At 52.7% G+C, this 57,671-nt stretch carries 47 protein-coding genes (2 of these 47 cut by a window edge); 17 read left to right on the forward strand and 30 right to left on the reverse strand.

The window, feature by feature from the left end; translation table 11 throughout:
- From J2I47_RS24720 to J2I47_RS24730, 3 genes are all read left to right on the forward strand, one after another.
- Positions 1-428: the 3' portion of a type II toxin-antitoxin system VapC family toxin gene (locus tag J2I47_RS24720; protein WP_207367302.1), read on the forward strand. It extends 34 nt beyond the left edge of the window; the window shows 428 of its 462 coding nt (coding positions 35-462); the start codon falls outside the window, past its left edge; its stop codon occupies positions 426-428.
- Between the two features lie 196 nt (positions 429-624).
- The gene (locus J2I47_RS26925; RefSeq protein WP_207367303.1) at positions 625-1,371 is read left to right on the forward strand and encodes a TIR domain-containing protein; all 747 of its coding nucleotides are present in this window, start codon (positions 625-627) and stop codon (positions 1,369-1,371) included.
- Positions 1,372-1,377: 6 nt separating this feature from the next.
- Positions 1,378-1,620 (forward strand): HigA family addiction module antitoxin, encoded by a 243-nt coding sequence (locus J2I47_RS24730; protein WP_229374928.1) that lies wholly within the window; start codon positions 1,378-1,380, stop codon positions 1,618-1,620.
- A gap of 251 nt (positions 1,621-1,871) precedes the next feature.
- On the opposite strand, the gene J2I47_RS24735 is transcribed toward J2I47_RS24730, so the two are convergent.
- From J2I47_RS24735 to ilvD, 17 genes are all read right to left on the reverse strand, one after another.
- Positions 1,872-3,839: a glycoside hydrolase family 97 protein gene (locus J2I47_RS24735; protein WP_207367304.1), complete on the reverse strand. Its 1,968-nt coding sequence runs from the start codon at positions 3,837-3,839 to the stop codon at positions 1,872-1,874.
- A 564-nt stretch (positions 3,840-4,403) separates the two neighbouring features.
- Positions 4,404-5,543: a 2-isopropylmalate synthase gene (locus J2I47_RS24740; protein WP_207367305.1), complete on the reverse strand. Its 1,140-nt coding sequence runs from the start codon at positions 5,541-5,543 to the stop codon at positions 4,404-4,406.
- A 115-nt stretch (positions 5,544-5,658) separates the two neighbouring features.
- Positions 5,659-6,249 (reverse strand): DUF4190 domain-containing protein, encoded by a 591-nt coding sequence (locus J2I47_RS24745; RefSeq protein WP_207367306.1) that lies wholly within the window; start codon positions 6,247-6,249, stop codon positions 5,659-5,661.
- 143 nt (positions 6,250-6,392) lie between these two features.
- Positions 6,393-7,463 (reverse strand): 3-isopropylmalate dehydrogenase, encoded by a 1,071-nt coding sequence (gene leuB, locus J2I47_RS24750; RefSeq protein WP_207367307.1) that lies wholly within the window; start codon positions 7,461-7,463, stop codon positions 6,393-6,395.
- A gap of 194 nt (positions 7,464-7,657) precedes the next feature.
- Positions 7,658-9,181 carry a hydroxymethylglutaryl-CoA lyase-like TIM-barrel protein gene (locus tag J2I47_RS24755; protein WP_229374929.1) on the reverse strand — a complete coding sequence of 508 codons (1,524 nt, stop codon included), beginning with the start codon at positions 9,179-9,181 and terminating at the stop codon, positions 7,658-7,660.
- A gap of 111 nt (positions 9,182-9,292) precedes the next feature.
- Positions 9,293-9,889 (reverse strand): 3-isopropylmalate dehydratase small subunit, encoded by a 597-nt coding sequence (gene leuD / locus J2I47_RS24760; protein ID WP_207367308.1) that lies wholly within the window; start codon positions 9,887-9,889, stop codon positions 9,293-9,295.
- A gap of 250 nt (positions 9,890-10,139) precedes the next feature.
- The gene (leuC, locus tag J2I47_RS24765) at positions 10,140-11,543 is read right to left on the reverse strand and encodes a 3-isopropylmalate dehydratase large subunit (RefSeq protein WP_207367309.1); all 1,404 of its coding nucleotides are present in this window, start codon (positions 11,541-11,543) and stop codon (positions 10,140-10,142) included.
- Positions 11,544-11,639: 96 nt separating this feature from the next.
- The gene (locus tag J2I47_RS24770; RefSeq protein ID WP_207367310.1) at positions 11,640-12,542 is read right to left on the reverse strand and encodes a helix-turn-helix transcriptional regulator; all 903 of its coding nucleotides are present in this window, start codon (positions 12,540-12,542) and stop codon (positions 11,640-11,642) included.
- Between the two features lie 20 nt (positions 12,543-12,562).
- Positions 12,563-13,759: a hypothetical protein gene (locus J2I47_RS24775; protein WP_207367311.1), complete on the reverse strand. Its 1,197-nt coding sequence runs from the start codon at positions 13,757-13,759 to the stop codon at positions 12,563-12,565.
- Positions 13,760-13,843: 84 nt separating this feature from the next.
- On the reverse strand, positions 13,844-14,887 hold the full coding sequence (ilvC, locus tag J2I47_RS24780; protein ID WP_207367312.1) for a ketol-acid reductoisomerase: 1,044 nt from the start codon (positions 14,885-14,887) through the stop codon (positions 13,844-13,846).
- A 45-nt stretch (positions 14,888-14,932) separates the two neighbouring features.
- On the reverse strand, positions 14,933-16,111 hold the full coding sequence (locus J2I47_RS24785; RefSeq protein ID WP_207367313.1) for a hypothetical protein: 1,179 nt from the start codon (positions 16,109-16,111) through the stop codon (positions 14,933-14,935).
- 11 nt (positions 16,112-16,122) lie between these two features.
- Positions 16,123-16,656, reverse strand: coding sequence for an acetolactate synthase small subunit (gene ilvN, locus J2I47_RS24790; protein WP_207367314.1), 534 nt, complete (start codon positions 16,654-16,656; stop codon positions 16,123-16,125).
- Entirely contained in the window at positions 16,653-18,413 is a 1,761-nt protein-coding gene (gene ilvB / locus J2I47_RS24795; protein WP_207367315.1) for a biosynthetic-type acetolactate synthase large subunit, read from the reverse strand. Before ilvB ends, ilvN begins: the two co-directional genes overlap by 4 nt.
- A 68-nt stretch (positions 18,414-18,481) precedes the next feature.
- On the reverse strand, positions 18,482-19,060 hold the full coding sequence (locus J2I47_RS24800; RefSeq protein WP_207367316.1) for an O-methyltransferase: 579 nt from the start codon (positions 19,058-19,060) through the stop codon (positions 18,482-18,484).
- A 6-nt stretch (positions 19,061-19,066) separates the two neighbouring features.
- The gene (locus J2I47_RS24805; protein WP_207367317.1) at positions 19,067-19,459 is read right to left on the reverse strand and encodes a type II toxin-antitoxin system VapC family toxin; all 393 of its coding nucleotides are present in this window, start codon (positions 19,457-19,459) and stop codon (positions 19,067-19,069) included.
- A complete protein-coding gene (locus J2I47_RS24810) occupies positions 19,438-19,683 on the reverse strand; it encodes a hypothetical protein (protein ID WP_207367318.1) in 246 nt (81 codons plus the stop codon). The genes J2I47_RS24805 and J2I47_RS24810 overlap by 22 nt, the downstream gene beginning before the upstream one ends.
- 35 nt (positions 19,684-19,718) lie before the next feature.
- Complete coding sequence (ilvD, locus tag J2I47_RS24815) at positions 19,719-21,419, reverse strand: dihydroxy-acid dehydratase (protein ID WP_207367319.1); 1,701 nt, start codon at positions 21,417-21,419, stop codon at positions 19,719-19,721.
- A gap of 194 nt (positions 21,420-21,613) precedes the next feature.
- Between ilvD and J2I47_RS24820 the strand changes: the two genes are divergently transcribed.
- Positions 21,614-21,958 (forward strand): hypothetical protein, encoded by a 345-nt coding sequence (locus J2I47_RS24820; RefSeq protein ID WP_207367320.1) that lies wholly within the window; start codon positions 21,614-21,616, stop codon positions 21,956-21,958.
- Positions 21,959-22,006: 48 nt separating this feature from the next.
- Here the strand turns inward: J2I47_RS24820 and J2I47_RS24825 are convergent, their stop codons facing one another.
- Positions 22,007-24,214, reverse strand: coding sequence for an alpha-amylase family glycosyl hydrolase (locus J2I47_RS24825; RefSeq protein ID WP_207367321.1), 2,208 nt, complete (start codon positions 24,212-24,214; stop codon positions 22,007-22,009).
- A gap of 148 nt (positions 24,215-24,362) precedes the next feature.
- On the opposite strand from J2I47_RS24825, the gene udk reads away from it, so the two are divergent.
- From udk to J2I47_RS24860, 7 genes are all read left to right on the forward strand, one after another.
- On the forward strand, positions 24,363-24,986 hold the full coding sequence (gene udk, locus J2I47_RS24830; protein ID WP_207367322.1) for a uridine kinase: 624 nt from the start codon (positions 24,363-24,365) through the stop codon (positions 24,984-24,986).
- A gap of 125 nt (positions 24,987-25,111) precedes the next feature.
- Positions 25,112-25,762, forward strand: a complete 651-nt coding sequence (locus tag J2I47_RS24835; RefSeq protein WP_207367323.1) for an RNA polymerase sigma factor — start codon at positions 25,112-25,114, stop codon at positions 25,760-25,762.
- Positions 25,763-25,865: 103 nt separating this feature from the next.
- Complete coding sequence (locus J2I47_RS24840; protein ID WP_207367324.1) at positions 25,866-26,939, forward strand: FecR family protein; 1,074 nt, start codon at positions 25,866-25,868, stop codon at positions 26,937-26,939.
- Positions 26,940-26,988: 49 nt separating this feature from the next.
- The gene (locus J2I47_RS24845; RefSeq protein WP_207367325.1) at positions 26,989-30,558 is read left to right on the forward strand and encodes a SusC/RagA family TonB-linked outer membrane protein; all 3,570 of its coding nucleotides are present in this window, start codon (positions 26,989-26,991) and stop codon (positions 30,556-30,558) included.
- Between the two features lie 74 nt (positions 30,559-30,632).
- A complete protein-coding gene (locus J2I47_RS24850; RefSeq protein ID WP_207367326.1) occupies positions 30,633-32,381 on the forward strand; it encodes a RagB/SusD family nutrient uptake outer membrane protein in 1,749 nt (582 codons plus the stop codon).
- An 85-nt stretch (positions 32,382-32,466) separates the two neighbouring features.
- Entirely contained in the window at positions 32,467-36,183 is a 3,717-nt protein-coding gene (locus J2I47_RS24855) for a VCBS repeat-containing protein (protein ID WP_207367327.1), read from the forward strand.
- A gap of 71 nt (positions 36,184-36,254) precedes the next feature.
- A complete protein-coding gene (locus tag J2I47_RS24860; RefSeq protein WP_207367328.1) occupies positions 36,255-36,401 on the forward strand; it encodes a hypothetical protein in 147 nt (48 codons plus the stop codon).
- Here the strand turns inward: J2I47_RS24860 and J2I47_RS24865 are convergent.
- Both J2I47_RS24865 and J2I47_RS24870 read right to left on the reverse strand, forming a co-directional pair.
- Complete coding sequence (locus J2I47_RS24865) at positions 36,384-37,301, reverse strand: DUF4249 domain-containing protein (RefSeq protein WP_207367329.1); 918 nt, start codon at positions 37,299-37,301, stop codon at positions 36,384-36,386. The genes J2I47_RS24860 and J2I47_RS24865 overlap by 18 nt on opposite strands.
- A 59-nt stretch (positions 37,302-37,360) precedes the next feature.
- Positions 37,361-39,712, reverse strand: coding sequence for a TonB-dependent receptor (locus J2I47_RS24870; RefSeq protein WP_229374934.1), 2,352 nt, complete (start codon positions 39,710-39,712; stop codon positions 37,361-37,363).
- A 223-nt stretch (positions 39,713-39,935) separates the two neighbouring features.
- Between J2I47_RS24870 and J2I47_RS24875 the strand changes: the two genes are divergently transcribed.
- Positions 39,936-40,835 carry a TraB/GumN family protein gene (locus J2I47_RS24875; protein WP_207367331.1) on the forward strand — a complete coding sequence of 300 codons (900 nt, stop codon included), beginning with the start codon at positions 39,936-39,938 and terminating at the stop codon, positions 40,833-40,835.
- A 35-nt stretch (positions 40,836-40,870) separates the two neighbouring features.
- Here J2I47_RS24875 and J2I47_RS24880 read toward each other — a convergent pair whose 3' ends face one another.
- Positions 40,871-41,752, reverse strand: a complete 882-nt coding sequence (locus J2I47_RS24880; protein ID WP_207367332.1) for a PPK2 family polyphosphate kinase — start codon at positions 41,750-41,752, stop codon at positions 40,871-40,873.
- Positions 41,753-41,881: 129 nt separating this feature from the next.
- Positions 41,882-42,760 carry a PPK2 family polyphosphate kinase gene (locus J2I47_RS24885; protein WP_207367333.1) on the reverse strand — a complete coding sequence of 293 codons (879 nt, stop codon included), beginning with the start codon at positions 42,758-42,760 and terminating at the stop codon, positions 41,882-41,884.
- A 97-nt stretch (positions 42,761-42,857) separates the two neighbouring features.
- Here J2I47_RS24885 and msrA point away from each other — a divergent pair, with 97 nt between their 5' ends.
- Positions 42,858-43,433, forward strand: a complete 576-nt coding sequence (gene msrA / locus J2I47_RS24890) for a peptide-methionine (S)-S-oxide reductase MsrA (RefSeq protein ID WP_207367334.1) — start codon at positions 42,858-42,860, stop codon at positions 43,431-43,433.
- Positions 43,434-43,564: 131 nt separating this feature from the next.
- Here the strand turns inward: msrA and J2I47_RS24895 are convergent, their stop codons facing one another.
- Positions 43,565-44,635 carry a mannose-1-phosphate guanylyltransferase gene (locus J2I47_RS24895; protein ID WP_207367335.1) on the reverse strand — a complete coding sequence of 357 codons (1,071 nt, stop codon included), beginning with the start codon at positions 44,633-44,635 and terminating at the stop codon, positions 43,565-43,567.
- Between the two features lie 288 nt (positions 44,636-44,923).
- Here J2I47_RS24895 and J2I47_RS24900 point away from each other — a divergent pair, with 288 nt between their 5' ends.
- Both J2I47_RS24900 and J2I47_RS24905 read left to right on the forward strand, forming a co-directional pair.
- Positions 44,924-48,019, forward strand: a complete 3,096-nt coding sequence (locus J2I47_RS24900) for a carboxypeptidase-like regulatory domain-containing protein (RefSeq protein ID WP_207367336.1) — start codon at positions 44,924-44,926, stop codon at positions 48,017-48,019.
- A 110-nt stretch (positions 48,020-48,129) separates the two neighbouring features.
- Positions 48,130-50,199, forward strand: a complete 2,070-nt coding sequence (locus J2I47_RS24905; protein ID WP_207367337.1) for a T9SS type A sorting domain-containing protein — start codon at positions 48,130-48,132, stop codon at positions 50,197-50,199.
- Between the two features lie 20 nt (positions 50,200-50,219).
- Here J2I47_RS24905 and J2I47_RS24910 read toward each other — a convergent pair whose 3' ends face one another.
- Entirely contained in the window at positions 50,220-51,068 is an 849-nt protein-coding gene (locus J2I47_RS24910; RefSeq protein WP_207367338.1) for a hypothetical protein, read from the reverse strand.
- A 148-nt stretch (positions 51,069-51,216) separates the two neighbouring features.
- Complete coding sequence (upp, locus tag J2I47_RS24915; protein WP_207367339.1) at positions 51,217-51,867, reverse strand: uracil phosphoribosyltransferase; 651 nt, start codon at positions 51,865-51,867, stop codon at positions 51,217-51,219.
- A gap of 113 nt (positions 51,868-51,980) precedes the next feature.
- Between upp and J2I47_RS24920 the strand changes: the two genes are divergently transcribed.
- The gene (locus J2I47_RS24920; protein ID WP_207367340.1) at positions 51,981-53,759 is read left to right on the forward strand and encodes a hypothetical protein; all 1,779 of its coding nucleotides are present in this window, start codon (positions 51,981-51,983) and stop codon (positions 53,757-53,759) included.
- 2 nt (positions 53,760-53,761) lie between these two features.
- Entirely contained in the window at positions 53,762-54,340 is a 579-nt protein-coding gene (gene lpcA / locus J2I47_RS24925; protein ID WP_207367341.1) for a D-sedoheptulose 7-phosphate isomerase, read from the forward strand.
- Between the two features lie 7 nt (positions 54,341-54,347).
- On the opposite strand, the gene J2I47_RS24930 is transcribed toward lpcA, so the two are convergent.
- The 5 genes from J2I47_RS24930 to J2I47_RS24950 all read right to left on the reverse strand — a co-directional run.
- Positions 54,348-55,172, reverse strand: coding sequence for a hypothetical protein (locus tag J2I47_RS24930; RefSeq protein WP_207367342.1), 825 nt, complete (start codon positions 55,170-55,172; stop codon positions 54,348-54,350).
- A gap of 88 nt (positions 55,173-55,260) precedes the next feature.
- The gene (locus J2I47_RS24935) at positions 55,261-56,313 is read right to left on the reverse strand and encodes a phosphotransferase family protein (RefSeq protein WP_207367343.1); all 1,053 of its coding nucleotides are present in this window, start codon (positions 56,311-56,313) and stop codon (positions 55,261-55,263) included.
- Between the two features lie 3 nt (positions 56,314-56,316).
- Entirely contained in the window at positions 56,317-56,667 is a 351-nt protein-coding gene (locus J2I47_RS24940; protein ID WP_229374930.1) for a hypothetical protein, read from the reverse strand.
- A gap of 108 nt (positions 56,668-56,775) precedes the next feature.
- The gene (locus J2I47_RS24945; RefSeq protein WP_207367344.1) at positions 56,776-56,985 is read right to left on the reverse strand and encodes a hypothetical protein; all 210 of its coding nucleotides are present in this window, start codon (positions 56,983-56,985) and stop codon (positions 56,776-56,778) included.
- Positions 56,986-56,988: 3 nt separating this feature from the next.
- On the reverse strand, positions 56,989-57,671 hold the 3' portion of the coding sequence (locus J2I47_RS24950; protein WP_207367345.1) for an acyl-CoA dehydrogenase family protein. The gene runs 559 nt beyond the window's last position; the window shows 683 of its 1,242 coding nt (coding positions 560-1,242); its start codon lies beyond the right edge, outside the window; the stop codon is at positions 56,989-56,991.

The following is a 57,671-nucleotide window of genomic DNA, read 5'->3' on the forward strand; positions in this document are numbered from 1 at the left end:
ATTATTTGACCCGCAACCAGAAGGCTCTGTCAGCTACTGCTCGTGAGCGAATTGAGCAAGCTGATACAGTTTACGTAAGTGTAATAAGCATATGGGAATTAGCCAATCATGTTCGTGAAGGTCTAATCGTCCTGAATGCTGATTTTGACAGTGCCTACCAAGGAGCGTTGCAGACCCTGGGACTTACCTTGCTAGACATACAATGGTCTGCGCTTCGCTACCTGGCCACCTTCGATTATCAGGTTATCAGCAAACCCTGGCAACGGACAATCAACGAAGTGGTCACCACGGGTGTGAAGCAGGAGTTGCACAAAGACCCTTTCGACCGCATGATCATCGCTCATGGCTTGGCGATGAATTTGCCCGTTGTTTCTCCAGATACACTTTTCCCTTATTATGCAGACAGGGGTTTGCGGGTTGTGTGGTGAACTCGAAATACTTCCTCGACCTGGAGTGCGAAGCCTTCCTCTCCCTCACTGGCGAGAAAAAAACCTGGAGCGCATCCAAAGTCTATTACAGGGCGGTAAGCCGTTGAAAAATTAGAATTTTGCATTTCTTGCAAAGAAGATTACTAAAGTTATAAGTGATCTTCTTTGGATTATTTTTAAATGTGCAAAAATACTTGTGGATAAAGAATCAATAGCATTAGCAAAAACTGCTGCTTTGAAAGCGACTTTTGAGTCGTTCGTCGCATCGTCAAGAACGAGTTTTAGGTGGAGTGAGATCTGGCCACAACTTGACATGTACAAATCTGTTATATCAGAGTTAAAACAATTGAACAGTGGTTTATTTAGTGACATTCCGCTCGTTAGTATTCCCGCTAGTCAGAAAGATTATAATGGAGACGATGTTTGTTACACAAATAATCTAATTCCATTTGTGGCAAGCTTGGGATATATATTAGATGTTAACTCACATGTTCGAATTGGAGAAAAGCAGATGGAATTATCCAAACCTAAACGCATATTCATCACTCATGGTAGAAGCAAAGAATGGTACAAGATTCAAACGTTTTTAGAACGTACAATGGATATTCCAACTTTAGAATTGGCACAAGAGGCCAATCAGGGGCGGACAGTTCTTCAGAAGCTTGATGAAGAGTCTAACAAATGTAGCATCGCTGTTATCGTAATGACGGGTGATGACATTGACGCAGATGGTACAGTAAAAGCACGTGAGAATGTTATGCACGAAATTGGTTTCTTTCAAGGTAAATATGGTCTTGGTAATGTAGTTCTACTACATGAAAGCGGAGTAAATATCCCAAGTAATATTCAAGGTCTTGTATATATTTCTTTTCCAAAAGACACGGCAGAAGCAGCAGAAGGCGCAATTGCAAGAGAGTTGAAAGTCATTTTACCAAATAGGTAGTTTAATATGGCATCCATGCACAGCCCTTCTCATCTTGGCAAGATCTTAAAGGGGCTTTATTTAGATGGTGCAGACTTAACTGTCACGCAGGCGGCGGGCGCGTTGGGAATTAGCCGCAAGACTCTATCGCAGATCATCAATGGTCATGCGGGCATTAGCGCGCCGATGGCGTTGCTGCTGGCGCAGGCGTTCCCGACAACGACACCGCAGTTGTGGCTGAATCTACAACTGCAGTACGATCTCTGGTAGGCACAGCAAAAGCCTATTCCAGTGGTTGCGCCCCTCTGGCAACCGCAGCATGAAACCGCAAGTGCACGGCGTTAACAGAGCTAAATCAATAAATCTGTATGATTTTGGAAACCTCATAGGTTTAAAAAAAGGCCATTCCTGGGCAGGAATGGCCTTTTTTTGTTTCTTCGATCAGGACGAACGAAGAGAGTAACATCATGCCTGAACAGCTTGCTCAAAAGGCAACCATCACTCTTAAATAAGCTTTTCATCTACCGCTTCCGTTCAATCCTCAGCACAAAGCCACCGCCCGGTGCCAGATGAACGGGAATTGTGTCGGTGCGGCTGATAGAACGGGTGGTGAGTTGGTAATCGACGGGGTTCCGATCGGCGTTAGGTCCGTCGGTGCAGGTGGTGAGCGTGTATGTACCGGGACCGAGGAAGTCGAGCCGGAGAGACAAGTCGCGGGCGGTCCAGTCGTTGAGACCACCTACGTACCAGGTGTCGCTGTTGCGGCGGGCCGTTATGAGGTAATCGCCGAGTTTAGCAGCGAGGATACGCGTTTCGTCATAGGTGGTGGGTAGTTGGCCCAGAAATTCCATGAATGCGGGTTCGAGCATGGCCTGCGATGGGTTGCCCGAAAAAATCTGTATCGGACTGTCGTAGACCACGAACATCGCCAGTTGGTGCCCCCGCGTCCCCTGCGACATCACCTTGCCCGGAATGGGCTGAAACTGTTTCGCCGTAGCGTTTTCTAACAGGCCCGGCTCGTAGTCCATTGGCCCGGCCACCATGCGGATAAAGGGCAACAGAAGGTCGTGTTCGGGCGTGGCTTTGCGGCTCCAGGCGTTGTATTCCGACCCCAGTACCCCTTCGCGGGTGATGGCGTTGGGGTATGTGCGGTCGAAACCTGCCGGTTTGAACGCGCCGTGAAACATGATCATGATCTTGCGACGGGCGCAGGCTTCGGCTACACGCTGATAAAACCGCACCATCGGCTGATCGTCGCGGTCCATGAAATCGGTCATGATAAAATCGACGCCCCAGCGTTCAAATTGCGCCAGAGCCGGTTCCAATTGCCGGTCGAGCGTCGCGGCCAACGTCCAGAAACTGAGCCGAACACCTTTCTCACGGGCGTAGGCAATCAGTTCCGGTACGTTCAGTTCCGGCTTGATCTTAAACAAATCGTTGACGTCCGACCAGCCCGCGTCGAGCAGGATACGATCAAATCCGAAGCGTTTGGCGAAGTCGACATAGAACTTGTAGGTGGCTGTGTTGACGCCCGCCCGGAACGGTACGTTGAAGAGGTTAATGTCGGTGATCCACTCATCGGTGCACTTGCCGGGACGTACCCAGGATACATCACCAAGCCGGTTGGGGGTCGCCAGCCGATAGACCAGGTCGGAGGCGGGCAGGTCGCGGTCTTGCCCAATCACCAGTACCCGCCAGGGAAACGTCCGCGTCCCGGCTGTACGAGCAATGTAATCAGCCCGACGCGTGACGACGGCCTGTGGGTAATCGCCGCCGACCATTTTTTCGGCCATTGGGTAGGGCGCGAACACGCCCCGTAGCCCCGTACCATCGCGGGCGAGAAACATGCCGGGGTAGTCGAGCAGATCCGATTCGGTAATGACTACGCGCGGCCCGGTGGCGGCAGCGGCCAATACGGGTGAGAAACATAACGTACTATCCGGCACTTGATCGAGTGGCCGAATCTGGTACAGTTCTTCAAACGATGTGTGGAATCGATCGGCTTCGCGGCGGGGCTGTACGGGCGGGTAGTAAAGCGTCGGGTTGTTCGCCAGCGTAAAACGGGCCTCCTCATCGCGGATGGTGATCGAATCGGGCAGGACCGTGCGGAACCGGTACGCCACGCCGTCGTCGTACACGCGGAAGATGAGGTCGAATTTCTCCCGAAACTGAAGTATCAGTTCATTGTAATGGTCGCGCACAAGGCGGCGTTTGATGGCAACGGGGGCAATAATACTGTCGCGCACAGTTCGCACCTGACTCCGGCGTAGTGCGGCCCTTCGGCCCAACTGCCGTCCATCTGCTAGGGTCATCGAAATCGCCGATGGTTCCACGAGGGGTTGCCCGGCGTAGCTAACGCTAAACCGAATACGGTCGGTTGTTTCGACCATCAGGGTTAATTGCCCGTTAGGCGAGGCAAGGGTAGCTGGGCGGGGAGGGGCTGCCCAGGTTGGCGCAGAGAGCAATAAAAACAGATAAAGCGAACGCATTCGTTGAGCGTATGAATTAAGCTGAGGTTTCTGTAAGGAGTAAAGTAGCCACTCTTTTTCGAAAAACACAGGTACGTTGTATGCTACTCACCGATGCTTACCCGCCTTTTCGAGACCATAATAAAGTGAGTAGCCGGTGGCGTCGGGTTCGGTGAAGGCAGGAAGGGTACTGGTCAATTGCCTGCCGCTGGGACTGATTTTCACGCTGATCCCATAGGATGATCGATGGACTAATCACCACCGTAAAATGAGTTTTCCCGCCTTTGGGCAACTGGTCAGATGTGGATTTACCAAGGCGGTTGAGCCCTAGCTGGGATAGCTCGTCATTAGTCCGAAGAGCCTGCCGATGCAGGTAACGGGGGCCTCTACCGTCAGCGAAAATTTGCTGAGGGGCCTTAATTGCCTCGTCAATCATGGGGCGGTCTGCCTGATCTGACCATGAGGTAATTGGGCAATTTATAACCGTTATAGCGCCTTCAATAACAGACTTCTGTCAGTAGCGTGTAGCAACAGGCACATAAAAACAAAAAGCCTCCGCTACATAGCGGAGGCTCAGCTTAAATGTTATCTAACCAACTCCATCAAGTCCTTGTCATTCACCTCTTTACGAACGTCGGCCATGTCGAGGAAACGGGTGTAGATGGTGTCGAGGGTGGGTCTGTCGTACCGGTAGCCTAATAGTTCGAGGCGGTGTTTCAGGGCATGGCGACCAGAGCGGGCGGTTAGGATGATCAGCGATTTGTCGACACCCACGTCGAGCGGATTCATGATCTCGTAATTCTCGGTATGCTTCAGGTGGCCGTCCTGATGAATGCCTGATGAGTGGGCAAAGGCATTACGGCCCACAATGGCTTTGTTGGCCTGTACCGGCATCCGCATCAGGCCCGATACCAACTGACTCACCGGATATAGCCGCGTGGTGTCGATACCCGTTTCGAAGCCAAGTTCTTTATGCACGTTCATAGCCATCACCACTTCTTCGAGCGAGGTATTGCCTGCCCGTTCGCCAATGCCGTTGATCGTGCATTCAATTTGCCGTGCTCCGTTCATAATGCCCGACAAGGAGTTGGCTGTTGCCAGGCCCAGGTCGTTATGGCAGTGAATCGAGATGGTGGCTTTATCGACGTTAGGTACGCAGTTATAAATATGTTTGATCTTCTCGCCGTATTCACCGGGCAGGCAATAGCCTGTTGTGTCGGGAATGTTGACCACCGTAGCTCCGGCTTTGATGACAGCTTCGGTGAGGCGACAAAGGAAATCGAGGTTAGCGCGGCCCGCATCTTCGGCGTAGAATTCTACGTCATCTACGTACGTCCGGGCATGCTTCACAGCGCGAACAGCCTGTTCCAGAATGGCCTCGCGGGTGCTGCTGAACTTGTTCCGAATGTGAATATCCGACGCGCCAATGCCGGTATGGATCCGGCCCCGCTTAGCGTGTTTAAGCGCCTCACCCGCCGCGTCGATATCACCAGCAACGGCCCGTGATAGGGCACAAACTGTAGGGTTGGTTACGGCTTTTGCAATCTCGACCACCGACCGAAAATCACCGGGACTCGAAATTGGGAAACCTGCTTCGATCACATCAACGCCTAATCGCTCTAACTCAAGGGCTACCTGCACCTTTTCGTTTGTTGTCAGTTGACAGCCAGGCACTTGCTCACCGTCGCGAAGAGTCGTGTCGAAAATGTATATCCGGTTGGCCATAGTTTGTAGTGAAATACCGCGCTTAGCGAAATTTCACTACAAAAATAGACGCTTCACTGAATTTATAAACGGGTAGGTCGTGTAATTTTTACGCAACTACCCTGACAGCTAGTTATTAGCGGTAACCAGAAAGCGCAGCTATTACAAACAGGACAAGCAAAATGTATACGCCTCCCAACACAGTACCAGCTATACCCAAACCCAATCCCCTCTGTCCCTTTCGCCTAATTTGTCCAAAGGATACAATCCCCAGAATCAGGGCCAACGGACCTAATACAATGGTTATGACATTCACGCCCGGCACGAACAGTAAGATCATTGCCAGTAACCCAGCAAAGAAAGACGCTGTCGCTAATCCGTTGGTCGTGCTCTCAACTGGTTTGGCCTGATACTGTTTGTGCGTAGCCCGCAGTGCTGAGCGTATAGCTTTTCCGGATGGCCTGTTTTCTGCTTTGCGCGTAACCTGGGCTGGTGAAGTACTATGAGGAATAGCCATTGCCGTATCAGCAGTAGCTGAGGCAGACTGCTGAACAGAGTCTTGCACAGGATTTTGGTTAACCTGAGCAATCGACTCATTATCAGGCTGCTCAGTTGTATGATGAACCGTGTTTGATGCCTGAAAAAATCCGTATTGGTTTGCCTGACAAGCCGTGAGCAGGTAGCTGGCAAACAGGCAAACGAGAAGTCGTAATAGAGTTGAATTCATAGTGCTTTTGTAGTGATTGTGAGAGGTTTATCCGCAATTAAATGAAAACGGGTCATCGTTGGTGAGTTGTCTGTACAATCTCCACCAACAATGACCCGTCTCGTAACTGTTTGCCCTTCTGGGCCACGCTAATCGCCTAGTATTTATAAATGCCTTAACACTTGCTCACCCATTTGGTACGTACCCAACAGCTTATCGGCGGGAGTATTGGCATTGGCAATGTCGCGGGTACGGTATCCAGCCTTGAGCACGGCATCGACGGCGGCAATGACAGCTTCAGATTCAGCTTTTAGGCCGAACGAAATGTCGAGCAGCAACGCCACCGACAGTACCGACGCCAATGGGTTAGCAACGCCTTTGCCCGTGATGTCGTGCGCCGATCCGTGGATGGGTTCATACACGCCCGTGCTGTCGCCGACTGACGCAGAAGCCAGCATCCCCATCGACCCGGCAATCTGTGAGGCTTCGTCGGTCAGGATGTCGCCGAAAAGATTACCCGTTACGACCACGTCGAACTTTTTGGGGTCTTTGATCAATAACATCGCTGCTGCGTCAACGAACTGATGCTCTGTCTCTACATCTGGATAACGGAGGGCTACTTCCTGTACTACTTCGCGCCATAGGCGACTGCTTTCCAGCACGTTAGCTTTGTCTACAGAACACAATTTACCCCGACGGGTGCGGGCGGCTTCATAAGCTTTCACCGCAATGCGTTCAATCTCGTAGCGCTGGTACACCATCAAATCCGACGCCATGTTGCGATCTTCCGAGCGTTTCTTTTCGCCGAAATAGACGTCGCCGGTCAGTTCGCGGAAAAAGAGAATGTCAGCCCCACGCAGAATCTCCGGCTTAATGCTGGAGGCTTCGAGCAGTTCGTCGAACAGCTTGATAGGGCGGAGGTTAGCATAAAGGCCAAGCTCTTTCCGCATCTGCAACAGGCCCTGCTCAGGCCGTACTTTGGCCGAGGGATCGTTGTCGTATTTGGGGTGGCCCACGGCGCCAAACAGCACAGCATCGGCGGCGCGCATTTTGGTTAATGTCTCGTTGGGCAGGGCCGAGCCGGTCGCCTCAATGGCTACATGCCCAATCAGGGCCTCGTCGTAGGTGAACTGATGGTTGAATTTGGCGGCAATGGCTTCCAGAACCTGCTTGCCAACGGCTGTTACTTCCGCCCCGATACCGTCGCCGGGGACTATGAGGATGTGTTTTTGCATGATTCAGTTGACATGGGAACGTGGATTGAGCGGATTGACGCAGATTTTTTGGACAGGATTTCAGGATTTTTACAGGATTTACAAGATTTTTAAGATGCTCGGAAGCAAAGGGATAATCTTGTCAATCCTGCATAAATCCTGCAAATCCTGTCCAAAAAATCTGCGCCAATCCGCTCAATCCACGTTCCCATTTTTCATTCCAGTGTATTCAGCATTTTCTGCGTCGCCTTGATGGCAGACACGGTTTGGTCGGAGTCGAGGCCACGGGTTTTAAACTCGTGCTTTTTCGATTTCCAGGTAATGATTGTTTCGCAAAGGGCATCGGTCCGACCACCGGTTGGGATCCGCACGGCATAGTCGATCAGGTCGGGTAGCGTCTTCTTTTTGTGGCTATACACCTTCTTCAAGGCGTTCATAAAGGCATCGTACTGCCCGTCGCCCTGAGCACTTTCTTCAAATAGCTCCTCGTCGATACGTACCCGCAGTGTGGCCGAGGGCTTCAGGTCTTTCGAGTGCGTCAGCACGTAATTTAATACCTCTACCCGCGCCATAACAGTCGTGTTGTGCAGCACGTCGGCCATTACATAAGGCAGGTCTTCACGCGTGACGGCCTCTTTCAGATCGCCCAACTCAATAACCCGGTCTGTGACTTTCTTCAAATCATCGTCCGACAGTTGAATTCCTAATTCGCGGAGGTTATTCTCAATGTTGGCCTTCCCCGACATTTTACCCAACGCGTAAGAGCGTTTTCGACCAAAGCGTTCGGGTAGTAATGCGTTGAAATACAGGTTGTTCTTTTTGTCACCGTCGGCGTGGATACCCGCCGTTTGGGTAAATACGTTGTCGCCTACTACGGGTTTATTGTCGGGAATTCGCAGCCCCGAAAACGTTTCGACAATCTTACTGACCTGATACAGCGACTTTTCGGCCACGCCCATACGCAGGTTGGGCATAAAATCGCGGAGAGCGGCCAGGGTACTCGCCAGCGGCGCATTACCCGCCCGTTCACCTAATCCGTTGACGGTTAGGTGAACGCCATGTGCACCAGCCCGTACGGCTTCCATCACGTTGGCTACCCCGAGGTCATAGTCGTTGTGTGCGTGAAAGTCGATATGCAGCTTGGGGTAACGATCTACCAACTCCCGCACAAAGCTGTAGCTTTCGGCGGGGGTAAGCACGCCCAGGGTGTCGGGCAGCAGCACCCTGCGGATAGGTTGCGTCTGCAAAAAGTCCAGGTACTGCAATACATATTCCGGCGAATTACGCATGCCGTTGCTCCAGTCCTCCAGATACACATTGACCTGTAAGTCAGAGGTTTGAGCGCAGGAAATGATCTGCTGAATATCGGCAAAATGGGCCTCGGGAGTTTTCTTAAGCTGGTGCGTGAGGTGATTCAGCGACCCCTTTGTGAGCAGGTTCATCACCCTGGCACCCGACGCCCGCATCCAGTCGAGCGAGGCATGACCGTCGACGAATGTAAGCACCTCGATCTTGTCGAGCATGCCCGCACCAGTAGCCCAGCGTGTAATCTGCTGCACGGCTTCCAGCTCACCCGCCGATACCCGCGCCGACGCCACCTCTACCCGGTCTACTTTGACTTCGGTGAGTAGCAGCTGCGCCAGGGCCAGCTTCTCGGAGGCCGAAAAAGACACCCCGCTGGTCTGTTCACCATCGCGGAGGGTTGTGTCCATAACTTCAATGTAGCGGCGGGTGGGCATGAGGAGGTAGTGGTGGAAGGGTAAGTGGTAAACGGTGAGTTTGCTGGCGCGAAACCAACTATAGCCCGCATCAGCAAACTCACCGTTTACCACTCACCCTTCACCATTTAGTTAAAACGGTCTCGCGTCGGCGAACTGAACAATCTCGTCTTTCATCGACAGCAGGTAATCGATGTCGTCGTAGCCGTTGAGGAGGTTGTTTTTCTTATAGCCGTTAATGGCGAAGGTTTCACTTTCGCCGGTGGTCAAGAGCGTAATGGTCTGTTCGGGCAGGTTCACTTCCAGTTCGGTGGCTGGATCGGCTTCAATGGCGGCGAAGATGCGTTCCAGGAATTCGGGGCTGACCTGTACCGGTAAAATACCAATATTCAGCGAGTTACCTTTGAAAATATCAGCGAAAAAACTGGATACGACGCACCGGAATCCATAATCATAAATAGCCCAGGCGGCGTGTTCGCGGCTCGATCCACTCCCAAAGTTTTTGCCTCCAACAAGAATCTTTCCAGAGTAAGTCGGATCATTCAGTACGAAATCAGCCTTGGGCGATCCGTCGGTGTTGTAGCGCCAGTCGCGGAAGAGGTTGTCGCCAAAGCCTTTGCGTTCCGTCGCTTTCAGAAAGCGTGCGGGGATAATCTGGTCCGTATCCACATTTTCGATGGGCATCGGAACGGCAGTAGAACGGAGTATGGTGAAATTGTCGTAAGCCATAGTTTGGGTGGAAGAGGGTTAGTGTTTAAGGTTCAATGTCTAACGTTTAAAGTGGCTTCGCGCTCTGGTGTGGCTTCGCGCATCGTGCCCTTCGACTAGGCGTCCCCGACAGGCTCAGGGTGACAGGCTATCTAATGCAGTTCAGGTTGTTGATTCAACTTCCCTGTCACCCTGAGCCTGTCGGGGACGCCTAGTCGAAGGGCACGACTCGCGAAGCCAACTAGCAAAGCCACTTTAAACTCGATCAAACTCAATTCAAAAACTCGCGCGGGTCTGTCACCACGCCCGTCACGGCGGCGGCAGCGGCAACGAGGGGACTGGCCAGGAGGGTACGTGCCCCTGGACCTTGCCGGCCTTCGAAATTGCGGTTGGAGGTCGATACGGCATATTTGCCCGCCGGAATCTTGTCTTCGTTCATGGCCAGACAAGCCGAACAACCCGGCTGACGGAGGGCAAAACCAGCTTCGGTTAACACGTCGAGAATACCCTCCGCTTTGATCTGCGACTCTACAATGTGCGATCCCGGCACGAGCCAGGCTGTGACGTTGTCGGCTTTGCGGCGACCTTTCACGATTGAGGCAAACGCCCGGAAATCTTCGATGCGCCCGTTGGTGCAGCTTCCGAGAAAGACAAAGTCGATGGGCTTACCGATCATGGATTCGTTTTCGGCGAAACCCATGTAGGCCAGCGACTTCTGATAGCTCGCGTCGCCGTCGGCCTGATCGGCGGCGGTCGGAATCTGCCGGGTTACACCCGTACCCATACCCGGGTTGGTACCGTAGGTGATCTGGGGTTCAATAGCAGCCGCGTCGAACGTCATATCGACATCGAATGTGGCCCCATCGTCTGTTTTAAGACTTTCCCAATAAGGAACAAGTTTATCCCAGGCCTCGCCCTGCGGCGCAAGATCACGGCCTTTCAGGTACGCCAGCGTGGTTTGGTCGGGAGCAACCATGCCGCCCCGCGCGCCCATTTCGATGCTCATGTTGCAGACCGTCATGCGGCCTTCCATGCTCATCGTACGGAATACGTCGCCGGCATATTCCACGAAGTAGCCCGTGGCGCCACTGGCCGAAATCTGTGAGATGATGTAGAGGGCCACATCTTTCGGCACCACGCCTTTACCCAGCGTCCCGTTGACCGAAATCCGCATCTTTTTGGGCTTGGGCTGCATAATGCACTGCGTTGCCAAAACCATCTCCACCTCCGATGTACCGATGCCAAACGCGATGGCCCCAAACGCTCCGTGTGTAGAGGTGTGCGAGTCGCCACAAACGATGGTCATGCCGGGCAGCGTAATGCCGTTTTCTGGCCCTACCACATGGACAATACCGTTCTTTTGATGGCCTAGCCCCCAATGCGAGATATGGTATTTGGCGCTGTTGCGTTCCAGCGCGTCCAGTTGGTTAGCCGACAGCGGATCGGCTACGGGCAGGTGCTGGTTGAGGGTTGGGGTGTTATGGTCGGCGGTGGCAAAGGTCCGTTCCGAGAACAGTACGGGGGCGTTACGGCCTTCCAGACCCAAAAACGCCACCGGGCTGGTAACCTCGTGAATAAAATGACGGTCAATAAAAAACACGTCGGGACCGTCATCGATGTGCCGGATCACGTGCGCATCCCAGACTTTGTCGAAGAGTGTATTGGGGGTTGGCATGGGCTAAAATGAGGGAATTAGATTCGATAGAACAAAGGTGTGCCTTTGCCTCAATGTGCGCATCCCGCCATTCGTCCAGTAAATAGCGATTTTGGTTCAGACAGCTTGTTTGGGTGTAAAACCGTATTGCTGTTTATAGGCCTTGATAAAGTGCGATACGCTTTCGTAGCCTATTTCCATACTGACTTCCGAGACGTTTTTAGGCGTGTTGCGGAGCATAAATTGAGCATGTTCCAGGCGTTTGTGGCGAATCCATTGGCCGGGTGGCATGTGAAAGTGTTCCTCAAAATCGCGCTTGAACGCCGACAGACTTCGGCCCGAAAGTCGGGCTAACTCGCTCATGGATAAGGGTTTGAGTAGATATGTGCTCATGAGGTAGTCAAGGTCGGCTTTTTGGCCCTGGTAGATTTGGAGCAAAATGGTTTGTAGCTGCCCGGCGGGCGTGGCTTTGGCGTCGAGTTCGAGTAGGTGAAGCAGTAACTCCTGGAATTTGAGCCGCAGCAACTCATTCAGGTAGGGCGATTTCCCTCCGAAATACGCCAGCAATGATTGAGTAAAGGTCACGAACGTGGGCGAGGCGCTCATCGACAGAATCAAATCGGCGGGGGGCGGGGGCGAGGCGGCTTTAAAAAGGCTAAGGTGCTGACCCACAAACTCTTTCAGCATCTTTTCATTCATAAAAAATACCAGACTCCGGTAATTGGCGTCGATAGACTCGTTCATGGAATAGCATCCCCGCTGAAAGAAGAGTACCTGCCCTTTGTGTACGTGTAACTCCTGCGTCGGCGAACTGAACTTCTTCTCACCTTCCAACACCACCACCACGGCGTGTTCCTCGAAAAAAATTTCATTCCGGGCAGGGTACACGTCACTTCGGTAGGCCACAAACGTCATCTCCGACCCGTCGGACCGCGACCCGTCAGCCCGCAACTCATCAGCTCGTCGTATGCTCAGCATCTCGAACTGACTGGTCTGAATGGAGGATGGAACGCGAAGCATAGCTGCTAGTTATCGATGGCTTACATTAGTGGAATCCCGTTTAGGATACGTAAGCGGTTTGGTAATGGGCTAATGAGCAAACTGCAAACGAGGACAAGTAGTACCCGTCGCAATTCGATTCTGGTAGTGAATTGAACGAGGAACAGCAGGGCACAAAACAGCGCTATGTAGCTGTAGGAAATAGCCCGGTTTACGTCGCCGACAATGAAGCTAAGGTTAATTGTAACAAACAACAGGCCCAGTAACAGGACAGCATCTACATAGCGGTGGTTGTAAACTAGTAACAGGGCCGACAAGCCAACCAGTAGCCATCCACCCTGAAAACCACTCCACACTTTGAAGCCGAAAACCTTGGCGTTTTCATAATAAATGGACTTGAACTCTTGCCAAAAAGCACCGTCAACGGGGGGCAGCGCAAACTGCATACTAATCCAGTAGCGCAATAGTAGATAAAGTAAACCGCTGAGTAACACGGCTACCTGTGCACCCGTAAGGCGGTACGTTGTTGGCTCATTACGAGTGGTGAATATGTGCCAGAGCAGCACGAAGCCAGCCCCGGGAATGGCCCGTTCATCGGTCCAGAAGGCAGCTTGCAGGCTCAGAAGTACTACCAATGGGTTGCGCGTGTAGATGGCAATGAGCAGAAACAGATACGCGAAAAAATCGCCGTAGGCCGTCATATCCAGCCAGGCCGACCGTAGCGGGTATACTAGCGAAATCGCCAGCGCAAACAGAAATGAACTTGCCCGGTCGGTGGTAAGGCGAAAGGCTAAGCGAGTAACGATTAACATAAAAACGCCGCTCAGTAGTAATTGAATAAGCCAAATAGTGAGGCTTACCGACGAGAGGCGGAACGTAGCAACCAAGGCGGGCAGGAACAGCCGAAAACGCATTTTGGCCATATGGCTCTGCGAATCGTAGAGGTAAGCCTTGAAATGCGACAGACCCAGGTCGGTGAAAAAAGTATCGGCCTGACCCTTCACCGTATTATACGAATCGAATTCCTGACCGGCGCGTAGCGTATTAAAAAAGCCCTGGTAAAACCATAGGCAGCTGGGGTTAGTCACCACCATGTGCACCACCGAAAACAGCAGGCAACTCCAGACCACGCGCCATTGCCAGTACCGGCCCGACAACCAACTTTCGAGTACTCTATCGAGGCTAATAAGCAGAACAGTAAACGAGCGGCGGGGGAGAGGTGGTGTGTTGGTGGGCATTGATAAACAAATAGCGAGTGGTGAAGTTACGATGTGATCGAAAACCTCACCAGCCCGCTATCCGTTTGTGATTCACTAAACAGCCTAGTTGCGCTCGGGCCGCAGGTTGCGGACGGCGGCACCAGCTTGCCACATTTCCGATTCGCGCAACTCGGCCAGTTCTACTTCCAGCTTCTCGCGGTAGTCGGGTTGTGAGTTACGGGTGATGCTGATTTCGGCCTGCTCCTGAGTTTTCACCGAGTTATAAAGCTGCTCGAAAACAGGCTTGGTGGCATCACGGAAGGGCTTCCACCAGTCGAGGGCACCGCGTTGGGCCGTAGTCGAACAGTTAGCGTACATCCAGTCCATGCCGTTTTCAGCCACTAGCGGCATTAGTGACTGCGTTAGCTCTTCTACCGTTTCGTTAAATGCCTCCGATGGGCTGTGTCCGTTAGCACGGAGCACTTCATATTGTGCGGCAAAGATGCCCTGGATAGCGCCCATTAGCGTACCCCGTTCGCCGGTTAGGTCAGACGTTACTTCCTTGTAAAAATCAGTTTCGAACAGGTAGCCCGATCCTACGCCGATACCCATAGCGATGCATTTGTTACGGGCATTGCCGCTGGCATCCTGATACACGGCAAAGCTGGAATTCAGGCCTTTTCCTTCGACAAATAACCGCCGCAACGACGTGCCCGACCCTTTGGGAGCAACCAGGAATACGTCGACGTCGGGAGGGGGAACAATGCCCGTTTTTTCTTTGTAGGTCACGCCGAAACCGTGCGAGAAGTACAACGATTTACCTGGTTTCAGGACGGCTTTCACCGTGGGCCACAACTCAATCTGGGCAGCGTCTGACAACAGGAAGCAAATAATTGTTCCTTTTTCCAGTGCTTCTTCTATCTCGAACAGGGTTTCGCCGGGAACCCAGCCGTCGGCCACGGCCTTGTCGTAGGTTTTGCCTTTACGCTGTCCTACAATGACATTGAAGCCATTTTCGCGCATGTTCAGCGACTGTCCGGGACCTTGTACACCGTAGCCAATAACAGCGATGGTTTCGTTCTTAAGCGTGTCTAAGGCTTTTTCGAGAGGAAATTCTTCGCGGGTAACGACGTTCTCGACGGTTCCGCCAAAGTTGATTTGTGCCATTGGATTACTTGATTATTGAAATTGGTAAGAAGATATACTAGGTTGTTATTCAAACAGATACATAATTTCGGGGCGATATAGCAGCAGGTAGCGTGTGGGGAAAAACACACAAAACAGGGCCGTGATCAGCAGCAGGTGTTGCAACCGCGGAAGCCGCAGCTGAGCTAGTGCCGGGGTTAGTACGATCAGGAAGAGCACCAGGCCGTAGCCCATACTCCGGCTGGTATCGGCCACCATAATTGACACGGCCATTGACACGGTCAGCGCAGCTAACGTACTGACCAGCAGGAGTATTTGTCGTTGTTGCCATAGCCCCCACAGGCCCACCGCGACCAGGGCCCACAGTAATTCGTAGGAACGAACCAACTTGAGCAAATGCGTTAATAGAGGTAGCGTAGTGACGAAAGCAATACCCGCGCTGCTTGTGGGCGTTTCCACGTGGTAGAGATAGCCCAGCCCAAACCGCAGGCTCAGATACAGGACCCAGCTACTGAGCAGGGTTAGCGCGGTAAGCACATTTTGCCGCCCAAACAGAGGCTGGTCATCCGCAACTACCAGACACCGATAAATCAGGACATACACTGAATTAATCAGTGACCGTTCGTCGACCCAATAGGCTAAAAATAAGCTAATTAGCAGGATAAAGCGGTTTCGATTGACGGCCGCCACCAGCAGGAAAAAATAAGCGAAGGCATCGCCACAAATAATAAAATCGAAAGGAAACGCCCCACCGATGTAGAGGCCCATAACAGACAGCGTCAGGTAGAGCGCTACTGACCGGCTGTGGGTTAATTGCTCGGTTTCGCGGGCAAGGAGGTAAAGGAAAACGGGCCAGCAAAGCAGTTGCACAGCATAAACGGCCACCCGGCTGCGAACAAGGGCCAGGAGTGCAGGCAAAAACAGCCGGAACACCATTTTGTCTTCGTGGCAGCCCGGGTTTTCGTCGTAACAAATGATGGGCCGCAACGGGTGGATAATCTGGTCTTCAATCGTGTCCCAGAAATAGAATTTCGTTTGAAAAGCCGCCCAGTATTCTGTTGGCAGATTCCAGAGGCCGGAATGCGTAGGCAGAAACACGACCGGAGTTAGCAAGCCCAGCAATACTACTTTCCACAACCAGCCATCGCCCTGCAACCAATGGTCAACCAGCCTGTGAATACGGGCTAACTGGTTGGTAAACAACGAAGACGAGGGTGGTGAAACGGTGGATGTTGGGGTAGGCATTCGCGTGATAATCAGAGGGTATAGGCCCAGTCGGCTTCGGGGAGGTATTCGACCAGACCCTTTTCGGTTTTACCCACGGCCACCCGACCCGAGCGTACAAACTCAAGGATCTCGTATTGCCGTAGGTAGTCAAAAAAGGCAAAGATATCAGTTTCGTTGCCCGTCTTTTCGATCACGACATAATCAAGTCCCCAATACACGACCCAGGCTTTGTGATGCTTGTTGATCGTTTCCACGTCAAGGGGTTTGCTGCCCAGTGGCGTCGATATTTTGAAGAGTGCAATTTCGTTGTAGACAATTTCGTCGTTGAGGTAGCCAAACACGGCTAGCACTTCCACTATTTTGCGAATCTGTCGTACGATCTTTTCTACCTCATCGCGCGATTCGTGCTTAATGACAATCGTAAACCGTGACACGCCATGGCGCTCCGTTTCTGACACGGTGAGGCTTTCAATGTTGATTCGCCGCCGGGTGAAAATGATCGTAATCCGGTTCAGCAGCCCGATGGTGTTACCCGTGAAAATGCAGATGGTGTAGGTGGTCATTTCAATCTGATTTGCGCCACTGATGCCCCGGCAGGCACCATGGGAAATACGTTTTCTTCTTTTTCCACAATCACTTCCAGCAGATACGGCCCATCGTGGGCCAGCATCTGATCAAGCGAATCGGAGAGCGTCTTGCGTTCGTTACAGGTGTGGCCTTCCATACCAAAACCCTTGGCAATCATGACAAAATTTGGGTTCTGTAATTCCACAAATGAGTAGCGACGACTGTGGAAAAGCTGCTGCCACTGTCGGACCATGCCCAGAAAATTGTTGTTCAGAATAATGGCTTTCACCGGTTGCTTATTCTGCACAATGGTGCCTAGTTCCTGCAATGTCATCTGGAAACAGCCGTCGCCGATGATGGCCACCACCTGCCGGTCGGGTGCTGCTACTTGTGCCCCGAAAGCAGCGGGTAGGGCAAAGCCCATGGTTCCCATGCCACCCGACGTAACCAAGCTGTTTTTTCGCCGAAACTGGTAATACCGCGACGCCATCATCTGGTGTTGCCCTACATCGGTTACCAATACAGCCTCGCCGTTGGTCTTCCGCGACAGCAGGTCGATTACTTCGGCCATCTTTATTTTTTCGGTATCTCCGCTCAATTCAGGCGTTGTAATGGTTTCGTTTTCAATGAGATCATATTTACGAAACTCATTCCGCCAGATCGTGTGGTCGTTCTTATCTACCAGAGGTAGTAAAGCTTTCAACACTTCTTTGGCGTCGCCAACAACAGGAGCGTGAGCCTTGATGATCTTGTCAATCTCCGAGGGGTCAATTTCGATGTGCACCACCTTGGCCTGTCGGATGAATTTGCTGGCATCGCCGGTAACACGGTCGTCGAAACGCATACCAATGGCAATGATCACGTCGGCCTGATCAGTAAGCACGTTGGGTCCGTAGTTGCCGTGCATACCCAGCCAACCTACGTGGTTGGGGTGGTTTGTCGGAATGGTCGATTGGCCCAGCAGCGTGGTAGCAACAGGGATGCCCGTTTTTTCGGCGAAGGCCAGCAAGTCGGTTTCGGCCTTACTGATCTGCACCCCATGCCCCGCAAAGATGTAAGGCCGTTTTGCTTCGTTGATCAGCTTCGCCGCTGCTTCAAGCTGCTCCATCTTGGGGGCTAAACGGGGACGGTAGCTGATGATGTTCTGGCACTTCTCGTAGACATAAGGCCGCGTCATCAACTCTATCTGTGCTGATTTGGTCATGTCAATCAGTACCGGACCGGGGCGGCCCGCCTGCGCAATGTAGAAGGCTTTGGCGATGATCTCCGGCACTTCGTCGGCACTGGTAATCTGGTAGTTCCACTTGGTAATGGGCATCGTTACGCCCATTACGTCGGCCTCCTGGAAAGCGTCGGTACCCAGTAGTTTCTTCGCCACCTGCCCCACAATGCACACCAGGGGCGTAGAATCGATCTGCGCATCGGCAATAGCGGTGACGAGGTTAGTTGCCCCCGGTCCGGAGGTGACAAGACAAACGCCTGCACGGCCCTGCATCCGGGCATACCCCTGTGCCGCATGACCCGCCCCCTGCTCGTGACGCACCAAAATGTGATTTATCTGCTCCTGAAAGTCATAAAGGGCATCATAGACGGGCATAATGGCTCCGCCGGGGTATCCAAAAATGGTGTCGACTCCCTCGGCAACGAGGCTTTCCATCAGGGCCTGCGACCCCGACAGCAGTTGGGGAGGAACCATGACTTCTTGCGGTTCTACAGTGGACTCCAGTTCGGGCATTACGCTAATCGCTTGCATAGGCGTTGGTGCGTTTGGTACTGTTCAGTTCGTATGTTGTTCCGTTCGGGCAGGCCCCGACAGATTGATCATTTCTTCGTGGCAATCAAAATTCCCGTCGACCAGGCCAGCCTGACGGTATGCAAATCGTCGCGGGTTTCTAACTCAGCCACCAGCTTGTCTACGTTGTCGCCGTGGCCGTCGGGCCAGTTGGGTTGGGGCAGCATATCGTCGATGATGTACATTCCACCCGTTTTCAGCCTATTCAGCGTAGCCGTGAGGTTGGCGTATTTGCCAGGCCAGGCATCCGCAAAAATTAAATCAAACTCTTGCTCCTGAGCCGTTTCCAGCCAGGCGCCAGCGTCGGTGCAGAGTAGTTGCAGCCGGGCATCGTCGCCCAAAATGTTATCGGCGACAGCCTGGTACTTCGCGTCGTTATCAATTGAAATCAGTGTCGATTGGGCATCCATCCCGGCCAGGATCCATGCCGTAGCGAGGCCTGTTCCGGTACCCAGTTCCAATACCCGCGTCCCCGGCTTTGACCCCACCAACGCTTTCAGCAACGCCCCCGTCTGCAGATCGGAAGGCATGGAAAAGCGAATGGCTTTGCTGGCTGTTTCAATGGCCGCAAACCCTTCTGGTAATGTATGGATCACGTCGGTGAACATGCGGAATTAGTTAGACAAGCTTTTATATTTCAAGTTGGTAATGCGCTGGAAATCAATGTTATTCGTTGAGGGCAAAGTAAAGTCATTGACCATAGCTGTCGCAGCAATAATGGCATCGGGCAGCTTCAGGCCTTTGTAATGGCGACGTAGTTTGATGGTCTGCTGGATGATGGGTTCAGACAGTGGCAGCACCGTTGATGCTTCGATGAATGCTTGAATCTGTTGCTCTCTTTGTATCAATAATGGTCTATACACCTTCAATTCAATTCGAGTAATCACAGATAGCTGTGCAGGCTCTTTTTCTAAAGCTTCATCCAGCAATACTAACGCCCACTCTGGAAGCGCCTCGTCAAAGTATTTAGAGACAACATTTGTATCTATGAGATAGGTCGCTCCCATTCGTTACGTAATTCCGTAAGTTGTTTATCCATATCCTCCCTTTCTTCTGGAGACATGTCTTTAAAAATTCCTCTGAAGCGGCTCATCCCTGTGCCTTTTGGCTTTTCGGCTCTTACCTCGGTTCGTTCAATGGTCACTTTTAATACGTAACCTTCCCATTCTGCGGGTACGTCCACATGTACGGCTCCATTTTTGGGTTCAACTGTTTGTTCGATGATGCTCATATACTTGTCGTTTAGCGTTTTACCGGTAACGTAATCTACGCTTCATCCGTCACACAACCTTCGCTGGCACTTTTCACGTTGCGGATGTACTTGCCCAACACGCCTTTAGTAAACGGCGGGGCAGGTTGGGTCCACCCGCCGCGGCGGGTGGCCATTTCTTCATCGGAAATGTGCAGGGTTAATTCGCGACCAACGGCGTCGATAGTGATGCGGTCACCGTCTTTGACGAGGGCAATGGGGCCACCATCGAAGGCTTCGGGTGTGACGTGACCTACTACGAAACCGTGGGTTCCGCCTGAGAAACGACCGTCGGTGATGAGCGCGACCTTGTCGCCGAGGCCCGCGCCCATAATGGCCGAGGTTGGTTTCAGCATCTCGCTCATGCCGGGGCCACCTTTAGGGCCGCTGTTCCTGATCACGATCACCTGACCGGGTAGAATCTCGCCTTTCGAGAGGGCCGCCACCACCTCGCTTTCGTGTTCGCAAACCTTGGCAATACCCTCGAAACGGAGACCTTCTTTACCCGTAATCTTGGCTACCGACCCCGTAGGGGCCAAATTGCCGCGCAGGATCTGAATATGGCCCGTGGCTTTGATCGGATTAGTCAGGGGCCGTACAATGCGTTGTGTTTCGAAGCTCAGTTCAGGAATATCAGCCAGGTTTTCGGCAACGGTTTTGCCCGTTACGGTCATGCATTCGCCGTGGATCATACCGTTCTGGTAGAGGTATTTCATCACCGCCGGCACCCCACCAATGGCGAGCATGTCTTCCATATAATAGTTGCCGCTGGGTTTCAGATCAGCCAAGAACGGCACCCGGTCACTAATTGCCTGAATATCGTCGATAGACAGCGCCAAGCCTGCCGAACGGGCAATGGCGAGGTAGTGCAACACCGCGTTGGTAGAGCCGCCGAGGGCCATTACTATCGTTAGGGCATTCTCAAGGGATTTCTGGGTGATAATATCCGCGGGCGTGATGTTTCGTTCGAGCAGTACGCGCATGGCCGCACCGATCTTCTTACACTCGGTTTGTTTGCCTTCGTGGGTGGCGGGATAGGTACTGCTGAACGGTAAGCTCAGGCCCATGGCCTCGATGCTGGCGGCCATCGTGTTGGCCGTGTACATACCCCCGCAGGCTCCCGCACCAGGAATGGCATTGCGGATAACACCCTCATAGTCTTCGTCGGAAATGGTGTTGGCGTACTTTTTGCCCAACGCCTCAAAGGCCGACACAATGTCGAGTTTTTGCCCTTTATAATGGCCCGACCGAATTGTGCCGCCGTAGACCATGATGCCGGGCCGATCTAACCGAGCCATGGCCATTACGGCCCCGGGCATGTTTTTGTCGCAGCCCACCACCGTCACTACACCGTCGTACCACTGCGCCGCCACAACCGACTCAATACTATCGGCGATGAGGTCGCGGCTAGGGAGGGAATACTGCATGCCGGCATTACCATTAGTCATACCATCGGAAACGCCGATGGTATTGAAAATCAGGCCGACCAGTCCATTAGCCACGATACCCTGCTTCACATAAACAGACAGGCCGTTGAGGTGCATGTTGCAGGTATTGCCCTCGTAGCCCGTGCTGGCAATGCCAATTTGGGGCTTCTGCATGTCCTCGCTTGTAAGTCCCACGCCGTAGAGCATAGCCTTAGCGGCGGGGTTATCCATTTGCTGAGTGAGCGTCTGACTAAAGCGGTTGAGGTGGTCGGTGGCGGTTTCTGCAAGCATTTTCTTTTAGCGAAATTTCGCTGGTTGCGTAATCACGCTGTAAAGAAAAGGATTGTTTTTCGCTTACGGAAGATTTTAGATAGAATTAATACTGGCAGATGACACCTATTTTCATAGGCAATATGCTGACTATCTGATAGTTTGTGCTTTAGATAAGTCAGTACATTACCAATCGGATAATTAACAATACACTCATGCAGAAAACATATACCTCGCTTTATGGCCAGATGGTCTACGTTATCCTTGCTGGATTGCAATTGACCTTCATTCCAAACACGTTGCTAAGCCTGTTTGGCTTTGCACCTACCAGCGAACTCTGGATTCGGGTGTTGGGCGCGTTAGTACTAACGCTGAGCTTTTACTACTACGCTATGGCCCGAAACGGAACCCGGCCTGTCGTAGCGGCCACTGTGCGTGGCCGTCTGTTCTTCTGTGGCAGCCTGATTGCCTTTGTCGTGCTTGGCCTTGCTAAGCCTCCACTCTTGGGCTTTGCCCTCCTTGAAATTGGCCTGGCTCTCTGGACCTGGCGGGAGCTTTGACAGTTAGCAGTAGCAGCAGGCAGTATTGCTACTACCTGTTGTCTACTATCAAATTCTTCCACCCAGCACTTGGAATGGCTTCAGCGTGATTGTCAACGTTTTAGCCGTTGGTTTTGTCATCACGGCAAAGCCCGTGTAGACATCGGTGAGGGAACGGGCCACGGTGTTGCCGGGCAGGGTGATGGTAGTGGTCTGTGGTTGATCGCTGAAATTGGCGAGTATGAGTGATGACTTGCCAGATAAAGACCGCATGCCACTGAATACCTGTGGGTTACTGCTGGATACATCGCCGAGTTGCACCGCGCCGCTGATCAGTTCCGGGGCTTGTTTGCGAAAAGCAAACAGGCTTTTGTACAAACTATAGGTTTTGCCTTGGTCATCATCGGGGGTGAACGGATGGTCGGGGTCACCGGCGAAGACCTCGGGAATGCCGAACAAGGCATGAACCGCTTCGATGGCCATAAACCGCCCGTCGTACCCGTCAAACTTGTCGAACCAGGAGGTGTCATGGTTACGGGCAAAAAATACACGGTTGGCTCCAGTGGGCAGTAAGCTGTACACACCCAGCAGGTGCTGCTTGTAATCTTCGGCGGTGTAAGTGCCAACAGCCATGCGACGTTGCAACAGGGCGATAGCCTCTGTCTGGTTGTCATGACCAAAATTGCAGACGTTAAGAAACACGGGGCCAAACACTTCACTCAACATCACTGCGTCAGGGTTTTTTTGACGCATGGCTGCCAGCATCTTCTTCAACAGATCGGGTGCCGCCGACCCGTCACGGTAGGCGGGGTAGGGGATGTTGGGGTTCCAACCCGCTCCCTTGAACGCCGCCGCATCGACCCGGTAGCCATCATTGCCATATTCGCGCTGATCGTGTAATACCAGATCAATCATGTATTGCTGGTAGGCCGGGTTAGCCCAATCGGGTGTGATGCTGCCCCAGGTAGGGTGCATGCCCAACCGCCCGTCTTCTTTTCGCACAAACAGGTCGGGTCGTTCTTTGGGCACGTTCGACTCGACGTTGAAGCCGTGAATAACCATGTCGAAAATGACTTTCATGCCCAGCCCGTGCGCCGTTTTTACCAACGCCTTCAACTCCTCCGGCTTGCCAAACGCAGGGTTTACTTTATACAGGTCGAGCGGACTGTAGCCACCGTCCCAGTGCGGCATGAGGTAGAGCATGGTAAACCCCACCGACTTATAGAACGGCAATCGAGCCGACAGTTCGGCCAGACCGCCCTTGTAGTATTTCGGGTATACCTCCAGAATAACCTGTTCCCGTACCCAGGCGGGTGTCTTTGGGTCGAGTGGCATTGTCTGGTTAAGCAATTGTCGGTAGTGCTCCATCGCGGTAGCGGGCGAATCGGCCAGATCGAGATGATGCACGTCTGATTCAATTGCCTGCCCTGGCAGGAGGTAGTAGGCCCGTTTGTCGTCGTGGCGCATAGTCACGGTTTTGCCGTTGCCTTCCAGTGTGGACGTGTAGGCTACTTCACCAGCTGTTTCCACATAGCTCGCCAGCGTGTGTCGGTTCGCCAGATTGGTTAACATCAACAGGCCAAAGCCAAGGTCTGGAGCAGTATGAAAACTTTTCTTTGTCCGTGCCAGTGAGTCATAGGGCGTACCGGGCCGTACAAGCGTGTTCGACCAGAAAGGGCCTGGCACCGTAAACCGGCACTCGTGTGTTTCGCCCATACGAACGCCCGGCACCTCAAAGCGAAACCCGTCGAAATGTTGCCGCTGCTGGGCTGAGGCGGCATCGGCTGTGTTTCGTAGCACCTGCGCCTGCCGCTCCAACTGTGCTGCGCCTGGCATCAGGCGGTAGGTGGTGGTAAGCTCATAAGCATACCTGCCCGTTGCTTTGTCAAACGGCCCGGTGCCTACGGTTACGCGTAGCGTGGCTCCCCGGCGGTCGTGGTCTACGGCGTAGGCGTGGCGCAGGTAGGTAGTGCCAAACGTAGCGGCCATGTAGGCATTTGCGGCACTGAAATCAACCGTGGGTGAGCCCGTGTTGGTGGTTACAGACGTGGGTGAGGTAGTAAGTAGTTCGCCCCGAAACGTACCGCCATCGGCCAGTAGGCTCAGCCACCGACCCGTTTGCCGGTCAATGGTAAGGCGCAGGCGTTGGTTGCCCAGCACCAGCTGGGTGTCTGTTTCCTGCCGGTATATGTCCTCAAAAAGTGGGGTAGCCGGGCCAAATGACAAAAGAGAAAGTAATGATAGCAGGTAAACAGAACACCGGAGCAGAGGTAACATGGTAAGTCGGAGAAAGAAGGGTCGTTTGGGGTATGAATGGTAATGGCAACCAAATTTCCTCATTTACCCGTGAGTTCGTGCCGTACCTTTGTCCGGTTTTTGGCCTGCTCAACCTGTCAACAGGCCCGTTTACTTCGTCATTAAGTCCATGAAGCCATACATTGTGGGTATTACCGGCGGCAGCGCGTCGGGCAAGACATCATTTCTGAAAGGATTGCTCAATGCGTTCCACAAAGAGCACATCTGCCTGATTTCGCAGGACAATTATTACCTCAGCCTGGACAAAATTGCCGTCGACGACCAGGGCGTTCATAATTTCGATATGCCCGAAACCATTGATCATCATCTCTATGCCCAGCATATTGGTCAATTGCGGCGGGGTGAGCCAGTAGTGCAAAAGGAATACGTGTTTAACAACCCCGACGCGGTGCCTACTATGCTGACTTTTAACCCAGCACCTATCATCGTCGTAGAAGGTATTTTTGTCTTCCACTTCCGCGAACTGGCCGACCAGATGGATTTAAAAATCTTCATCGACGCCAAAAACAGCATCAAGCTCGAACGCCGTGTCAAGCGCGATGCCGAAGAGCGCGGTTACGACCTCGATGACGTGATGTACCGCTGGAAAAATCACGTTAAACCCACCTACAAGCAGTTTATTAAGCCTTACCGCGCCGAAGCAGATATTGTTATTCCCAACAACATACACTACCAGAAGGGCCTCGATGTGGTCATTGCGTTCCTTAGATCGAAGATTGGGCAAGTAGGGTGAGAACAGCTTCCAGTGCAACTTTATAGTATTTTTCTGCAAAATTCGCTAGTCGTAAAAGCGTTTAGCCAAGCGAAACGATAAATTTGTGTTGCCCCTCATCAGACAGCCCTGTCTAAACCGATGGCATGAGCAACCACTTAATCCGCTTCACCGATGCTGAATTGTGGAACGCCTTTCGCGAGGGGGATGATGAGGCTTTTGCCTATATGTACCGGAAGTTTGCCCCAATACTATATAGCTACGGGTTTCATTTATGCCGCGATCACGACGTTGTAGAGGACTGTATTCAGGATCAGTTCATTCATCTGCAACAGCATCGCGCCAAACTTGGCGTAACCGATTCCATCAAGTTTTATCTGTATCGCTCTATCCGGCGGCGCATTGCCGAAAAAGCGCAGGCCAATGCACGCTGGGTGCATGAAGACGAATCGGCGCAACGGCGGGGCGAATGGGCTGATGCGGGCGGCCGCCCTGAGTTTGAGATTGATATGCCTGCCGAAGCCCAGCTCATCGACGCCCAGACGCAGGCAGAACACAAGCAGAAAATAGACCATCTACTTAACCGATTGCCCCGCCGTCAGAAAGAAGCACTCTACCTGATGTATTATGAAAAACTGAACTACCCTGAAGTAGCTCAGGTGATGGACCTGGAAATAAAAAGCGTATATAACCTCATTTACAGTGCGTTAGTATCACTTCGCAATTATATCAAAGAAAGCGATATCCGATTTTATACCTGGCCTCTTATAGGGTGGCTACTCAACAGCATAGTCTGATCTACGTGGCCTATTTGTAGAATTCCTTAAAAAAATTGTGAAATCATAGGGAAGTACGCGCGACTGGCTCATTTATCTGCCCAAACGCATACCGTACCTCTTCATGAACCACTCTACCTATTCGGCGGTCGATTTTGCCCTTGATGAGCATTTCCGGCGCTGGGTCATTGACCCCACCCATGAGACCGAGGCCTATTGGCAGTCCTTTTTAGCCAAACACCCCGAACAGCAAGTTATTATGGCCGAAGCACGGGCGCTAATCGGCCGGATACATGTAAACGTGGAGGCGGCCTCGCCCGACACCCTGCAGCGGATGTGGTCGATAATTCAGCAGCATGCCGAACAGCCAGGCATAGATGCATCGGCGCAACTGGCTGGCCCACAGCGTATTCATACGGATGATAATGTCGTTCCGCTGACAGGCTCGCGGTCCTGGTGGCGATCTGGTGGGTTACGCGTAGCGGCAATACTGGCTGGGTTGTTAGTGCTGGGCGGGCTGCTGTGGCAGTCGATGCAAACTGAAAAGCCCGTTGCTTACCATACAGCATTTGGTAAAACGCAAACGGTTGCCCTCCCCGACGGCTCGGTGGTGACACTGAACGGTAACTCAACGCTGACCCTTAGTCCCAACTGGAACAAAGACCAAATGCGCCTCGTAACTCTCGACGGTGAGGCTTTTTTTACTGTTGCCAAACACAGAGACCAGACCGGGCAACCTGTAAAGTTTCGGGTAAAAACGCCCGATCTAACCGTAGAAGTACTCGGTACGCAGTTTAACGTAAGCCGCCGTCACGATCAAACGGAAGTGGTGTTACAGGAAGGACGCGTACAGGTAACAGAGGCCCAAACGAATGCCTCACCCACCCTGATGCAACCCGGCGAACGGCTTACCTATTCGGGGCTTAATGGCAAGCTCACCAAAACAACTGTCGATACAAGGTTGTATACGTCCTGGCAGACCAACATGCTGATCTTCAGAGATAAACCCGTTACTGAGATCGCACAGCTTCTGGCCGATAATTACGGTATCGCCATCGAATTCAAAAACAAAGACATGGCTACGGCCCGCTTTTCTGGCTCTGTTCCAGCCGATTCTGTTGTGGTCTTTTTTGCCAAAATCGAGAAGCTCTACGGCGTAAGCGTTCGGCAGGAAGGCCAACGGTACATTATCGAATAGCACATCAATCTGTTTACTCAATTAGGTAGCTTTTTCAAATCAGTAATCTATGAAGCATTTCTTACTCAGGCATCGACTCATTGCCCTCACGCTTTCGTTGGGGTGTGTTGTCACGGTAGGGCTGGGGCAGCAGTTTGCCTCGGCGCGGGTTCGGCCCGACGGATTATTGCTGTCTCCGAATTTTTTGGCGCAGACCAGCAATCGGTCAATGCGGCCGCTGGCCAAAGTGCTGGCTGACCTGGAACGGAACCATCAGGTGATTTTTGATTTCGACAATAACCTGGTTAAAAGTAAGGTAGTGAATGTGGCGGGCCTCGATATGAAATCGGCCAATCTGGAGCGGGTGTTGCTGGAACTGCTAACCCCGGTCAACCTGTCTTTCGAGAAATTCAACAGCCGCTCGTACCTTATTTATAACCGTACGAACCGGCCTGCTGGTCGGTCTACCAACCTACATTCTACGACAGAAGCCGCTGAGCGAAACAGCATGGGCGACGTAGCTGGCCTGGCTGCCCCAACCATGCTGACAGCATCACTGGCCGACCGCGTTGTGATGTATCAGGTTGTTGATCGCCTGGTAACCGGTGAGGTGCGCGATGCAGGCAATCCACTGCCCGGCGTGAATGTGTTGGTGAAAGGCACCGGTATTGGCACCACCACCGACGCCAACGGAAAATTTAAACTGAACGTACCTGATACGCGTAACGTGCTGGTGTTCTCCTATATAGGCTATCTCACGCAGGAAGTAACTATCACCGGAAACAACACCGTGACAGTGAACCTGTTAGTTGATAATAAATCGCTGGAAGAGGTGGTTGTGGTGGGCTATGGCACCCAAAAACGGTCAGACTTAACGGGGGCGGTGTCATCGGTCAAATCAGAGGAGATCAAAAACCTGCCTGCTACTGACCTCAACACCGCATTGCAGGGCCGGGTACCGGGCGCGCTCGTACAGCAAACTTCTGGCGAACCGGGAGCGAACTCCAACATCATTATTCGGGGGCCGGTTAGTATCAATGGTGGATCGCCGCTATACGTGATTGATGGGGTGCCTCAGGGTAATCCTGGTTATAATTTCAACCTGCAAGACATCGAATCGATTGAGGTACTGAAAGATGCCGCGTCGGCTGCTATTTATGGCGCACAGGCCGGGGGCGGGGTTATTCTGGTAACTACCAAGAAAGGCAAAGCGGGTAAAATTCAAGTAGGGTTCTCAACCAACTACGGTGTACGTGACGCACTTAATCTACCCACGTTGCTCAGCCGTGATCAATATATCCCGGCCAAAGAAGCGTTTGGTTTTGACCCTGTAGATCTCTACGGTCCCCGAACTGGATGGAACAAACTGCCTGACACCGACTGGCTGGGCGCTACCTACCGGCAGGGTGCCGAGCAGAACTACCAGCTGTCGCTGGCGGGGGGCAATGAAAAATCACACTTCTATGTATCGGGCAATTATAACAAGATTGAAGGTACCCGTATTGGCAACTGGTTGGAGAAGTACAGCTTCCGCCTTAACTCAGATCATCAGATCAGCAAACGGTTCAAGTTTACGCAGACGTTTCAGGCAACATACCGTAATGGCAGTGCCAACGAAAACACCAACCAAGGCCCTGTATCATTCCGCAACACGCCGGTGATGCCCATCTACGATGCTACCAATCCGCTGGGCGGCTGGGGTAAGGCCCCCAAAGGCTTTCAGGGTGGTAACGACGTGCAGGCGGCTATTGGTAATTACCGCAACCTGAATGGGTACGAATTCTACACCTCAGGATCACTTGACTATGAGGTAATTGACGGCTTAACGGCTCGTGCGCTGTTGGGCACGAAGTTGTATACAGACCAAGGTTACCGTTACCAGCCTCCTTACGATGTAGGCACGTCGCTCAGCAACGTAGATGCCACAAACGCCGGGTTAAGCCGCAGACAGAATTACGTAGCCACATTTACCCTTAACTATAAAAAGGCTATTGGGCAGCACAACCTCAGCGTATTGGCGGGCTATGAGGCACGGCGTGAGAACGACATCGGGCTTGGCTTTTTTAACACCAACGCACTGGTCGCTTACCCCCAGAATGCCGGGCTGTTCAATAACACCAATACCGCAGCAGTGGGTTGGGGACAGGGTGACGTATATGGACGCATCCTATCGCAGTTTGCCCGGGCCGAGTACAACTTTGCCGACCGTTACCTGCTAACTGTTAACGTTCGCCGCGATGGCTACGCCTCAAAGTTTGGTCCCAACAACCGGTTTGGGGTGTTCCCTGGTGTGTCGGCGGGCTGGAAGATCTCCGACGAATCGTTCATGAAAGACGTGACGCTGGTTACCAACATGAAACTGCGGGTAGGATACGGGCAGCTGGGTAATGCTACCCAGGGTGACTTCGCCTTTGTAAGCAATTACTCGCCGGGGTTTAGTTATGACTTTGGGGCTGGGCGGCAAAGTGGTATAACCCTCCAACCGCAGCTAGCTAACCCTGACATTCGGTGGGAGAGCGTAAACACCACCAACATCGGCTTGGACGCCGGGCTGCTCAACAATCGGCTAACGGTGAACCTGGACTACTACTACCGCCTCACCAACAATATGCTCTATAACGTCACGTTGGCCCCTTCGGCGGGTCTGGGTGGCAGTGTACCGGCCAACGTAGGGCAATTGCAAAATACGGGATTCGAGTTTGCCATCGACTGGCGTGACAAAGTGGGTGAGTTTACATACGGCGTGGCAGCAAATGGGGCTTTCAACCAAAACAAATTAATTGCCCTCGACCCATCGCTGGGTAGCCGTGCCTTTCTGAATAGCGGCAGCCCGGGTACCGAACCATACCGCGACTATTTTACCAGCCGATCGGCGCCGGGTCTGCCCATCGGTCAGTTTTACGGGCTGATTTCAGACGGTATATACGCTACCAATATTGCCAGTGGAGAAACCCGCCCCACGGTGGGCGATATTACCCCCCGTGCGGGTGACCTGCGTTTCCGCGACATCAGTGGGCCCGACGGCAAACCCGATGGCAAAATCACAGACGACGATAAAACGTACATCGGCAATCCATGGCCCAAGTTCAACTACGGCATCACGCTGACGGCGGGCTACAAGGGGTTCGACCTGCGGGCGTTTTTCAGTGGAGTGCAGGGACAGCAGATCTATAACGCGTTTGAATCAATGACCCACCTGTTCTTCAGCGATTACAACACTACTTCGGCTATCTATGGCACGTCGTTTTTCAACCAAAATGATAAAGGTCAGCCTATCGTGGCGGGCGTACCCAACAGCGGCCTGACCAATGTCCCTCGCGTGGGCACGGTGACCGATCCGGAGAAAAACGGCAACTGGAGTCGGGTGTCGAGCTATCATGTGCAGAATGGCTCATACCTGCGACTGCGTAACCTGCAAATTGGTTACACCTTCCCGCGGGTGTTACTCGATCGGGTGAAAATAAATTCGTTGCGCGTTTATGTTATGGGCGACAACCTGCTCACGTTCACAGGCTATAAGGGTATTAATCCTGATATCCCCCCCCGCGACGGTGACGTGCGGCAAATGAACATCGACGCATCATCAGGGCGATACCCAGTGTCACGCCTGATGTCGGTAGGGCTTAGCGCCGACTTTTGATCTGGATTTTCTAGTGTGTTTGTGACCCCTAAACGCGTTACTGACACCATCAACAGAGTTAACAGTAACCAATCATGATGAAGCTACAATCAACCCAAAAGATAAGTGCCTGGGCCGCTGCGATTGCCTTGAGCTGCACCCTCGGCGTTGTCTCTTGTAACGAAAATAAGTTTCTGGACGTAAATAACCCCAACATTCTATCGTCGGCTACATTCCCTACGCGTCTTGTCGACATGGACCTGTCGCTGATTGATCTGTACGGTCGTTTTCGGCAGGGGTTCTACAGTGATCAGTTCCGGTACATTGCTATCCTGCCCGACCATACGGCCGATATGGGGTATAACGGCTCTGGTTTCAACGAATACGCTGAAATCCGCCTCACTCCTGGTGATGGTTCGCTGGGCTTCTACTGGAATACCCACAATGAAGCCATGATCCGGTGCAATAACTTCCTGATCAACGCTGAGAAACTGCGCCCTACGTTTACTAAAGATGATCAGGCAAAATTAGCGGTAATGGAAGGGCAGGCACGTTTCCTGCGGGCACTGCACTATTTCATCATCGAATCGCTGTTTGGTGAGACCATGATCCAAACCGACGCCGACCGGGCCAAAAAGGGTATACCCCTCTGGAATGGTACACTGGCCCAAAGCGTGTCTGACGCTGCTAAGCCCCGCGCCACGGTGGGCGAAGTATGGGATTTTATCATCGCCGACCTGACCAAATCGGCTGAGTTGTTGAAAGGGGTGAAGTGGGACGAGGCCAACAAACCCCGCGCTACCGAATGGTCGGCAAAGGCGCTGCTGGGTAAAGCCTATGTGTTTACGAAACAATACGCCAAAGCTCGCGACGTACTCAAAGATGTGATCGACAATAGTGGTAAGAAACTCGTTGATTTCCAGACATTCTCGACCATGTTCAATGGCATGAACGAGTTTAATGATGAGTCGCTGTTTGAAATTAACTTGACGCCCGATCGCAAAGACATTTGGAACTCGCAGCTGAACACGTCTACGCAATATGGTATCTTCATCAGCCCCTCATACCTGGAAGATGATGGCAAGGGCGAAGGCACCAATGGCTTTGGCAACCTCTTCATTCATGACCGTAGTATTGACCGGTTTGGCTTCGCCGACCAGACAACGGCTACTGAGCAAATGAAGACAAAGGCCTATTTCGACAAGTCGGTGCAGGCACGGGTTAACAAAACCATTGACCCCCGGATGCTGGTGGGTACGTTGCAGCCCTGGGTGGATTCAATTTATGTGTTTGACAAATGGCGCAAAGTGACCAAAAACCGGGCTGAGGGGTTTGTCCTGACCGATAACAAAGGATTCAACCACCGCAAGTATGTGTTGCTGGACCGGGGCGTATGGCAGGGCAACAGCGAAAGCCTGGCCAACAACTTTATCGTGTTGCGTATGGGCGATGTAATGCTGTTGTATGCTGAGGCCCTGAAGGAAACGGGCAACACGGCCGGGGCACTGGAAGCCCTGAATATGGTGCACCGCCGGGCTTATGATGTACCGGTTAGCAAGCCCTCAAAATATGATTACAAGACCCTAACCGACAAGACCGCCACCGTGGGCGCAGGAGACCACCTGGCCAACGACCCGCTGAAGTACGAGCGCTGGGCTGAACTCTTCGCCGAAGGGCACTGGTGGTTCGACGTGTGCCGCTGGAAAATTGGCGACAAGGAGGCTGCGTATTACAAAAAGGTGAAAAGCGGTGATCTGATCTGGAACGACCGGAAATACGCGTTCCCCATTCCGCAGGACGAAGTGCTAAGTAATCCCAAGATTGTTCAGAATCCAGGGTACTAAGCCTGTTTATTTACACATCAAAGGCCCTGCTGCATGCTGTCAGCGGGGCCTTTTTCGTATCTTGTATAGTCTGCCTGCTGTACTTATGCATCTCATCTATCGCCAATTACTGTTGTTGTTGCTTAGTCTTTTGGGGCTGTCGGCTTGTCAGGAAAAACCACTGTTCGAACGGCTGGATGCTACCGATACAGGTATTCATTTCGCCAACACAATTGCCGAAAATGACACCCTCAACGTGCTCGATTTTGAATATATCTACAACGGCGGTGGCGTAGCTGTGGGCGACGTAGACAATGATGGCAAACCCGACGTTTTTTTTACCGGCAACCAGGTATCGAGTCGGCTGTATCTAAATAAGTCCCAAACTGGCGGGGCCGACACTACAGATCAGAATCGTGGCGACGAACCGTTGCGTTTCTTAGATATCACCGAGGCAGCGGGGGTGCGTACCAAGCTCTGGTGTACGGGCGTAAGTATGGTTGATATTAACGCTGACGGCTGGCTCGATATTTACGTCTGCACCATCAGCCCGAAACGGGGGCAAACAGCACCTAATCTGTTTTTTATCAATCAGGGGAAAGACGCGTCCGGGCAGGTGCATTTCCGCGAAATGGCGCACGAAATGGGCCTCGACGACCGCGGTTACAGTACACAGGCCGCCTTTTTCGATTATGACCGCGATGGTGATCTGGACTGCTACCTGCTCACCAATGCCCTGGAAGCCTATAACCGGAATCAGCCCCGTGGTTCCGTCCGCGATGGCAGCGGGAAAAGCACAGATCGGTTATATAGAAACGAAGGAGGAAGGCAGGAGGGGAAGAACGGAGAACAGGAGGTAAAAACTGCCACTCAAATGGCTGATCAACCACGCGATCCTTCCTCCCATTCTCCATCCTCCTTTCTGCCTTCTTTTAAAGATGTTTCGCATGAGGCAGGGATTACTATTGAGGGATGGGGGCTGGGCGTGGCCATTGCCGACATTAACCGCGATGGCTGGCCCGATGTCTATTGCGCCAACGATTTTCAGAGCAACGATCTGCTTTGGATTAATAACCAGGACGGCACATTCACCAATCGCTACGCCGAGTATATCAAACACGGCAGCTATAATGCCATGGGCGTAGACGTAGCTGACCTGAACAACGATGGACGGCTGGACCTGATGACCCTGGACATGATGCCCGAAGATAACCGGCGGCAAAAATCAATGTTTGGCACCCATAACCCCGACCGGTTTCAGATGGGTCTAGACCGGGGCTATGCGCCGCAGTATGTACGTAACGCCCTGCAACTCAATCAGGGGCCTGACAGCAGGGGGCACACCTCATTCAGCGAAGTGGGGCAGCTGGCTGGCGTCTACTGCACCGACTGGAGTTGGAGTACGCTCATGGCCGATTTCGACAACGACGGGCACCGTGACATTTTTATCACCAACGGCTATCCAAAAGACATTACCGACCTTGATTTCGTGGCCTATAACAGCCAGTACAAAACGTCGTATTTCAACACCGATTCGGAAACGGATAAGGAAACGAGAGAAAAAATGACGGAACTGATTGGGGTGAAAAAATCAAATTTTATGTTTCGCAATACAGGCAAAAATTCGTCGGAACCACCTGTTTTTGAAGATATTACCCAAGCATGGGGCTTAAACATTCCCTCTTTCTCCAACGGTGCCGCCTACGCCGATTTCGATGGTGATGGCGATCTGGATATTGTGGTTAATAATATCGATGATGAGGCGTTTGTGTACCAAAACAAGGCTTCTGAGAAAAGAAAATCCGGGAGTGAGGCCAAAGAGCAGGGGCATTACCTGCGGCTAAATTTGGTAGGGGAGGGGCTGAATTCTGCCGCATTGGGTGCCAGCGTAGAACTGACGTTTGGTCAGCAAAAACAGGCCATCGACAACTCACCGTATCGGGGATATAAATCGACCGTTGAGCCTACGCTGCACATTGGTCTGGGGGCGGCCCGGCAGGTCGACACGCTGACCGTGCGCTGGCTGAACGGATATGTCACGCAACTCACCAACGTGCGTGCCGATCAGGTGCTGACCCTTCGTCAGGCCGATGCTAAAACCAAATACACGCCCCAATCGGCCTTGGTTGGTTCGTTTGGCTTGTTTACGGAGCTAACCGGGCCGGCCAACCCGTTGCCGTTTGTGCAGGAAGAAAACAATTTTGTCGATTTTAAAGAGCAGGTGCTGCTACCGCATCGGCTGTCGCAGGGTGGGCCGGCGCTAGCCGTGGGTGATGTTGACGGCAACGGCACCGACGACGTATTTGTGGGTGGCGCAGCGCACAAAACAAGTGGGCTGTTTCGGCAGCTTCAGCCCGGTAAATTCACGTCGACAACCCTGACGGGTACGGGTGTGCGCAAGTTTGCGGAAGATATGGGCGCGCTGTTTTTCGACGCCGATAACGATGGTCAGCTGGACCTCTACGTGGTGAGTGGCGGCAATGAATATCCCGCCGATAACATTGCTTATCAGGATCGGCTGTATCATAACCGGGGCCGGGGGCAACTCCAGCCCGATAGCGCAGCCCTGCCCAACACACGGGGCAGTGGGTCGTGTGTCGTGGCCGCCGATTATGACCGCGACGGTGATCTGGACCTCTTCGTAGGCGGGCGAACAACGCCCCGTAAATACCCACTGCCGGGCCGCAGCTACCTGCTACGCAACGATAGCAAGCCCGGCCATCCCCGCTTTACCGACGTTACGGACCAGGTAGCACCCGGTCTGGCCAACTGCGGCATGGTCACGGCTGCCCTCTGGACAGATACCAACAACGATACCCACCCCGATTTGCTGCTGGTAGGCGAGTGGATGGCCCCTACGTTGTTCGAGAATCGAAACAACCGGTTGAAACGGGTAGACTCTGCCTTAACAACACAGGTTGGCTGGTGGAATAGCCTCGTGGGAGGCGATTTTGATAATGATGGCGACATCGACTACGTGGCAGGTAACCTGGGAAAAAACAGCCGGTTTCAGGCATCGGCGGCGGAACCTGTGTCCATATACGCCAAGGATTACGACCAGAATAATACCCTCGACCCAGTCATGTGCCTGTATATACAGGGCAAGTGCTACCCCACTCACCCGCGCGACCAATTGGCTGAGCAGGTGCCGGGTCTGAAAAAACGCTTCCCCACCTACGCCGACTACGGCAACATGACCTTCGACAAGGTACTGACGGACGAGGAACGCGCTGGTGCTTATGTGGTGAACGCTACCAACCTGACAAGTAGCTACATTGAAAACCGGGGAAACAATCAGTTTGCCATTCGACCACTGCCAGCGATGGCACAGATTACCACCGTGCAGGGAATATTGGTGGGCGATTACAACACCGACGGGCAACTGGACGTACTCCTGGTGGGTAACGCCTACGATACTGATACGCAGGTAGGCCGCTACGATGCGGGGAAAGGCCTGTTGTTGTGTGGCAACGGAAAAGGTGGATTTAGGCCCCAGACGATGTTGCAAAGCGGTTTTTGCGCTGACCGTAATGCCCGAAGTCTGGTTGAAGTTGCCACCTCACCGGGGCAATCGTTACTACTGGTGGGTAACAATAGCGATACGCTGCAAACATTTCGCCGGCGAACCGCTATCTCACTTAAGCACCCATCTCTACTGCCTCACCCTGATGATTTTATAGCGTTGATTCCGTTGCCCGGGGGCAAATTTCGGCGGCAGGAATTGTATTATGGCTCAGGCTACCTCTCCCAAACGTCACGCACCGCGCAAACAGTACCTGTTGGTACCACTTATGTCAATTTTAGGGGGCAACGGCGGCAGTAAGCTGTCAGTTTTGGTACAGAATTTGATCAGACCATAACTAACCATTCGGCTTTCCGATCCCCCACTCTGAGATGAAAACTGTATTACTTCCTCTTCTGACCATCGCGGCGTTTGTTGCATCGTTTATCACCGTCTCGTGTTGCGCTGTATTTATCGGCGGCATGGCTGTTTATGCCATGTCCCGCAAGCTCATGGGCCTGTCAGTCCCCACCGCGTAAGGTTTCTTTACCCACAATAGCAGTCCGCGTCCGTACCGGCGAAACCAAGAAGAAGCCGACGGCGGCTGGTCCGGTGGCGTTGGTGTTGCGAATGTTGCTGGGCACGTTGGCGGGCGGGGTGGCAAATAAACCCGCGTTCTGCAACTGCGACCGCAGCAATTCCCAGAACAAATAACCCTCGGCTGTCAGGGTGCGCATTTCCACGCGCATGGTATCGTTCAAGGCAAATAACTTCTCAGGGTTCAGCGACTGCCGAATAGGCCGGATAAACATAAGCCCGTCGGTGTTGGCGCTCCCCCGGAAGGCCCCGTCGTAGGCCAGGCTAATGTCCTGCGGGCGGTTTTGCAGCACACCGTTCCGGTAGTAGCGCATGTAGTAGTAATCGACCGCACCGGCTGGATCTGTGGCATAGAATTCACTCCGATAGCCTTCTTCTTTCGAAACGGGCGTAATCGTCTTCTTCCTGAAAATCAACGAGTCGATACTCGTTGTGCGGGGCATCTGTGCCGCCGACACGTAGCTATTGCCCTGATACTGAATACCCAGCGTATAGGTTCGGCCAATGATACCCAGCCGCGTAGTGTCGCGCAGGCTGGACGGCTTCCAGGTATAGATACCATCGTTGTCAGGGTCGGTGAAGGCAAACACGCGGCCGGCATTATCACCTACCACTACGCTGGCGCTGGTGGCAGGGGTGCTGGGCCCGTTGTTGAAATAGTTGGCCGTCTGTACCAGTTTAATGCGCTGCTCGCCGGGTTGGTCGGTAAGCCAGGCATCAACGGCCAGTTGCGTGGGCCCAGAGGCAATGTTGGCGTCGATAATCGTTTCGCAGCTGCTAAGCAGGCACATGCCTACCAGCAGTGTACCCAGCGCGTATGTAATGGAAAAGGAAGTTTTCATACCTGTATGGCAATGTCTGTACTGTTTGTTTACGGCGAACTGGATCTCCGCCAGACAGATTAAAACTTGAAGTTGTAAGTAACCGACGGGATTATTGTGGCGAATACGGAATAGCGTACCGCCTGTGTCTTGGCCAGATTGTCGGGGTTGGGCCGGTAATATTCCGAGAAGGGGTTCTTGCGGGCGTAGGCGTTGTAGACCGAAAACACCCAGCTATCTTCTTTCTTCTTACCAGGCCGCTTGCGACCCTGCAATGTGGCCGCCAGGTCGAGGCGGTGGTAGGGCTGAATGCGGTAATTGTTGCGCACGTTTTCGGCGTTGGTGCCCGCTGCGACTTGCTGAAAATCATATCGGTTGGTGAAGAACGTGGCGGGCGTGCCCGTGGCAAATACAAACGTAGCCGAATAGCTCCAGCGCGACCGTGACCCATCGGGGCGGGCCTGCGGGTCATACAGGAGCACGGCGTTGAGCGTATGCCGTTTGTCGAAACGGGTTGGATACCAGCGGTTTGTGTTGACGCCCTCTACCAGCCGTTCGGTTCTGGCAAGGGTGTAGCTGAGCCATCCATTTACCGCACCCTTGTTCTTTTTCAGGTAAAATTCGGCTCCGTAGGCCCGGCCTTTGCCCACCAGCAGGTCGCCTTCCAGGTATTTGTTCAGCACCAGGTTGGCCCGGTCAATGTAGTCGATCTGGTTTTGCAACGATTTGTAATACACCTCTACCGAGGCCTCATACATATTGCCGTCGCCCCCACCGAAGTTCTTGAAATAGCCCCCCGCTACCTGATCGGCCAGTTGCGGAGCTACGTTGTTAGTCGACGGGGTCCAGACGTCGAGGGGGGTAGAGGCAGTTGTGTTTGAGAGCAGGTGCACGTATTGCGCCAGCCGGTTGTAGCTCAGCTTAATTGAACTGCTGGGCGAGAGGTCATATTTCAGGGCGAAACGGGGTTCCAGGTTGCCGTAGGTCTTGATCACATCGCCCGGACCGTAAGTCTGTGTGTTCAGCAGGGGCCGCGTGCGCAGGCCGGGCGTTTCAGCGGTACCGAATGTATACACCTCGCCGGGGCCGAGGTACTGATAGAACGAGTAGCGCAACCCGTACTGCAACTGAATCCGGGCCGACGCCTGCTGCTCGTTACCCACGTAAAGCGAGCTCTCCAGGGCATATTTGCTGTTCAGGCCGAAGGTGCGGATGGTGCCTGCGCTGGCAGCGGTGGCCGTGCCGGGCTGAAAATCATAGAGCAACGCCTGCCCGCCAAACGTGACCGTGTTCTTATTCAGAAACAAGGTGAAGTCAGGCTTGATGCTGTAGTTGACGATCTTGGCGTTGGTGCGGAAATAATCGCCGGTGTTTTCGGGTTTACGACGCAGGTCAGAATCCAGCGAGTAGTCGTAGTTACTGTAGAAGGCCGTGGTATTCAGGAACAGCTTGTTGTTGAACACTTTATTCCACCGTAGCGAGGTAGTGGCATTGCCCCAGTTGAACCCAAAGTCGGCACCAAACACATCGCGCCCAAAATAACCCGACAAAAAGATAGTATTCTTCTCGTTGAGCCGGACGTTCGCTTTGGCCGTGAGGTCATAGAAATAAAACTGCGACCCCTTCAGGTTGCCCGTCAGGAAGGGCTGCGCCAGCACGTCGGCATAGGACCGCCGCCCGGCAATAATAAACGATCCCTTGCCTTTAAATAGCGGGCGTTCATACGATAAACGACTGAATATCAAGCCTATGCCGCCATTGATTTCAGGCTTTTTGGCGTTACCTTCTTTCAGCCTGACATCCAGTATTGAGGCAATTCGTCCGCCATAGAGAGCCGGAATACCACCTTTCACCAGCTTCACATCCTTCACCGCGTCGGGGTTGAAGATGGAAAAGAAGCCAAACAGGTGCGATGAGTTATAGACGGGTGCTTCGTCGAGCAGGACCAGGTTCTGATCAATACTTCCCCCGCGGACGTTGAAACCCGTGGCTCCCTCACCCACCGTACTCACACCCGGCAGCAACTGAATGCTTCGCACCACATCAACTTCGCCCAGCAGGGCCGGAATGCGCTGAATGGTCTTGATACCCACCCGGTTCACACTCATTTCAATGTTTTTGACGTTATCATCTTCGCGGCGGGCAGCTACCACAAGTTCCTGCAGATCGCGACCTTCTTCGGCCAGTTCCACGTCCAGCCGGATGTCCTTGTCGGTTAGTTCTACCGTACGGCTTTGGCGTTTGTAGCCTACGTAGGTAACCACGAATGTGTAGGTGCCTTTGGGCAGCGTGACGGAGTAAAAGCCATAGCTGTTGGTTACGGCCCCGGTACCGGTTTCTTTGCTATAGACCGACACGCCAATGAGGCCTTCGGCGTTGGCGACGTCTTTCACGTAGCCGCTCACCGTCAGTTTGTCTTGGGCCACCGCCATAAGGGCAAAAAGGCCCAGAAAGCAGGTGAGCAGGGTGGTTTGTACGCGTTGTTTCATGGTGGTCAATGGGCCCGTTAAGTCAGGTTGCTTCCTGGAGGGGCACGTTATTTGTTACTATAAAACAAAAGTGTAGTCCGATGTTTTGGCTTTACTGTTAAATTAGACAAAAGCCCGAAAACAGGGGTTAAACGGTCCAAAGTGTAGTACATATCCAACTTCTAGCATGCGTCGGCTCCTATTTATTTCGCTCTGTTTGCTGAGTTTATCCACTCAGGCACAATCGCTCCTTTGGCGAATTTCGGGTAATGGACTGGCTAAGCCGTCGTACTTATTTGGTACCTACCATATCCTGCGTGATAGCTATTTGAAAGGGGACTCGTTAACCCGCGCTCACTTCGAGCAGGCCGAAGGCGTAGTGGTCGAGATGGTATTTGATACCACCGAACGGGCCAAGGTGATACAGTTCAGTACCATGCCCGACAATAACCTGATCCGCCTCATCAATGCCAACGATTATAAACTTGTAGCCGACGAGTTCAACGCTGTAACGGGGCAGGAACTGTCTTTCTATAACCAGATTAAGCCCGTCATTATTGCCACGGCGCTCAGCACCGCCTACGCCCGCCGCGAGTCTGACACACTGACTCGTTTCACGGGCCAGCCCATCGACCTTTTCTTTGTACGGCAAACGCAGGCAGCCAAAAAACCCCTGCTGGGCCTGGAAACGCTGGAAGAGCAACTCAAACTGCTCTACGACCGTCAGCCGGTTGAACAGCAGGCCAACCAACTGGTACAGATGGTAAAGCACCATAACGAGACTACAACCCGCAAAGGCCCCGGCCTGACAGACATGTACCTGAAAGCCAACCTCGACGGGATGTGGGATTTGTTCCAGCGCGAAAGCGATAGCCCCGCCGACTTATACAAACTGGTTGATGATCGTAATGTGCGTTGGATGAGTCAGTTACGTACGATTATGGCTGTGCGCTCAACGTTCATAGCCGTCGGCGCAGGCCACCTTCCTGGCCCCAATGGCCTTCTGAAACTCCTCCGCGAAGCAGGCTACACCGTAGAAGCCATTCGCAACAAAGAAGCCGAACCTGACCTAGCGAGAGTGAAGTAATGATAAATGGTGAATGGTGAGTGACGAATTTATCATTACCCCTTATCCTGTTTCTCTATCTCCCGAATAAGTCGTTTCGCTTCTTTATCGTCTTTCTCCGGAAACGTTACGGGCAGCGATTCGAGGATCTCGGTCATGATGGTGGCAATAATAAGCTGCTGGTTGTCACGGTCGTCGCTGGGAATTACGTACCAGGGTGCCAGAGGGGTGGCTGTGGCATTGATTGCCTCTTCGTAGGCCTGCATGTAGGCGGGCCATTCCTGGCGCTCCTTCAAGTCATTATCACTTAGTTTCCACTGCTTTTCGTCGTCTTTTAATCTGGCGATCAGCCGATTACCCTGCTCTTTTTTGGCTACGTGCAAATAAAACTTCACCACCCGGAAACCGTTGCGGTGCAGGTAAAACTCAAAATTGGCAATGTCGGTGTACCGTTCTTTCCAGAGCCTGGGTAAGTTTTCGATAAACTCGTCAGGGATGTTGGTGTCTTCGGCCAGCCGCTCCGGGTGCACTTTCATGGCTAGTACCTCTTCGTAATACGTCCGGTTAAAAATGCCGATAATACCCCGTTCGGGTAGCTTGTGCCAAAACCGCCAGAGGTAATCATGTGCCAGGTCTTCTTTAGTGGGCTTGGTAAACGACGCCACCCGAAACCGCGACGGATTCACGCCTTTGAATACATGCCTGATGCTGCTGTCTTTACCGGCTGCGTCCATGGCTTGAAACAGCACCACCAGGCCGTATTTCTCATGCGCATGCATCTGATTCTGAGCCTGATCCATGCGTTCACTCAGTACGTCGAGCTGTTGACCACGGTCGGCTTCGTCGGTATAAAACGGCTCAACAAGCGTGGGTGTTTCCTTAACCGAATAGGGTTTTTTTCCGTCGAAACGGAAGTGGGCAGTCTGTAGTTTTTTCATGCGTTGAATACGGCTGCCTTACCGGAAACCACCCCGTTGTGGTGTCCGATGCTACAACGTACTCAACGAGCATGCCCTGAGACAAGTTTGAGCAAGCTTGTTAAACTACTGTTAATCAAGTCGGCGAGGTTATTCTTCCAGCTTCGGAATAAGTTTTTGCAGGGCGGCAAACCGGACCGGATCGGGCTTTTGCTCGTCTATGTCCATCTTCTTCAACTCTTCAATCAGGATGCAGCCTACGATCAGGCGCATGTTCTTCTTGTCGTCGCCGGGGATTACGTACCAGGGTGCATTCTTGGAGGCTGTTTCGTTCACGGCGTCTTCAAAAGCATCCTGGTAGTCGCTCCAGAAATCACGTTCGTCTACGTCGGCTTCCTGGAATTTCCAGTTCTTTTCAGGGTCTTTGATTCGGTCGATCAGGCGCTTGGCCTGCTCTTTTTTCGAGACGTTCAGAAAGAATTTGACCGTAGGGAATCCATTGCGGGCCAGGTGCTTTTCCATTGCTACGATAGCCTCGTATCGGTGCTTCCATACCTTATCCAGGTCTTTGGTCAGCTCAGCAGGAATGCGTTGTGATTTGGTCAGAATCTCCGGATGCACTTTCACCACGATCACTTCTTCGTAATACGACCGGTTGAAAATGCCGATGGTACCGCGTTCGGGCAGGTTCAGGTATGTGCGCCAGAGCCAGTCGTGGTCCAGCTCTTCGTCGGTGGGTCGTTTGAAGGAGCACACGCGCAGGCCCATTGGGTTGGTGCCCGTAAATACGTGCTGGATGGTGCTGTCTTTGCCTCCCGCGTCCATAGCCTGGAAAATAGTCAGCAGCCCATATTTGTTATGGGCATACATCCGGTTCTGAAGCTTATCTATTTCGGCAGCCTGCTCGGCCAGCTTGGTAGCGTAGTCGGCATCGTCGGTGTACCAGTCGTCGATTTTGGTGTCCGCTTTTTTGGCGGAAAACGTCGAGGAACCGTCGTAGCGGAAGGTGTCAGTTTTGAAGGGTTTCATCGGAATTGGGAGGGCTGGAGAGGCCAGCTATAGGGTAAACTTATACCAATTAGCCGATGTTAACCAAATAGCGATCAATCCAGCAAAATCATACCGCATGAACACCCAAGCAGCAACAGTAAATAGCCCAGCGGGCACAGTAACAGAAAAAGCAACGTTCGGCACCGGCTGTTTCTGGTGTACAGAGGCCTTGTTTGAAACCCTCGACGGTGTATATGATGCCGTGTCGGGCTACGAAGGTGGCCATGTTGCAAACCCTTCCTACAAAGACGTCTGTAATGGCAATACGGGCCATGCCGAATGTGTAGAGGTGACGTATGACCCCCGCAAAGTGACCTATGCCGAACTACTGCAGGCTTTTTTCCGCAGCCATGACCCTACTACCCTCAACCGGCAGGGAGCCGACGTGGGCACGCAATACCGGTCGGTGATTTTTTACCATAACGACGAGCAGAAACGCCTCGCCGAAACGGCCAAAGCAGAACTCGACAAATCAGGTGCGTATGACCGGCCTATCGTGACGGAAATTAGTCCCGCCACCACCTTCTACGAGGCCGAGGCCTACCACCAGAGCTATTTCGCCCAAAACCCCGGCCAGGGTTATTGCGCCTTTGTGATTGCCCCCAAGCTGGATAAATTCAAAAAGGTGTTTGCCGAAAAATTGAAGGCATAAGAGAGTTTGTATAGTCATTTAAAAAGGGAGTCCTAAGTCTGGAAAGTCTGTTCTAGGAGTTGTAGATAACACCATGACAGACTTTCCAGGCTTAGGACTCCCTTTTTAAATGACTATACAGCCTTGAAAACCTACACAAACTCATTGCCCCGCTCTTTGGCGTCGGCAACGAATTCTTTCACTTTTTGCTCTTCATCCTTGCGGCAGATCATGAGCACGTTGTCATACTCAGCCACGATGTAGCCGTCTAACCCATTGACAACCACCAGTCTGTCTTTCGGCGTTTTGATAATGCAGTTCTTCGTATCGTAGAGCAAAATATGCCCGTCGATCACGTTCAATTCGTCGCTCTTGTCCGATACCTCATACAGCGATTTCCACGTACCCAGATCTGACCAGCCAAACTCGCTAAGGACTACGTAGACATTACCGGCCTTTTCCATGATGCCGTTATCAATCGACACGCTCTTGCAAAGCGAATAGGCTTTATTGATGAACGCAGACTCTTCATCGGTGTAATAGACCGGTTCACCTTCAGCGAAGATCTCGGCGGTTTCGGGCATGAACTGCGTAAAGGCCTGCTTGATAGCCTGCACGTTCCAGACGAAAATGCCCGCATTCCAGACAAATTCGCCGCTTTCCACAAACTGCCTGGCGAGTTCCAGATGGGGCTTCTCGGTGAATGTCTTCACCTTCTTTACGTCACCTTCGGCATCGGTCAGGTACTGAATGTAGCCATAGCCTGTATCGGGGCGGCTGGGTTTGATGCCCAGCGTTACCAGCACATTATTGCCTTCGGTAGTGGCCAGGGCTGTACGAATTGTAGCGCGAAAAGCGTCTTCTTTCAGAATAATATGGTCGGCGGGAGCCACCACAATGTTGGCTTCGGGATCGCGCTGCGCAATTTTGTAGCAGGCATAGGCAATGCAGGGGGCTGTGTTGCGGGCTACGGGTTCGCAGAGAACCTGATCATCAGCTAATTGCGGCAACTGCTCCTGACAAATCTCTTTGTATTTGCTGCTGGTAACGATATAGATGTTTTCGGGCGGACAGATTCCGTCGAACCGGTCGGCGGTTTGCTGAAGCAGTGTGCGGCCGGTGCCCAGCACATCATGAAACTGTTTGGGGTAGTTGCTGCGACTAAACGGCCAAAAGCGCGTACCGACGCCTCCGGCCATAATGATGATGTATGTATGATTCATGCTTGACAATGCTTACCGCAAAAGTAAGGTAAAGGTTTTTGGCGGGGGCAGAATCTTAGTTAAATGGTTCACAATGAACAGATGTCGGCTTAAACATGACGGGTTTTGCATCATATACGTAGGTACCATCAATTTTAACACCTGATTTAAAGGGTTGATAGTGAAAGATTTAGCTGATTTTGATCTAATAAGAATTTTGTTGATTCTAATATTAAATTGTACCAAACTAACATAGTCTGTAGTTTTATTGCCTGAAAACACGTTTGTAACCATTCATTTACTTTTCCTATGTTGAGACTCCTACGTCACCGTATCTTATTCACTGGCCTGTTTTTGCTGCTCACGGTAGCAGCCTGGGCCCAAACCAGAGTGTCGGGCCGGGTTACCGATGCCGGCGGACAGCCGCTGCCCGGGGTGAGCCTTACCGTAAAAGGCAAAGTGTCTGGTACTATTACCGACACCAAAGGCAACTTCAACCTGTCGACGAATACACCACCGCCGTTCACGCTGATCGTAACGTCGGTAGGTTTCAAGACCGAGCAGATTAACGTAACCGGCAGCAGTTCAACAATGGACGTGAAGCTGGACGAGCAGGCACTGCTGGGACAGGAAGTGGTTGTAGCAGCCTCGCGGGTAGAAGAGAGCGTCATGAAATCGCCGGTGGCGGTGGAAAAGATGGACCTCCGTGCCATCCGCGAAACCCCCGCTGCTAACTTTTACGACGGACTGGCTAACCTGAAAGGCGTTGACATTGCCACGCAGGGGCTGTTATTCAAGTCGATCAACCTGCGTGGTTTTGGTGCCACGGGTAACCCCCGCACCGTGCAGATGATTGACGGTATGGATAACTCGGCCCCCGGCCTCAATTTCCCCGTCGACAACATTGTGGGTATGCCCGAACTGGACGTAGAGAGCGTAGAGATTTTGCCTGGCGCAGCTTCGGCCCTATACGGTCCCAACGCCATTAATGGCCTGGTGCTGATGAACAGCAAAAGTCCATTTCTTTACCAGGGACTGAGCGCCAACGCCCGCACGGGTATCATGAGCGCTGACAACCGCGCCAACGCTAACACCGGTTTCTATGACGGGTCTATCCGTTACGCCAAGGCATTCAACAACAAGTTTGCCTTCAAACTGAACCTGTCGTACATCAAAGCCGACGACTGGCAGGCTACTAACTATAATAATTTGAACGTGAGTGGCCCACAGACGGGTGTCAACGATCCGGCACGCGGCTTGGGCGTAGCACCCAACTATGACGGCGTAAACGTGTATGGTGACGAAGCACAAGCCAACATTCAGACCGTAGCTAACACACTGATTGGTCTTGGTCGGCTACCTGCTGCCGCTGGTGCCTTTTTCACCAGCCGGAACGTAAGCCGCACGGGCTTCAAAGAAGTTGACATGGTCGACTATAACACCAAGAGCTTTAAATTCAACGGAGCCGTTCACTACCGCGTTACGGAGAAAGCCGAACTGGTTGCTCAGTTGAACTACGGCTCGGGAACCACCGTCTACACAGGAAATGGCCGGTATTCACTGCGGGATTTCAACCTGACGCAGGCCAAGATTGAACTGAAAGGCAGCAATTACGTATTGCGGGGCTACACCACGCAGGAGCGGTCGGGTAAATCCTATACCGCGGGCCTCACCAGCATCTTTATGAACGAGGCCATCAAGCCAAGTTCGCAGTGGTTTGGTGAGTTTGCGGGGGCGTTTGCTCAGGCTCGTGGTGCTGGGCAATCTGAAGACCAGGCATTTGTTACGGCCCGCACGTTTGCCGACAATAATCCTTTTGCGACCGGATTCAACGGCGGGGTACGTCCACAGCCGGGTACGGCGGCCTACCAAACATTGCTGGATATTTACCGCGATAAGCCCATTTCGCAGGGTGGTGGCGGTTTCCTCGACAAGTCGAATCTGTATCATATAGAAGGCGTTTACAACTTCAAAGATCAGATCAAGTTTGCCGACGTACTGGTTGGGGCCAACTACCGGCAATACCAGCTTGGCTCAGAGGGTACGCTCTTTGCCGATCAGGTCGAAAACCGCAACGGCACAATCGCCATCAATGAATACGGTGCGTTTGGTCAGGTAAGCAAGAGCTTCCTCAACAACCACCTGAAACTGAGTGGTTCGCTACGCTACGATAAAAATCAGAACTTCGACGGTCAGTTTACTCCTCGCCTGTCGGCTGTGACTACGTTTGGCGAGCACAATATTCGCCTCTCGTACCAGACTGGTTTCCGAATTCCAACTACGCAGAACCAGTACATCGACCTGCTGGTACCAAACGCGCGCCTGATTGGTGGCCTGCCTGAGTTTTATGACCGCTACAAGCTAAGCAACTCGTATTCACTGGCTAACGTACAGGCAGTAGGTGCGGCCATCACGGCGAGCGCAACGAACAAGGCCTTCCAGGATCAGGTAATTGCGGCACTTACGGCACAGGTATTGCCGCAGGTGCAAGCTGCTGTTACGGCTGCCGTGACAGCTAAAGTGCAGGCTGCTGTAGCTGCCGGGCAGATACCCGCCTCCGGTGCCGCCGCCGCTATTGCCGCGGGTGTAGCTGCCGCATTACCCGACGAGGTGGGCAAAGTCGTTAAGGCTAACGCAAACGCTGCCATTCAGGGGGCTGCTATTGCGGCCAACTACGGCGCGCTGATTCCTTATCAGCCCAAGAAATTCAAGCCTGAACGCGTAGCCAACTACGAAATTGGCTACCGGGGCGTGATCGGCAAGAAGCTCTATGTTGACGGCTACTACTACTACAGCGTCTATACCGATTTCATTGGTGGCGCGGTTGTGTTGCAGCCAAAGGCGTCGGTAGCGCCGGGTTTGCTGGATGAGAAAAGCGGCGTATTCAGCGGTAACACGCGGCAAGCTTACTCATTACCTGCCAACAGCAGCCAGGACATCACAGCGTCGGGTTGGGCATTGGGTTTAAATTATGCCCTTGCCCGTGGTTATGTAGTGAGTGCCAACATCGCCAACAATACCCTGAACGGCTTTACCAAATCAGATGAACTGCAGTATGCCAGCTTCAACACGCCGAAATACCGGTATAACCTGACCTTTACCAAGCGGGCCACCAACGACTCGAAAATTGGCTTTAGTGCCAACTTGAAACATCAGGACGAATTTATCTGGGAATCAGGCTTTGTGCAGCCGTCAGAAACGGGTATTCCATTCTTCTCGAACACCACGGTACCAGCAATCAACAACCTTGATGCGCAAATCAATTACAAACTGTCGAGCATGAAATCGGTGATCAAAGTGGGTGGAACTAACTTGTTTGGCACCCCTTACATCCAGGCTTACGGCAACCCAAGCATCGGGTCAATGTATTACGTGGGCATCACCTTCGACCAACTGTCGCAGTAGTAGTCTATAGATGACCTGTTCTAAAAAGGGAAGTCCTAATCAGGGCTTCCCTTTATTGTATCTTCGCTAAAGGACACAGCAGTGGCGCAGTTTGTGTGGCGGTTCAATATATGATAAAACATTACTTATTTCATTTTCTTTATTGGCTTACCAAAAACAGGCTGTTGCTGCTGTTGCTGGCCTTGTATCAGCCGGCAGGGGCACAAACTGGTACCACGCTGCCCAACTTCCCCTGGGTGGCTACACTCCCTGCTGAACCGCTGGCTATTGCCGCCGACGGCCCCCGCGGTGCCTACATACTTCTGCGGGGCAATACACTTCTTCAACTAGACACTAAAGGGAAAGAACGCTGGCGGCAAACGCTCACGGGCTGGCCTACCGTACAGCGCATCACCACCGACGGCGCTGGCAGGCTGGTGGTGGCCGGGTCATTCACTGGGCAGTTTACTGTAGCCGACTCAACGTACCAACTGGAAGAGCCAACACACCGTAGCACGTTTATTGCCCAGTTCGACAGTACACACGCCCGCCGCTGGGTCACTTATGTGCTGACTCGCGCCGGACGGTTGGGACAATCTACCAGCATGGCCACTGATGGCTCAGGCGCGGTGTTTATATATGGCCGGGAAGATGAGCGCAGTGTTCCTTTAATAGCCCGGTTCGACGCCGATGGCCGGTTTATTGACGCTCAAACCTATGGTGCTCCCACTATTCCACCGCCCGACCCCGGCACGGTAGTAGCCGATGCCAGCGGTCATGCCCGCTTCTCGATGGCCGAACGGTCTACGCGCTCAACTTATGGTCTGCTGGCTGCAACCACCGACGATACCTTACGCTGGCAGACATACCTGCACACGGCTTTGGGCGCCGACGCAGCCAAACGATACGACACTGAACCTATCGACCTGGCCCTCGACAGGCAGAATAATGCCGTGGTGCTGGCCAACTATGCTCTTCGTGACCGGCTTTCGAATGGAACGCTGGAAACAGGTCAACTGCTGCTCCGCTACAACAACGACGGGCAAAATCAATGGGTAAAAACGGGCGTCACCCGGACTGACTCGGCCACTGGCAGTAGGCTGATGGTCGACCCCGCGGGGGCGTTTGTGGTGGCGGGCGGCTACGATGGTCCGTTTGATCCAGTAACCAGTGTATATGGTTCTGCTGACTACCTGAGCCTGGCGGGCTACGCCCCAACGGGCCAGATTCGCTGGACGTATCGCCTCAATGCCACCAACGGAAACGACCGCCTGACGAGTGTTGCCCGCGCCGAAAATGGTTCGCTGCTGTTGCTGGGAAAAACAACCGGCACGCTGCCGCTTGAATCAACTACGCTGACGGCTTCGTCTACTACGCCCGCCTATTATCTGGCTAATCTGCAACCCTTCCAACTACGCCCATCGGCTGGGTCAGTTACGCTCTGCGCGGGTAGTACGGCTACGCTAAAGGGTACCTACCGGGGCTATTTTGAACAGGCACCTGTCTTGCAGCTGTCGGATAACCAGGGGAATTTCGACAAAGCGCAGCCTGTTTCCAGCGTGCCCATTGGTGTGCCGGGCAACCTGTTTTCGGTGGCTGATTTTGCGCTGAGTATTCCATTGGCAGCAACCACAACTCCCGGTACGGGCTACCGACTACGAGCAATATCACCTCTGCCTGTATACATGGGTGATCCTGTTTCAGTAACGGTTGCTGTGGCTCCTCCTGCGCCCCGCATTACTCAAACCGGCGATGAACTGGGCCTTAGTGGCACTGCTACGGCGGGGCTAACCTACCAGTGGTATAGCAACAACCAGGTGCCTGTGGCGGGGGCCACCGGGCCTACGTTCCGGCCTACTACTGCGGGAGCCTACTATGTGGTAGCCACGGCCAATGGCTGCGGATCGGTGCCTTCTGAAGCGCTTAATTTCGTTATCACCGCCAGCGAACCCACGCCCACGATTACTGTCTACCCCAACCCCGCTGCACAACAGCTGTGGGTTCGCTGGCCCTTTTCGGCGAACACGCCCCAAACGGGTCTGCTGCGTCTCACAAACCTGATTGGACAGACTATGCGCCAGGTCACGCGTACGGGCGAACTAACCGGTATACCCTTAAACGACCTCGCCGCTGGTCTGTACCTGCTATCAATACAAGCCGATGGACAACCTGCGGAGATACACAAGGTGTGGGTGAAGTAGGGGTTCAACGTTAAATCCCCTCAAGGCATCCCCAACACAAGGTTGATGATCTGCTTCCGGTCGCGGGTCATCAGCACGATTCTCTGACTGTCGAAATAGGTCAGCCGGTAGCGGCCAGGGACTAGTTCAGAGCCGCTCATGGTTACAAACACTTGACCATTTTCGTCGGCTATGCTGTCGATATGAGCTACGGTGCTGCCGGGTGTTTTGCTAATTTCCGTGCTGTTGTTGCCCAGGCGCTGTATTTCTTTTAAATAAAAATCGCGGCCCGAACCGATCTGACTCATAAAACCGGCGTAGGCTGGACGGCGGTTGCTGTAGGCAATGCCCGACAAAAACGTCTCGGTGCTCCGGGCCGACTGAAACCGTGAGCCGTAAAGGTTGCCGTTGGTAGCCTGGTCGGTCAGAAAAACCACGTTGCCGCCCAGCATAGCTGTCTCCATCCGCAACTTATCAAACGCCCGGTTCTTGACCTTGTTCACGTTCGAGAACTCGGTGGTACCCTTGGCTTTTGCGTTGACGTCTTCAAGCTTATAAAGGCCTTTCACTTCCGATTCCAGCTTTGAGATCATTACTTTTTCCCAATCGTCGCCCCCGTTAACCGGGTTCAAGGTCAATGCCTCCGCGAATGACTGTACCCGCCCCGACTTATACCTAACCCGGTATACCGAATTTTTAAAGACGGTGTTAATCACGTCTTCATTTGGGTACGTGTAACGAATACCGGTTTCGGTAATCTCTTTGACATTGACGGCCAACGTGCCTTCGTTGGTGTAAACAGAGTCGACCGCAGCTGACTGAGCATTGGCCACATTGGATAGCAGAGCCGCTCCCAGCAAAAGAGGGGCGAACCGGTTGAACGTGATCATGTTTTCGTTGAGGTATGTGCTGATAAAAGTATACTCTCAACGAAATCTAGCTGTTAAATATGCTATAAAAGTGGCCGTTTTTGGTTAGCAAGCGCCAGAAGATAATGGCGCTTGCTAACCAAAAACGGCCAAACTGTAATTGGAGACTTTACACCTTCTCGCCATAAGCCAGATCACCGGCGTCGCCGAGGCCGGGCACAATGTAGAAATGATCGTTGAGGTGGCTGTCGATGGCGCCGAGCCAGAGGTGGCACTGGGGCATTCGGTCGCGCACAAAACGGATGCCTTCAGGCGAGGCAAAGGCGGCAGCAATGTGGGTTTGGGCCGGAATACCGTAGCGCAGCAGCGCATGATACGACTTTTCGAGCGACCGCCCCGTGGCCAGCATGGGGTCAATCAGAATCAAGGTACGTCCGCTAAGATCAGGGCTACTGATGTATTCCATCTCTATCTCGAAATCGCCTTCCTTAATAGCCTGTGCCGAGCTTCGGTAAGCCCCCACAAAGGCATTGTCGGCCCGGTCGAAAACATGCAGAAAGCCCTGGTGAAAGGGTAGACCCGCCCGCATAATAGGGGCCAGCACAGGCTGTTGCAGCAGCGTCTGGGTGGCGGCAGTAGCCAGCGGCGTTTGTACACTACCGTTCTGATAAGCCAGCGTCCGCGAAATCTCGTAGGCAGTCAGTTCACCCAGGCGCTGAAGGTTATGCCGAAACCGGAGCCGGTCGGTTTGTTGACGAACGTCGCGAAGTTCGGCGATGTATTGATTGGCGACTGAGGTTTCTTGAGCGAAAACAAACATATGCTGGCTAAGTTTACGGGTAATTTAGCCGCCTCGTTGCCGTAAAGCCAACCGAAAGGTCTATTTTTCGCTAGTGGGCCAATTGCCACCGTCCGATTTTCCGTCGAGTATCTATGCGCTATTTGTATTGTCTGGCTTGTCTATTGCTGCTTTCCACGCTGGCTCAGGCCCAAAGTTCGTTTGTCCCCCTAAACCAGGATTACTACCACCTCATTGATCGGTATGAAATTCGGCAGGGACGTTGGGCCGACAAATTCCACAGCACTGTGAAGCCGTATAACCGCCAGGCAATCATGCAGTTGGTTGATACCCTCGAAACCGGTACTGACGATTATGGTGTGGGTACGTACCTATCGCCGACGGATAAATTCAACATCAATTACCTCCGCGACGATAGTTGGGAGTGGGCCTCGCCGCAACCCGTGCGGGCATTATTCCCGCCGGTGGCCGTGGCCTTTGGGCGCTCAACTGATTCCACGGCTACCCAACCCGTTATTCTGCGTTACGATGAACCCGGCGACAGCCAACGGCCACTGTTCGGCTACTTTTACCGGAAAAAAGCTGATTTTTTTAGCGTCAAAAACGACGATTTCGACCTGCACATCAACCCGGTTGTTTACGTCGGTTTTGGCAAAGATCAGGCTCTTTCATCATCTATGTATACCAATACACGGGGCGTAGAGGTGCGGGGCAGCATTGGTAAGAAGTTAGGTTTCTACAGTTATTTTGCTGACAACCAGGTTGTTTATCCCAGGTATATCCAGGACTACGGCAAACAATATGGCCTGGCGGCGGGTGGATTTGCACCGGGGCAGGGCGTGGTCAAAACCTTCAACAGCGCCGCCGATTTCATCGAAGCGCGTGGTTATTTCACCGTCAATGCGCTGAAAATTATCAACATACAGTTTGGTCATGACCGTAATTTCTTCGGCAATGGGCTTCGTTCATTGCTGCTCTCCGACAATGCGGCACCGTATCTGTTTCTGAAATTTTCGACCCGGTTTGGCAAGCGATTCCAGTACACCAACCTGTTTGCTGAATTGCAGAATGGGCAGGTGGTGCTGTCGGGACTCAATCTGTTTCCGCAAAAATTCACGGCCATGCATCACCTCAGCGTGAATCTGAGCCGCCGGGTGAATATTGGTCTCTTTGAAGCCGAGGTATTCAGCCGCGACAAATTCGACATCAATTACCTCAACCCGGTGATTCTGTATCGCTACGTAGAGTCGTCGCGGGGTAGCGCCGACAATGCATTTGTGGGTGTTGACCTGAAAGTAAATGCTGCGCAGCACTTTCTGTTCTATGGCCAACTGATGCTCGATGAGTTTTTGATCAAAGAGGTCCGGGCGGCCAACGGGTCGTGGACAAACAAATTTGCCGCGCAGCTGGGTCTGAAGTACATCGACGTGGCGGGTATCCCTAACCTTGATTTGCAGGGCGAATTCAACGTGGCGCGGCCCTACACTTACTCACACAAGTCGGGACAAACCAACTACGTGCATTATAATCAGCCCCTTGCCACGCCGCTAGGGGCCAACTTTATGGAAGGGCTGGGGACCCTCCGTTTTCAGCGGCAACGCCTAACCGTAAACGGCACCTTCGGCGTGATGATGAAAGGCACCGATCCACCCAACCGCAACTATGGCGGCAACCCGCTGCTGGATTACGAAGACCGTCTCCGCGACTACAACAACACCATCGGGCAGGGCCGTAAGGTGATCACGACGTATTCAGACGTGCGGCTGACCTATATGCTGAAGCACAATCTGTTTTTAGAAGGGCGTTTTCTGAACCGGCAACAAAGCAGTCAGTACGTACCGGACTCATACAACACCAACGTGTTTAACTTTGCCGTCCGCTGGAACGCTCCCTACCGGAGTTGGGTGTTTTAACTATGATTGATATTATTCGTGCTGAGCTTACGGAAGCACAAGCCGTTCTGACTACTTTTTTAGCTGACGAAGCCAATTTCTCTGCTATTGATGCCGCTGCTGATTTGATGGTAGAGGCCTTGAAAAACGACCGAAAGATTATTTCGTGTGGTAACGGCGGCTCTCACTGCGACGCCATGCATTTTGCCGAGGAACTGTCGGGCCGGTACCGTAACGACCGTCGCTCACTGGCCGCCATTGCCATTTCCGATACCAGTCATATGTCCTGCGTAGGAAACGACTACGGCTTCGACCATATCTTCTCGCGTTTCGTGGAAGGCCTTGGCCAACCTGGCGACGTGTTGTTGGGCCTGAGCACCAGCGGTAATTCGGCCAATATTATCCGGGCCGTAGAAGCTGCCCGCCACCGGAATATGAAGGTGGTATTGCTCACCGGAAAGGATGGCGGCAAGCTAGCCGGGCAGGCCGACATAGAAATTCGCGTCCCTCATTTTGGTTACGCAGACCGCATCCAGGAGATACACATCAAAATCATTCACATCTTTATTATGCTGATAGAGAAGAAGTTAGGGCTTGCCTGATTGTTCTCTACCGGGGTGATGATGACATACTGTTTGCTGATTCCGGCGTGTAGTTGATAAAAAACGCATCGGGGCGGTAATAGGGTAACGTGCGCGACCCCACCGTTCCAGGCTCATTTGCTTCGAACTCGTAGGCATTGCCCAGGAACTGCTTTCTGGCCATTACCTGTACATCGGCCGCCCAGAATTTACTATCAATGACGATTTCGTGGTTGAAATCTTTGTCTGTACCAAGGGTCAGGTAGTTGCGAAACGTCAACGGCGAATCGGTAGTGGTGTAGTGATACACCTGAACATCAGCCGGTTTCTTTTCGTCCGGTACCGTTGATGGTACCTTTGCGACGGTAAACTGTCCGGGTAAACTCAGCGCGTTGCCGGGTACGAGTATAAATTGATCTCTTTCCAGCTTCGTTCCCGGTGGAATGTAGTCGATCGCGTTGTCTTTGCGGACCGTTCCGTTGAGCGAAAAGCTGCCATATCCACTGCTGCTGTTGCGAAAATACCGGCCATAGGTGCTGGTGTAAGCCGTGCCATAAAGGTTGATGTTCGCCACGTCATACCAATAATCGAGCTTGTTTTGCCCAATAATAAACGACGACCGTTTCCAATCAACGTAGAGCGGTTTGTTCAGCTTGTTTTCAATGGCGAAATGAATCAGGCCACGTTCGGCGAAGAACTGATAGCTCAGCCGCAGGGTATCATTGTCATAAACAAATCCCTGCCTGGGGTCGCTTTTGAGGTTGTCACTTTTCAGGGTAACTAACTGCGAAACTGTTGGTGCACAGCTAGTTAGTAACAGTAGCGATAGGCAAGCGAGCAGTAAACTTTTCATAGCAGACAAGCATTTTGCATTAAAGTAAACTGTTTTGTGCTTAGGTGTACTTTCGCCAGGTAAGTTTAATATGAACCGGCTATTCGGCCTATAATTTCCCTGTCTCTATAGCCCGTACGCCTACGCTCGACAGCGCCTGTACACCCGCCAGCAAACCTGCAAATCGTTCGTCTTTGGTTAAGCCCTGCTTATAACGGCCATAAATTTGCTGAATCACCACGGCGTTCTTAAACAGGCCAAAGACATAATAATACAGGATATCGCTCACATCTCGCCCCGACTGTTCGGCATACCGATTGGCAAACTCGCGACGGGTTAAATTGCCCGGTAACCACGTCAGGTTGAACGACTTACGAAATGGATCATCCGACGCCTCAGCCCAATAGGAAAGCGACGTACCCACGTCCATAAGCGGGTCGCCGATGGTGCACATCTCCCAGTCCAGAATGGCATTGATCTGGGTCAAGTCGCTGTTCAATACTACGTTATCATACTTGAAATCGTTGTGGAGCAACGTCACATCGGGGTTTTGGGCGGGCAGGTTGTCGGTAAGGTAACGGGCCAGATCGGTCATGGCCGGGAGGTCGTCGGTTTGGGCGGCCAGGTAGCGCTTGTGCCAGCCTTCCACCTGCCGTTGCACATAGCCGTCGGGCTTGCCCAACTGCGCCAGATCAGGTTGCACGGGTAGCGCATGAAGCTCCACCAGCGTATCGACCAGTGCCTCTGATAGTCCCCGCATGGTGCTTTCCGACAATCCCATTTTCGGAGCCGACTGCGCCCGCAGGATCACGCCCGGCACCCGCTCCATAACGTAAAACGGACAGCCAATCACACTCTCGTCGTCGCAATAAGCCACTGGCCGGGGTATTTTGGCATATCCTGCCCCCTGCAGCAGGCTCAGCACCCGGAACTCGCGCCCCATATCGTGCCCGCCCTTGATGGCTTTGGCCCCCACCGGCGGGCGACGCAGTACATATTGTTTTTTGTCACAAACGAGCAGGTACGTCAGGTTGGAATACCCCCCTGGAAACTGCATCACCTGCGCGATAGGGCCAATGTTGAGGTACGCCTCCAGCGCACTGGTATTGAGTTCTTCCCCCGCCCGCACAGGGTTGGGTGTATCTTGTTGAATATCAGCCATGACTTAGCTTTCGCCAGTAAGATTTTCGATGTCATCCATGTCTCTAGCACGCCCAGCTGCCCGTTTGGCAACAATGAGATCATTGAATTGTATCAGACGAATTAACAGGTCCTCTACTTCATGATCTTCAGCATTTTGATATGCTTCCTCAAAAGTCAGCCCTTTTATAGCCGTGATAATAGCGATTGACACGGGCGGTCGCCCAAATGAAAATACGTCAAAGGCATCATTTTCCAGGAAGTTGTGGGCTGTCATATCAAAAACGGGCATCCCAAGCGTATTGAATGCTTGTACAATTATTGACAGTTTTTCGTACCCAGATGTCCATGTCGCCTGTGGTACGCGAATAACCATGAAGAATTACTGAGTAGCCTCCTACAAGTACATAGTCTACCTCGGCCTCGCGGAAGGCAGTCAAAAAATCTCGAAAATCTTGGTTGAAAATGTTAGCCATGAAACTAGCTAATCCTGTTTTCGCATGGAAAAGGCAGTGCGATCTAGACGAGGAGGATTGAGCAGGTCATAATTATAGGCTACACTATTTAAATAAGCCGCAGCTTGTAACCGCTCTGTCATTGACTTCGACTGCCAATACAAAAACTGGTTACCATTTTGTTGGTGATTACCTGCTTTGAATGCGGTTCTGTCTAATTTGAATACTGGCGTTTCCATACGTTACGTCCGTGAAGCCAGTTCGGCGGCTTTGTTTTTCCGCGTGTCCAGGCCGTAATTCTTTAAAATGCTCCGTGCCAGGGCTGTTTTGTGTACTTCGTCGGCACCGTCGTAAATCCGGGCGCCGCGTTCGTGGCGGTAGTACCAGGCCAGCAGCACGCCGTCGGTGATGCCCATCGCCCCGAAGGTTTGAATGGCCCGGTCCACCACGCGCAGCACCATGTTAGCCACAAAGAACTTGATGGCCGAAATCTCGTTGCGAACGGCTGCCGCCCCCTGCTCGTCGATGTTATGAGCCGTACGGAGCACCATCAGCCGCGAGGCGTCAATTTCGGCCCGGCTTTCGGCAATGAACCCCTGAATGAATTGCTTTTCGCCCAGCATCATGCCCGGCTCGATCTCGCGCGTGGCCGCCCGGTGGCACATGAGGTCAAATGAGCGTTCGGCAATGCCGATCCAGCGCATGCAGTGGTGAATGCGGCCTGGTCCAAGCCGTTCCTGCGCCAGCATAAAGCCCATGCCTTCGCCCCCAATAAGGTTGTTGTAGGGTACGCGGCAGTTGGTGTAGCGCACTTCGGCGTGGCTACCCCAATGGTCAGACGGATCGCCCATAATGCTGATGTTACGCACCAGCTCAAAGCCGGGATTATCCGTTGGCACCACAATCATACTGGCCCGTTTGTGGG

Source organism: Fibrella rubiginis, from assembly GCF_017353185.1.
In the GTDB taxonomy this organism is placed as follows: domain Bacteria; phylum Bacteroidota; class Bacteroidia; order Cytophagales; family Spirosomataceae; genus Fibrella; species Fibrella rubiginis.

Coding starts and splice junctions, on each gene's coding strand:
- J2I47_RS24730 (WP_229374928.1), top strand. CDS start 1,378: ATGGCATCCATGCACAGCCCTTCTCATCTTGGCAAGATCTTAAAGGGG.
- J2I47_RS24735 (WP_207367304.1), bottom strand. CDS start 3,839: ATGCGTTCGCTTTATCTGTTTTTATTGCTCTCTGCGCCAACCTGGGCA.
- J2I47_RS24740 (WP_207367305.1), bottom strand. CDS start 5,543: ATGGCCAACCGGATATACATTTTCGACACGACTCTTCGCGACGGTGAG.
- J2I47_RS24745 (WP_207367306.1), bottom strand. CDS start 6,249: ATGAATTCAACTCTATTACGACTTCTCGTTTGCCTGTTTGCCAGCTAC.
- leuB (WP_207367307.1), bottom strand. CDS start 7,463: ATGCAAAAACACATCCTCATAGTCCCCGGCGACGGTATCGGGGCGGAA.
- J2I47_RS24755 (WP_229374929.1), bottom strand. CDS start 9,181: ATGCCCACCCGCCGCTACATTGAAGTTATGGACACAACCCTCCGCGAT.
- leuD (WP_207367308.1), bottom strand. CDS start 9,889: ATGGCTTACGACAATTTCACCATACTCCGTTCTACTGCCGTTCCGATG.
- leuC (WP_207367309.1), bottom strand. CDS start 11,543: ATGCCAACCCCCAATACACTCTTCGACAAAGTCTGGGATGCGCACGTG.
- J2I47_RS24770 (WP_207367310.1), bottom strand. CDS start 12,542: ATGCTTCGCGTTCCATCCTCCATTCAGACCAGTCAGTTCGAGATGCTG.
- J2I47_RS24775 (WP_207367311.1), bottom strand. CDS start 13,759: ATGCCCACCAACACACCACCTCTCCCCCGCCGCTCGTTTACTGTTCTG.
- ilvC (WP_207367312.1), bottom strand. CDS start 14,887: ATGGCACAAATCAACTTTGGCGGAACCGTCGAGAACGTCGTTACCCGC.
- J2I47_RS24785 (WP_207367313.1), bottom strand. CDS start 16,111: ATGCCTACCCCAACATCCACCGTTTCACCACCCTCGTCTTCGTTGTTT.
- ilvN (WP_207367314.1), bottom strand. CDS start 16,656: ATGACCACCTACACCATCTGCATTTTCACGGGTAACACCATCGGGCTG.
- ilvB (WP_207367315.1), bottom strand. CDS start 18,413: ATGCAAGCGATTAGCGTAATGCCCGAACTGGAGTCCACTGTAGAACCG.
- J2I47_RS24800 (WP_207367316.1), bottom strand. CDS start 19,060: ATGTTCACCGACGTGATCCATACATTACCAGAAGGGTTTGCGGCCATT.
- J2I47_RS24805 (WP_207367317.1), bottom strand. CDS start 19,459: ATGGGAGCGACCTATCTCATAGATACAAATGTTGTCTCTAAATACTTT.
- J2I47_RS24810 (WP_207367318.1), bottom strand. CDS start 19,683: ATGAGCATCATCGAACAAACAGTTGAACCCAAAAATGGAGCCGTACAT.
- ilvD (WP_207367319.1), bottom strand. CDS start 21,419: ATGCTTGCAGAAACCGCCACCGACCACCTCAACCGCTTTAGTCAGACG.
- J2I47_RS24820 (WP_207367320.1), top strand. CDS start 21,614: ATGCAGAAAACATATACCTCGCTTTATGGCCAGATGGTCTACGTTATC.
- J2I47_RS24825 (WP_207367321.1), bottom strand. CDS start 24,214: ATGTTACCTCTGCTCCGGTGTTCTGTTTACCTGCTATCATTACTTTCT.
- udk (WP_207367322.1), top strand. CDS start 24,363: ATGAAGCCATACATTGTGGGTATTACCGGCGGCAGCGCGTCGGGCAAG.
- J2I47_RS24835 (WP_207367323.1), top strand. CDS start 25,112: ATGAGCAACCACTTAATCCGCTTCACCGATGCTGAATTGTGGAACGCC.
- J2I47_RS24840 (WP_207367324.1), top strand. CDS start 25,866: ATGAACCACTCTACCTATTCGGCGGTCGATTTTGCCCTTGATGAGCAT.
- J2I47_RS24845 (WP_207367325.1), top strand. CDS start 26,989: ATGAAGCATTTCTTACTCAGGCATCGACTCATTGCCCTCACGCTTTCG.
- J2I47_RS24850 (WP_207367326.1), top strand. CDS start 30,633: ATGATGAAGCTACAATCAACCCAAAAGATAAGTGCCTGGGCCGCTGCG.
- J2I47_RS24855 (WP_207367327.1), top strand. CDS start 32,467: ATGCATCTCATCTATCGCCAATTACTGTTGTTGTTGCTTAGTCTTTTG.
- J2I47_RS24860 (WP_207367328.1), top strand. CDS start 36,255: ATGAAAACTGTATTACTTCCTCTTCTGACCATCGCGGCGTTTGTTGCA.
- J2I47_RS24865 (WP_207367329.1), bottom strand. CDS start 37,301: ATGAAAACTTCCTTTTCCATTACATACGCGCTGGGTACACTGCTGGTA.
- J2I47_RS24870 (WP_229374934.1), bottom strand. CDS start 39,712: ATGGCGGTGGCCCAAGACAAACTGACGGTGAGCGGCTACGTGAAAGAC.
- J2I47_RS24875 (WP_207367331.1), top strand. CDS start 39,936: ATGCGTCGGCTCCTATTTATTTCGCTCTGTTTGCTGAGTTTATCCACT.
- J2I47_RS24880 (WP_207367332.1), bottom strand. CDS start 41,752: ATGAAAAAACTACAGACTGCCCACTTCCGTTTCGACGGAAAAAAACCC.
- J2I47_RS24885 (WP_207367333.1), bottom strand. CDS start 42,760: ATGAAACCCTTCAAAACTGACACCTTCCGCTACGACGGTTCCTCGACG.
- msrA (WP_207367334.1), top strand. CDS start 42,858: ATGAACACCCAAGCAGCAACAGTAAATAGCCCAGCGGGCACAGTAACA.
- J2I47_RS24895 (WP_207367335.1), bottom strand. CDS start 44,635: ATGAATCATACATACATCATCATTATGGCCGGAGGCGTCGGTACGCGC.
- J2I47_RS24900 (WP_207367336.1), top strand. CDS start 44,924: ATGTTGAGACTCCTACGTCACCGTATCTTATTCACTGGCCTGTTTTTG.
- J2I47_RS24905 (WP_207367337.1), top strand. CDS start 48,130: ATGATAAAACATTACTTATTTCATTTTCTTTATTGGCTTACCAAAAAC.
- J2I47_RS24910 (WP_207367338.1), bottom strand. CDS start 51,068: ATGATCACGTTCAACCGGTTCGCCCCTCTTTTGCTGGGAGCGGCTCTG.
- upp (WP_207367339.1), bottom strand. CDS start 51,867: ATGTTTGTTTTCGCTCAAGAAACCTCAGTCGCCAATCAATACATCGCC.
- J2I47_RS24920 (WP_207367340.1), top strand. CDS start 51,981: ATGCGCTATTTGTATTGTCTGGCTTGTCTATTGCTGCTTTCCACGCTG.
- lpcA (WP_207367341.1), top strand. CDS start 53,762: ATGATTGATATTATTCGTGCTGAGCTTACGGAAGCACAAGCCGTTCTG.
- J2I47_RS24930 (WP_207367342.1), bottom strand. CDS start 55,172: ATGAAAAGTTTACTGCTCGCTTGCCTATCGCTACTGTTACTAACTAGC.
- J2I47_RS24935 (WP_207367343.1), bottom strand. CDS start 56,313: ATGGCTGATATTCAACAAGATACACCCAACCCTGTGCGGGCGGGGGAA.
- J2I47_RS24940 (WP_229374930.1), bottom strand. CDS start 56,667: ATGGTTATTCGCGTACCACAGGCGACATGGACATCTGGGTACGAAAAA.
- J2I47_RS24945 (WP_207367344.1), bottom strand. CDS start 56,985: ATGGAAACGCCAGTATTCAAATTAGACAGAACCGCATTCAAAGCAGGT.